Origin of the sequence: Paenibacillus sp. J22TS3, assembly GCF_018403205.1 — a bacterium.
GTDB classification, from domain to species: domain Bacteria; phylum Bacillota; class Bacilli; order Paenibacillales; family Paenibacillaceae; genus Fontibacillus; species Fontibacillus tuaregi.
This window is the reverse complement of the sequence record NZ_BOSF01000002.1, coordinates 288357-346027: the sequence shown is the minus strand read 5'-3', so window position 1 is coordinate 346027 and position 57671 is coordinate 288357. Positions and strand designations below refer to the sequence as shown.

The 57671-nt window shown below is 48.9% G+C and carries 53 protein-coding genes and 1 pseudogene (2 of these 54 cut by a window edge); 15 read left to right on the top strand and 39 right to left on the bottom strand.

The features are described from left to right. Together KJS63_RS07440 and KJS63_RS07435 are read left to right on the top strand one after the other, a co-directional pair. Positions 1–28 carry the final stretch of a THUMP domain-containing class I SAM-dependent RNA methyltransferase gene (locus KJS63_RS07440; RefSeq protein WP_213618578.1) on the top strand. The gene continues 1112 nt to the left of window position 1, outside the view, so the window shows 28 of its 1140 coding nt (coding positions 1113–1140); the start codon falls outside the window, past its left edge; its stop codon occupies positions 26–28. A gap of 60 nt (positions 29–88) precedes the next feature. Then, positions 89–2047: an LTA synthase family protein gene (locus tag KJS63_RS07435; RefSeq protein ID WP_244862555.1), complete on the top strand. Its 1959-nt coding sequence runs from the start codon at positions 89–91 to the stop codon at positions 2045–2047. 358 nt (positions 2048–2405) lie between these two features. On the opposite strand, the gene KJS63_RS07430 is transcribed toward KJS63_RS07435, so the two are convergent. From KJS63_RS07430 to wecB, 12 genes are all read right to left on the bottom strand, one after another. Then, on the bottom strand, positions 2406–2639 hold the full coding sequence (locus tag KJS63_RS07430; RefSeq protein WP_068619732.1) for a YuzB family protein: 234 nt from the start codon (positions 2637–2639) through the stop codon (positions 2406–2408). A gap of 24 nt (positions 2640–2663) precedes the next feature. Next, positions 2664–2972 (bottom strand): HesB/IscA family protein, encoded by a 309-nt coding sequence (locus tag KJS63_RS07425; RefSeq protein ID WP_068619733.1) that lies wholly within the window; start codon positions 2970–2972, stop codon positions 2664–2666. A 104-nt stretch (positions 2973–3076) separates the two neighbouring features. Continuing rightward, positions 3077–3316 (bottom strand): hypothetical protein, encoded by a 240-nt coding sequence (locus tag KJS63_RS07420; RefSeq protein WP_213618576.1) that lies wholly within the window; start codon positions 3314–3316, stop codon positions 3077–3079. A gap of 130 nt (positions 3317–3446) precedes the next feature. Further along, entirely contained in the window at positions 3447–4367 is a 921-nt protein-coding gene (locus KJS63_RS07415) for a M14 family metallopeptidase (protein WP_244862528.1), read from the bottom strand. A 388-nt stretch (positions 4368–4755) separates the two neighbouring features. Then, positions 4756–5568, bottom strand: coding sequence for a glutamate racemase (racE, locus tag KJS63_RS07410; protein ID WP_213618932.1), 813 nt, complete (start codon positions 5566–5568; stop codon positions 4756–4758). A 263-nt stretch (positions 5569–5831) separates the two neighbouring features. Further along, complete coding sequence (locus tag KJS63_RS07405; RefSeq protein WP_213618575.1) at positions 5832–6173, bottom strand: YtxH domain-containing protein; 342 nt, start codon at positions 6171–6173, stop codon at positions 5832–5834. 441 nt (positions 6174–6614) lie between these two features. Continuing rightward, positions 6615–7037 carry a DUF86 domain-containing protein gene (locus KJS63_RS07400; protein WP_213618574.1) on the bottom strand — a complete coding sequence of 141 codons (423 nt, stop codon included), beginning with the start codon at positions 7035–7037 and terminating at the stop codon, positions 6615–6617. Between the two features lie 13 nt (positions 7038–7050). Then, positions 7051–7338, bottom strand: coding sequence for a Dabb family protein (locus tag KJS63_RS07395; RefSeq protein WP_213618573.1), 288 nt, complete (start codon positions 7336–7338; stop codon positions 7051–7053). 212 nt (positions 7339–7550) lie between these two features. Next, positions 7551–8858, bottom strand: coding sequence for a 6-phospho-beta-glucosidase (locus tag KJS63_RS07390; protein ID WP_213618572.1), 1308 nt, complete (start codon positions 8856–8858; stop codon positions 7551–7553). Beyond that, entirely contained in the window at positions 8858–9847 is a 990-nt protein-coding gene (locus KJS63_RS07385; protein ID WP_213618571.1) for an N-acetylglucosamine kinase, read from the bottom strand. Before KJS63_RS07385 ends, KJS63_RS07390 begins: the two co-directional genes overlap by 1 nt. 166 nt (positions 9848–10013) lie before the next feature. Then, entirely contained in the window at positions 10014–10895 is an 882-nt protein-coding gene (locus tag KJS63_RS07380) for an AraC family transcriptional regulator (RefSeq protein WP_068619740.1), read from the bottom strand. Positions 10896–11097: 202 nt separating this feature from the next. Next, positions 11098–12207 (bottom strand): non-hydrolyzing UDP-N-acetylglucosamine 2-epimerase, encoded by a 1110-nt coding sequence (gene wecB / locus KJS63_RS07375; RefSeq protein WP_213618570.1) that lies wholly within the window; start codon positions 12205–12207, stop codon positions 11098–11100. Between the two features lie 288 nt (positions 12208–12495). On the opposite strand from wecB, the gene KJS63_RS07370 reads away from it, so the two are divergent. Genes KJS63_RS07370 through KJS63_RS07350 form a run of 5 tightly spaced genes read left to right on the top strand, consistent with a single transcriptional unit; the run spans position 12496 to position 16600 of the window. Then, a complete protein-coding gene (locus KJS63_RS07370; RefSeq protein WP_213618569.1) occupies positions 12496–13515 on the top strand; it encodes a glycosyltransferase in 1020 nt (339 codons plus the stop codon). After that, entirely contained in the window at positions 13516–15021 is a 1506-nt protein-coding gene (locus tag KJS63_RS07365) for a glycosyltransferase family 2 protein (protein WP_213618568.1), read from the top strand. Further along, positions 15018–16043, top strand: a complete 1026-nt coding sequence (locus KJS63_RS07360; protein WP_244862527.1) for a polysaccharide pyruvyl transferase family protein — start codon at positions 15018–15020, stop codon at positions 16041–16043. The genes KJS63_RS07365 and KJS63_RS07360 overlap by 4 nt, the downstream gene beginning before the upstream one ends. A gap of 25 nt (positions 16044–16068) precedes the next feature. After that, positions 16069–16365: a DUF2642 domain-containing protein gene (locus KJS63_RS07355; protein WP_213618567.1), complete on the top strand. Its 297-nt coding sequence runs from the start codon at positions 16069–16071 to the stop codon at positions 16363–16365. 31 nt (positions 16366–16396) lie between these two features. Further along, positions 16397–16600 carry a hypothetical protein gene (locus KJS63_RS07350; protein ID WP_213618566.1) on the top strand — a complete coding sequence of 68 codons (204 nt, stop codon included), beginning with the start codon at positions 16397–16399 and terminating at the stop codon, positions 16598–16600. 163 nt (positions 16601–16763) lie between these two features. On the opposite strand, the gene KJS63_RS07345 is transcribed toward KJS63_RS07350, so the two are convergent. Next, positions 16764–17672, bottom strand: coding sequence for a phosphotransferase family protein (locus KJS63_RS07345; protein WP_213618565.1), 909 nt, complete (start codon positions 17670–17672; stop codon positions 16764–16766). Between the two features lie 196 nt (positions 17673–17868). Here KJS63_RS07345 and KJS63_RS07340 point away from each other — a divergent pair, with 196 nt between their 5' ends. Beyond that, positions 17869–18741, top strand: a complete 873-nt coding sequence (locus tag KJS63_RS07340) for an EcsC family protein (RefSeq protein ID WP_213618564.1) — start codon at positions 17869–17871, stop codon at positions 18739–18741. Positions 18742–18826: 85 nt separating this feature from the next. On the opposite strand, the gene KJS63_RS07335 is transcribed toward KJS63_RS07340, so the two are convergent. Together KJS63_RS07335 and KJS63_RS07330 are read right to left on the bottom strand one after the other, a co-directional pair. Continuing rightward, the gene (locus KJS63_RS07335; RefSeq protein WP_213618563.1) at positions 18827–20029 is read right to left on the bottom strand and encodes an efflux RND transporter periplasmic adaptor subunit; all 1203 of its coding nucleotides are present in this window, start codon (positions 20027–20029) and stop codon (positions 18827–18829) included. 12 nt (positions 20030–20041) lie between these two features. Then, the gene (locus KJS63_RS07330; protein WP_213618562.1) at positions 20042–23146 is read right to left on the bottom strand and encodes an efflux RND transporter permease subunit; all 3105 of its coding nucleotides are present in this window, start codon (positions 23144–23146) and stop codon (positions 20042–20044) included. 193 nt (positions 23147–23339) lie between these two features. Between KJS63_RS07330 and KJS63_RS07325 the strand changes: the two genes are divergently transcribed. Continuing rightward, positions 23340–24647, top strand: coding sequence for an extracellular solute-binding protein (locus tag KJS63_RS07325; protein ID WP_213618561.1), 1308 nt, complete (start codon positions 23340–23342; stop codon positions 24645–24647). A gap of 90 nt (positions 24648–24737) precedes the next feature. On the opposite strand, the gene KJS63_RS07320 is transcribed toward KJS63_RS07325, so the two are convergent. The 8 genes from KJS63_RS07320 to KJS63_RS07285 all read right to left on the bottom strand — a co-directional run bounded on the left by KJS63_RS07320 (position 24738) and on the right by KJS63_RS07285 (position 34617). Next, positions 24738–26315: a response regulator gene (locus KJS63_RS07320; RefSeq protein ID WP_213618560.1), complete on the bottom strand. Its 1578-nt coding sequence runs from the start codon at positions 26313–26315 to the stop codon at positions 24738–24740. Beyond that, a complete protein-coding gene (locus tag KJS63_RS07315) occupies positions 26308–28098 on the bottom strand; it encodes a sensor histidine kinase (RefSeq protein WP_213618559.1) in 1791 nt (596 codons plus the stop codon). Before KJS63_RS07315 ends, KJS63_RS07320 begins: the two co-directional genes overlap by 8 nt. A gap of 185 nt (positions 28099–28283) precedes the next feature. Further along, positions 28284–29222, bottom strand: a complete 939-nt coding sequence (locus KJS63_RS07310; RefSeq protein ID WP_213618558.1) for an ABC transporter permease — start codon at positions 29220–29222, stop codon at positions 28284–28286. Beyond that, the gene (locus tag KJS63_RS07305) at positions 29222–30712 is read right to left on the bottom strand and encodes a sugar ABC transporter ATP-binding protein (RefSeq protein WP_213618557.1); all 1491 of its coding nucleotides are present in this window, start codon (positions 30710–30712) and stop codon (positions 29222–29224) included. Before KJS63_RS07305 ends, KJS63_RS07310 begins: the two co-directional genes overlap by 1 nt. Positions 30713–30743: 31 nt before the next feature. Further along, positions 30744–31709 carry an ABC transporter permease gene (locus KJS63_RS07300; protein ID WP_213618556.1) on the bottom strand — a complete coding sequence of 322 codons (966 nt, stop codon included), beginning with the start codon at positions 31707–31709 and terminating at the stop codon, positions 30744–30746. Positions 31710–31813: 104 nt separating this feature from the next. Continuing rightward, a complete protein-coding gene (locus tag KJS63_RS07295) occupies positions 31814–32980 on the bottom strand; it encodes a M24 family metallopeptidase (protein WP_127200030.1) in 1167 nt (388 codons plus the stop codon). A gap of 55 nt (positions 32981–33035) precedes the next feature. After that, entirely contained in the window at positions 33036–34013 is a 978-nt protein-coding gene (locus tag KJS63_RS07290; RefSeq protein WP_213618555.1) for a substrate-binding domain-containing protein, read from the bottom strand. A 385-nt stretch (positions 34014–34398) separates the two neighbouring features. Continuing rightward, positions 34399–34617, bottom strand: a complete 219-nt coding sequence (locus KJS63_RS07285; RefSeq protein ID WP_213618554.1) for a hypothetical protein — start codon at positions 34615–34617, stop codon at positions 34399–34401. Between the two features lie 56 nt (positions 34618–34673). Here KJS63_RS07285 and KJS63_RS26635 point away from each other — a divergent pair. Then, positions 34674–34932: pseudogene (locus KJS63_RS26635) on the top strand (transposase); the annotation flags it as partial. A gap of 203 nt (positions 34933–35135) precedes the next feature. Here KJS63_RS26635 and KJS63_RS07270 read toward each other — a convergent pair. The 10 genes from KJS63_RS07270 to KJS63_RS07225 all read right to left on the bottom strand — a co-directional run bounded on the left by KJS63_RS07270 (position 35136) and on the right by KJS63_RS07225 (position 46915). Next, the gene (locus KJS63_RS07270; protein WP_213618551.1) at positions 35136–37475 is read right to left on the bottom strand and encodes a glycoside hydrolase family 65 protein; all 2340 of its coding nucleotides are present in this window, start codon (positions 37473–37475) and stop codon (positions 35136–35138) included. A 474-nt stretch (positions 37476–37949) separates the two neighbouring features. Next, complete coding sequence (locus tag KJS63_RS07265) at positions 37950–39044, bottom strand: carbohydrate ABC transporter permease (RefSeq protein ID WP_213618550.1); 1095 nt, start codon at positions 39042–39044, stop codon at positions 37950–37952. Further along, complete coding sequence (locus KJS63_RS07260) at positions 39045–40127, bottom strand: carbohydrate ABC transporter permease (RefSeq protein ID WP_068619750.1); 1083 nt, start codon at positions 40125–40127, stop codon at positions 39045–39047. Between the two features lie 151 nt (positions 40128–40278). Then, a complete protein-coding gene (locus KJS63_RS07255; protein WP_374706262.1) occupies positions 40279–41679 on the bottom strand; it encodes an ABC transporter substrate-binding protein in 1401 nt (466 codons plus the stop codon). Between the two features lie 388 nt (positions 41680–42067). Then, complete coding sequence (locus KJS63_RS07250; RefSeq protein WP_244862526.1) at positions 42068–43075, bottom strand: LacI family DNA-binding transcriptional regulator; 1008 nt, start codon at positions 43073–43075, stop codon at positions 42068–42070. Between the two features lie 195 nt (positions 43076–43270). Next, entirely contained in the window at positions 43271–43504 is a 234-nt protein-coding gene (locus KJS63_RS07245; protein WP_068619752.1) for an excalibur calcium-binding domain-containing protein, read from the bottom strand. Positions 43505–43847: 343 nt separating this feature from the next. Beyond that, on the bottom strand, positions 43848–44381 hold the full coding sequence (locus KJS63_RS07240) for a DoxX family protein (protein WP_213618549.1): 534 nt from the start codon (positions 44379–44381) through the stop codon (positions 43848–43850). Between the two features lie 211 nt (positions 44382–44592). After that, positions 44593–45219: a molybdenum cofactor guanylyltransferase gene (mobA, locus tag KJS63_RS07235; protein ID WP_213618548.1), complete on the bottom strand. Its 627-nt coding sequence runs from the start codon at positions 45217–45219 to the stop codon at positions 44593–44595. 139 nt (positions 45220–45358) lie between these two features. After that, positions 45359–45769 (bottom strand): nucleoside-diphosphate kinase, encoded by a 411-nt coding sequence (gene ndk / locus KJS63_RS07230; RefSeq protein WP_213618547.1) that lies wholly within the window; start codon positions 45767–45769, stop codon positions 45359–45361. A 66-nt stretch (positions 45770–45835) separates the two neighbouring features. Further along, entirely contained in the window at positions 45836–46915 is a 1080-nt protein-coding gene (locus KJS63_RS07225) for an acyltransferase family protein (protein ID WP_068619757.1), read from the bottom strand. 264 nt (positions 46916–47179) lie between these two features. Here KJS63_RS07225 and KJS63_RS07220 point away from each other — a divergent pair, with 264 nt between their 5' ends. Beyond that, positions 47180–47917, top strand: a complete 738-nt coding sequence (locus KJS63_RS07220; protein WP_213618546.1) for a Crp/Fnr family transcriptional regulator — start codon at positions 47180–47182, stop codon at positions 47915–47917. 206 nt (positions 47918–48123) lie between these two features. After that, the gene (locus KJS63_RS07215) at positions 48124–48882 is read left to right on the top strand and encodes a YqjF family protein (protein ID WP_213618545.1); all 759 of its coding nucleotides are present in this window, start codon (positions 48124–48126) and stop codon (positions 48880–48882) included. Between the two features lie 160 nt (positions 48883–49042). Here KJS63_RS07215 and KJS63_RS07210 read toward each other — a convergent pair whose 3' ends face one another. From KJS63_RS07210 to KJS63_RS07195, 4 genes are all read right to left on the bottom strand, one after another. Then, a complete protein-coding gene (locus tag KJS63_RS07210; protein ID WP_213618544.1) occupies positions 49043–49633 on the bottom strand; it encodes a DUF421 domain-containing protein in 591 nt (196 codons plus the stop codon). A 253-nt stretch (positions 49634–49886) separates the two neighbouring features. Next, the gene (locus KJS63_RS07205) at positions 49887–50267 is read right to left on the bottom strand and encodes a VOC family protein (protein ID WP_306432888.1); all 381 of its coding nucleotides are present in this window, start codon (positions 50265–50267) and stop codon (positions 49887–49889) included. 244 nt (positions 50268–50511) lie between these two features. Continuing rightward, positions 50512–52092 (bottom strand): oleate hydratase, encoded by a 1581-nt coding sequence (locus tag KJS63_RS07200; RefSeq protein ID WP_213618543.1) that lies wholly within the window; start codon positions 52090–52092, stop codon positions 50512–50514. A 133-nt stretch (positions 52093–52225) separates the two neighbouring features. Next, entirely contained in the window at positions 52226–52795 is a 570-nt protein-coding gene (locus tag KJS63_RS07195; RefSeq protein WP_213618542.1) for a TetR/AcrR family transcriptional regulator, read from the bottom strand. Between the two features lie 302 nt (positions 52796–53097). Here KJS63_RS07195 and KJS63_RS07190 point away from each other — a divergent pair, with 302 nt between their 5' ends. Continuing rightward, positions 53098–54354 carry an MFS transporter gene (locus KJS63_RS07190; RefSeq protein WP_213618541.1) on the top strand — a complete coding sequence of 419 codons (1257 nt, stop codon included), beginning with the start codon at positions 53098–53100 and terminating at the stop codon, positions 54352–54354. A gap of 74 nt (positions 54355–54428) precedes the next feature. Here KJS63_RS07190 and KJS63_RS07185 read toward each other — a convergent pair whose 3' ends face one another. Further along, positions 54429–55460 (bottom strand): right-handed parallel beta-helix repeat-containing protein, encoded by a 1032-nt coding sequence (locus KJS63_RS07185; RefSeq protein WP_213618540.1) that lies wholly within the window; start codon positions 55458–55460, stop codon positions 54429–54431. A 124-nt stretch (positions 55461–55584) separates the two neighbouring features. Next, complete coding sequence (locus KJS63_RS07180; protein ID WP_213618539.1) at positions 55585–56445, bottom strand: ribosomal RNA small subunit methyltransferase A; 861 nt, start codon at positions 56443–56445, stop codon at positions 55585–55587. 385 nt (positions 56446–56830) lie between these two features. On the opposite strand from KJS63_RS07180, the gene KJS63_RS07175 reads away from it, so the two are divergent. Together KJS63_RS07175 and KJS63_RS07170 are read left to right on the top strand one after the other, a co-directional pair. Then, positions 56831–57553: a YqeB family protein gene (locus tag KJS63_RS07175; protein WP_213618538.1), complete on the top strand. Its 723-nt coding sequence runs from the start codon at positions 56831–56833 to the stop codon at positions 57551–57553. After that, on the top strand, positions 57550–57671 hold the beginning of the coding sequence (locus tag KJS63_RS07170) for a TetR family transcriptional regulator (protein WP_213618537.1). Its footprint extends 499 nt past the window's final position; only the first 122 of its 621 coding nucleotides appear in the window; the start codon lies at positions 57550–57552; its stop codon lies off the right edge, out of view. Before KJS63_RS07175 ends, KJS63_RS07170 begins: the two co-directional genes overlap by 4 nt.

The window sequence follows — 57671 nt, the reverse complement described above, 5'->3', positions numbered from 1 at the left end:
TCTCGGACCGCTTCCTCCCCGCCGCTAAGACGGGGGAAACGGTTCTTGCCGTGGAAGGAGTTAGAGATTCACGATGAATAAGTTCAATATGAGTGGTGCGGCTGCGCCACTCAAGCGTATTTTCCAATACAAAAACATAGAGTACATCCTGTTCATTGCGATTATGATCTGGAAGCTGGCTTACATGCACTCCCACCTGCACGCCAACAATATTGATATGAGCAAGCTCGATTATGTCATCGCCATCGGCTCGGTCATGGCCGCATCCTTCTGGACCTTATGGCTTCCCAGAAGAGGCCGGGGGATCGCACTAAGCATTCTCAATCTTCTGCTTACCGCACTTATTTTCTCGGATTTGGTGTACTACCGTTATTTCCAGGATTTTATCACTATTCCGGTTCTGCTTCAGGCCGGCCAGGTGGGTGAGCTTGGCGAGAGCATCCGCGAGCTGATTCATTGGACAGATATCTGGTTCTTCATCGACTGGCTGCTGTACATCCCAATGATCTTTGTCCTCGCTCGGAGAAAGCGCCGTGATATATTGACTGTACACCAGTTCCAAGCCCGCGGCTCCCGCTTGAAAAGGGTGCTGACCCGCTTCATTACCGGTGTGGTTACGCTGGCTCTGGGATTGGCGCTTGCCCTAGGGCCGATTAATTATTACACGTCCACCTGGGCAGTCGGCTTGTTCGTGGGGAACTGGTGGAATCTCGCCTTGTACAATGTGACAGGACTATTAGGCTTCCATTATTACGATGCCTACAAGTATGGCCAGGAGCATTGGGGACCGAAGCAGCAGCTGTCCGATCAGGAGATTGCGGATATCAAGAAGTGGTACGAAGATGCCCGTGCGGACGGCCCGGAGATGAACGAGACCTACGGCGCCTACAAGGGCAGCAGCATCATTGTAGTGCAGGCCGAGGCATTTATGAACTTCATGATCGGGAAACAGGTCAACGGACAAGAAATAACCCCGAACTTTAATAAACTCATGAAGGAAAGCTTGTATTATTCCAATTACTATCATCAGACAGGCCAGGGACGCACCTCGGATGCAGACTTCTCTTCCCACAGTTCCTTGCATCCGCTGCCAACCGGTTCCGTGTTTACGCGCTTTCCTGACCACCAATATGATGTCCTGCCCCAGATTTTAAAGGAGCATGGATATTATACGGCAGCGTTCCATGCTTATGACAGCAGCTTCTGGAACCGGTACACGATGTATAAGAATATGGGCTACGATCGCTTCTACAGCAAAAAAGACTACACCATCGACGAGCCGCTGGGCTGGTCGCTCGGGGATAAATCGTTCTTTAAGCAGTCTCTGGATTTCATGGGCAAGGAAAAGCAGCCTTTCTACTCTTACATGGTTACCTTATCCAGCCATCATCCTTATGCGCTTCCGAAACAGCTTCAGGAACTGGATACCGGCACATTCGCTGGAACCATCTTCGGCGACTACCTTCAGGCGATTCATTATACCGATGCGGCACTGGGCCAGCTGGTCGATCAGCTGAAGGCGGAAGGTTTGTGGGACAAGTCGATTCTTTATTTCTACGGGGATCATGATAATTCCGTTAAGGATAAGGACTATTACGAGCAATTTCTCGGACGAAGTCTGAACGATCTGGATATGGAGCAGATTATGAATCAGGTGCCTCTGCTGGTGCATCTGCCGGACAGCAAGCATGCCGGGGTGTATGAGGCACCGGCCGGTCAGCTGGATATGACGCCTTCCCTGCTTCATCTGCTGGGGATCTCGTCCAAGCCTTACTATATGATGGGGAATGATATTTTTGACCAGCGCAAAAAAATGGTCGTTCTCCGTTCCGGAGCCTTCACGGACGGCAGCATTTATTACATTCCTTCTGCGGATGGGGTATTCGAGAACGGAGCCTGCTACGATCTGTCCACCCGTCAGAAGACGGATGTGGAGCGTGCCCGGCAAGGCTATGAGGAAGCCAAGAAACAATTGGATTACTCGGATAAGACGATTGTATATGATCTCATTCACAAGTTTGAGGGAGCTGCTTCGAAGAGCCATTAGGCCTTCGGAGCAGTTTTTTTATATCAGACCGCTTCACCTCTGACGGCTTGACGAGATCTGTTGAGTTGATGGAGTATGAATCTATTCACGGGGGCAGCGGGTATCCCCAATACGGCAGGTTGATGCTTCGCTTCATGGTCAACTGCCCTAAGTGTATCCGGCAAGTGTTATGGCTCTTTGGCCGATGTGTTACAGGAGGGTTAAATGCGAGGGAACAGTCTTCGTTAAAGCCCTGCCGCGGCCTTGAGCACGCAAAAAAAGTCCGGATAGCCTGACGGCTTGTCCGGACTCTTACATCAAATGGCAGTAACATAAACGGGGAAGTATCCAATCTGTCTACGGCCTGTCGACAGCCGTATTACTTGCGCGGCTTCTTCACGAAAGCCTGGGCTTTCGCAAGCACCTCGTCCTCAGTCGGGGCACTTACATAACGGCCGTTAATATAGACAAATGCCCGTTTACCGCAGGGTCCACAGTAAGACTTGCAGCCCACCTTGATCTCCGCATCCGGAGCGAGCTTCTGGAGCTTGGGCACAAACGTTTTGAGGCGCACATAATTGCATTTATCGCATACGCGAATATCGTTAGCCATGCTAAATCCCTTCTTTTGTCAAAACTAGTGGTCACCGTGGTTCCCTTTGGAAGGGTTCGTGATCACAAAGCCCTCTTCAGGGAAATACAGATAGTCAATCTTTACGCCTTCCAGGAACGGTTCATTCGGATCGACAATCACATCGATTTCCTTGTCGGTGGACACCACGGTATCCTTATCTGTAGGCTTGGCCAAATCCATGCCATAGTGGGCATGATCACCATGGGAGTGAGTGACAAACACCTTCAGAACGAGGCCTTTACCCTGGTTTTCTTCCTTTTCCAGCTCTTTTTTTATAATTTTCGCAGCATTGCGTGTGATCTTAACGCTCATGGCTCTCTCTCCTATTCATAGTAACAAACCCAATATGAATATTGTAAATAATCTGCCCCTTTCGCGCAAGGAGCAGATCAAGAGGTGGATATATTACTTTGGGGCTACTGAACCGGATATTTACGTTCGGCACGGGTCACGAACCAATTCATGAGCAGCATCGTTACCGCGATGTCATCGATCGGAATAAAGGGCATCACATCCGGCAGAACCCAATACAATCCGGCTGGAACCAGGAACAGAAGCTTCTCGGGAAGAGGGACTTTGGAGGACGCGAGCAGTCTTGGCAGCCGCCGGAAAATATGGCCCCAGCGCTTGAGCGACCATAGCTTTTGCAGTTTCATGTTAATCTCCTCCTAAAAGTTTTGCGACGCAAAACTGGCATCGGAAGCATACGCTAAAAGTTTTGCGAAGCAAAACTTACTTCATAAGCTACACCCTTAGGATACCCCTTTTCCCGGCTTCTGAATAATCTCAGAATCTCATGACCTCTGCGAGCAGCTCCGACACCTCCGCATAGATCAATTCAAAATCCGAGGCTGGCAGAGGGTTTACCCCCTCACCTGCTTCAATCGTGAATCCCGGCCTCCTAAACTCCTGAATGAACCAGTCCTTGTAACCTGCATCACTGCCCGTAAGCTTGACTGCACGATACCCGGATACATAAGCCAGCCTTCTGGCGAGCTGCTCCGCATAGCCGGGCTCCATGTCACGATAATTCCAGTAAATTTCCTTCCCCTGTGTGTGCAACGAGACGGCAAGATCAAAGTCTTCACACCGGGTTAGATCTGCAAGCGCTTTCGATTCCGGTTCTGTCAGCGGAGCAGTTCCCCCGTAATCCTGGGCAGACGGCATAAGAATCGCCCTTCGGCGCTGCTCTTCCTCCCAATAAGCCGGGAACTGATCATTCAAATCCACTCCCTGAATATTCGCTTTCCAGCGGCTGAAATCCGTACTTCCCTGATTCCAGCCCAGCAGCTGGCCTGCATTCGCATGAGCCGGTGTAATCCCTTCCTGGGATAAATTCACCCCGTCCGGATTCACCATCGGCACAGCCCATAAGGTAATCTCCTTGAGCCATGAGCAGGCTTCCCTGCCCCAGCGCTCTGAGCTTTCCACTGTCGAAGCGAGCGTCTCTTCAATAAAACGCAGCAGCAGCGGAGCTGTAATCCACTCGTTAGCATGAACCGCCCCATTCATATGGAACGCCTTAGGCCCACTGCCCAGCCGGATACAATAAAGCGGCTTCCCCATTACACTTCGGCCGATTTCCAACACTTCAAAATGGGGATAAGCACACTGCAGCTGCTTAAGCTGTGCCACCATATCCTTGTACAAATAAGTATTGCCCGTCTGCACAATCCGCCTCTTGTTCATCTGATAACAGAATTCCATGAGCCCCACCTCTTCTTCCTCATATTGCCTTATTAAGGTTATATAAAATGACTTATGAAGATTACCCTTTTGGGGCGGTGTGATGCCGAGTGTTCTTACGACCCCTGTGTCACCGAAACGCTTGAAATAGATATCCATGGGGGCATTTCGGAGACAAAGGCGGACACTCCGCTTTTTCAGAATCACTTATCACCTCTGCTGAGATCGGTTATTTTTTAATGTTCATTTTATATAACGTCTCTTCGATCTGAACCGGAGTGTTGCCTAAGTCTATACGGTATTTCTACAATTGTATGCCCGGGATTCTGTCCAATGTGCCAGTAAATGCCAATAGGCCCCGGAGAACATTGAAGTTCACCGGAGCCTACTCTAAGTTACAGCTGATTGTTTATAAAACCGGATTCTGCCATACGACAGGTGTAAGATTAATTTGCTCACCCAGCCAATCACAGGCAATCGTCTGGAACATCTCGGCATCCCCGCTGCAGAAGAACTGATGCACAGGAGTCTCATCCCCCTGAGCGAGCTGTCCTTTCTGGTACAGTACCGTGCTGATCTCACGGGCTGTCTCATCAGCTGAACTGATCAGCTTCACTTTTGGTCCCATCTCTAGCTGGATCGCTTTTTTAAGAAAAGGATAATGAGTGCATCCCAGAATGAGGCAGTCCATCGGATTCTGCTTGATTCCTTTCAAGGCATCCCGGACGACTTCCTGTGTCTCCAACGTATCGAACACTCCGCGTTCTACAAGCGGCACCAGTGTGGGACAGGCCTCACTGACCACATGGACGAAGGGAGACAGCTCACGTAAGGCAGCCGGATAAGCGCCGCTGTGTATCGTTCCCGCTGTCCCGATGACCCCGATATGCCCCGTCTTGGTGGCGCTGATGGCTGCGCGTGCGCCCGGACGGATGACCCCAATGACAGGAATATTCATTTTGGCCTTAATGTAGTCCAGAGCGGCCGCGGTTGCGGTATTACAGGCAATTACGATCATTTTCGGTTTAAACTGAATCAAGTAGTCCACGATCTGCTCCGTGAACAAGCGGACTTCCTCCGGTGTACGCGGGCCATAGGGAGTACGGGCAGTGTCACCGAAGTAGATCACCTTCTCCCGGGGGAGCTGGCGCATAACTTCTCTGACAACAGTTAGTCCCCCCACACCCGAATCTAATATTGCGATAGCTTGCTGCACGAACATCCCGCTTCCTTTGTCATAATCATTCACTCCAAATATTCTCACCGTTACTTTATGATATCCGGTCATAAAGCGTACCTAAATATTAACCCAATTTATACGGAGGGACAAGGAAAGTGGAAGATGTTGGATGAGGCAAAAAAAAGATCCTTATATAGATTAAGCTGACATACAGGAGAGGTCATGTAAAATGGGCGTAGATACTAGCTTGCCGCTCTCCTGTTCTTAGTTCATCCTATAAGGGTCTTTTTTCCAAGCTTGCGTGGTTATTTGACGGCCTGAGCAGAATCTGAAGTCTCAGTTTGGTTCTCCTCCGAGGAGATTTCAACCACCAGCTCCTCTTCGGCACCCGATTTTGCCTTCTTGTCACGAAGAGCCTGGATGCTGCTGACGACGTCCTGGGCTTTGCCCTTGACCTTGTTAATGACCTCCGAGGTCTGCTCGCCTACTTTCCCGGCCACCTCGCGGGATTTGTCGCTAACCTGACGCGCTCCGTCAGCAATATCTTTACGCAGCTCGCTGCCCTTCTTCGGAGCCAGCAATAAGGCTGCCGCTGAACCGACCAGACTGCCTACAAGTGCACCCAACCAGAAATTCTTTTGACTCACTTTACATCTCTCCCTCTGGCATCCGGATACTCCGGCCTTGCACCTGAATATCAGGGCGAATGCCTATAATGTTGATTCATTATAAGCAGCCTGGGCTCGTCTTGACACAGCTTTAGGAGAATTATTTTTCATTGTACGAGTCTGGCAGCAAAAACTCTACCTTGGATAATTACAGCTAGGAATACGAGTACACGATGGGGTGATGCAGTAAATGGAGTGCTCTACCCTATTCACCTTATTCCAAGATACGAAGGTGATGGATTTTCCTGGAGTGAACCAATACACCCGCATAGGGCCGAACAACGATTAACAATTTAGTTTAACACAGCTAAAAAAAGCCCGAACCCGGATCTATCGATCCACTGATTCAGGCTTATTCTGCTATTTCCCGCTAGCTGCGGAGAAGTATTTCTTCAGCCAGATTAACCTCATCTTGGCTACTTATTGAAGCTCCCGATCCAGGTAATCCCGCACGTTCTGGGCGAAAGTCGCCAGCGCCTCCGGCAGGTCGGCCCCCGGCTTGCCTTGTCCGTCTTTTCTCCAGTCGAAATACTCCTGAACCAGCGGCTTGCGCAATCTGACCAGCCCGGTAAGCACCGCTGCCAGTTCTGCGTCAACGACCTTCTCATCCAGCATAATGTCGACAATGTCCTCATAGCTGCTGGCATCCCGCATAATAAAGCCGTCGATCAGATAACTGCCAACGTCCGTAACGACTTCAATGCTGAGATGAAGCGCTCTCTCCTCTGCAAAAGCCAAGATCAGACCAGGCTCCTGATGCGAGCCAGTCTGGGTCAACACCTCTATAATCTGCGGAAGCATGTCCAGCCGCCGCTCAATTTGTTCCCGGTTCACATAATACATGCGTCAAAGCCCCTTAAAATTCGTAGTCAACGGCAACCTGTGATTCCCGAACTTCCACCATATGCTCAATCACTTTCTTATGCTCAGGATGCACCTGATAGCCCTGCAAATCTTCCAGCGAAGCAAAAGTCGCAATTAAGGCAATATCATAAGAACGCTCCGAATGAATCACATCTGCACCAACCTGGATATCGATCAGCTGCTCCACCTTGCCCTCCAGGCCGCGAAGCACCGATACCGTTCTTTCCACACTTTCCGGTGAAGAATCCTTCAATTTAAACAGGACGATATGTTTGATCATTTCGCTCTCTCCTTGTAGATCGGAATGGTAAACCCAATATTAACCCTTAGGCAAATATATCACGGTTGGGTGAAAAGCAAAAGCAGCAGCCAATTATAAAAGAGGCTATGAAAAAACATACTATCGTTCGAGCCCAAAATTTCTGAAACCAGCCAGCTCAAAAAGCCTTGACCAGGTACAATCGGCCAAGGCTTTTCTCTTTAAAGAAGGATCTAGTTGTTAAAGAACTGTGGCAGGTACTTCTTGTGAGCTTCCAGCATCTCATCCAGAATCGCTTTGCCGACAGTTACGGAAGGCACGAGCGGATGGTGAACCATCGCCTGCAGAGCAAGACCTCTGTCCCCAGTTACCGCAGCGTCAATCGCTGTGCTCTCATAGGACTTCACCGCATGAAGCAGGCCTTTCACATGCTCAGGCACATGGGTCGGCATGATCGGTATCGGTCCTTCACCGGTCACGACACAGTTAATCTCAATGCTGGCATCCTCAGGCAGGAAGTCAAATACCCCGCCATTTGGCACGTTCAGCGTCTGGATATCATTGCTGCCTTTGTATAGAGAACGCATGAGCTTCACAGCAGCCTCGGAGTAATAAGCCCCGCCGCGCTGTTCCAGCTGCTTCGGCTTCTCTTCCAGCGCCTCATCCTTATAGAGCTCAAACAGTTCCTTCTCCACACGGCTTACCACATCCGCACGGGTACCGTTCTTCTCCAGCGATTCTTTCATCTCAGCATACATTTCATTCATCATATAGTAGTATTTCAGGTAATAGGTAGGAACTGCGCCAAGGGAGCGAAGGAACTCGTTGTCCCAGCCTACGGTCGGCACATTCTTCGCTGAGTACTCACGTTCTCCCGCAAGGATCTCAGGCAGCTTCTCCTCGCCGTCAACCAGTGCGGATGTTACCCAGTGAAGATGGTTGATGCCAACGAACTCAGGCAGCACACGGCTCTCATCCACCTCATACACTTCTGCCAAGAACTTCTTAAAGTTGATTGGGGAATTGCACAAGCCTACAGTCTTCACCTTGGAATATTTCGTTACCGCTTCAGTAACCATACCCGCTGGGTTCGTGAAGTTGAGCATCCAGGCATTCGGAGCAAGCTCCTCGATGTCCCGGCAGATGTCCAGGATTACCGGAATGGTGCGCAGTGCTTTGAACATGCCCCCAGGGCCTGTGGTCTCCTGGCCGACAACACCGTGACGAATCGGGATGTGTTCATCCAGCTTACGGGCATCAAGAAGCCCTACACGCATCTGTGTGCTGACAAAGTCCGCGCCCTTGATGGCTTCCCGGCGGTTCAGGGTCAGATGAACCTCCATTGGAATCCCCGCCTTGCGGACCATCCGCTTGGCCAGATTGCCTACGATATCCAGCTTATGCTTGCCTTCCTCGATATCCACCAGCCACAGCTCCGAAATCGGCATATCGTTGTAGCCTTTAATCAGACCCTCCACCAGCTCAGGGGTATAGGATGATCCTCCGCCAATTACCGCAATCTTAAGTCCTTGTTTGCTCATTACACTCGCTCTCCTTCCATTTTAGAAAAAGAAAATTGCTCAAGCTTTCGAATAACCTCTTCACTTGCCGAATGCCCTGCAGAATCCATAGCGCTTAGCACCGCACCAGCAACAGGCTCCATCGTAATCCGTGTTACCGATGCTCTTGGAGCAGTCTTGCGAAGCTCTTCCTTGATGGCATCGACCATACCACGGTATTGGCTCTTGGCCAGCACACTCCCGCCGAGCACCACATCGAACTCGTCATTCTGCATGCCAAGACGCTTGATCAGGGCTGCTGCGGCATTGCCATGTTCAGTACCCTGCTCCCACAGAAACTCTCTGGCGACTTCGTCCCCCAGCTGAGCGGCCTCAAACACCAGCTCAGCCAGCCTGAGCGGCGGACGGAAGCGTTCATCCAGTGCCGCATCGAGCATGCGCGGCACATCCGGGAAGCCGGTCTCCCGCAGCACCAGATCATGCAGCAGCGTAGGCTTGCCGCGAAGATCCCAGGCCCGGACCGCTGAACGGAAGGCGAAATCCGCCAGGCTTCTTCCCGCTCCCAGCCCATCCCCGAACAAATATCCGAACCCTCCATATTGAAGCTCTTCGCCGCTGCGGCTGCGGGCAGCCGCGTTAAATCCCGTGCCGCTGATAATCACCGCCCCGTAGGACCTCGATGTTCCGGCACGCATTGCGATCATCGTATCGCAGGCAATGCGGTGTCTCGGGAATCCGAGTGCACCGATCATGGGCCTTAGAATTTCGAAATCCGGCTCCCGGTCGGCACCGGCAAGACCGAAAAAGGCGTATGTCACATCAGACTGTGAAACACCCGCTTCTTCTAAGGCCAGTCTGCAGGCCAGCGCAATATTCTCTTCCGCTTGCCTGAGGCCCGTCTGATGGTTGCCGTTACCTGCTGCGCCCCGCCCGATTACATCCCCGTTACTATTCACAAGCAGGCTGTGCGTCTTACTTCCGCCCGCATCTACACCAAGGTAGCAGTCCATGTCTCATCTCTCCTCCTATATGGATTGAACTTCAGCTTACGATCTGCTGAAACGTCTGGGCTGTCCGATTGGGTGCATTCCTCAGCTCATTCCATGTATTAAGCATACAAAAAAGGACTAATGCATTCTTCTGCAATAGTCCTCCAAACTGATACTATCTTACTATTTATGCTGGATTGCCGTGCAGCCGCCTGCGCATTTCCCGCGGTGATACACCCAAATGCCTGCGGAACAGACGGTTAAAATTAGACAAATTTCGGAAGCCGCAGGAGATGGCAATATCCACAATAGGATCGCTTCCTTCCTCAAGCAGCTGGACAGCATGAGAGAGCCTCAGCTGCACCAGATAGTTCAGGGGCGAGCTGCCAGCAGCCTGGCTGAACAGGGTGCTGAAGCGGGAAGGGCTAAGATGAACAAGATCCGCAAGCTCCTTGAGTGTCCAGGGCCGGGAGAGGTCCTGCTCCATATTCCGGATAACCTCCCGCATCTGCTCCAACTGCCGCGGAGGCATGAAATCCGCGGATTCAAATCCGGTTCCGAAGTGACGATTGACCTCGGCGAGGAAAAGCATTAACTGTGCGATAATGACCGAACGGCTGGAGCGCATCTTCGCCCTGTATTCCTTCAGAATATTTTCGATATATTGAATCATGACCTGACTCTGTCCGCCGCTGCTGACAATGTGGTGCGAGGAGCCGGAATCACTGTTTCGAAATGGGAGCAGCAGCTCGGGGTCGAACCGCTGTCCGGCTGCAAGCAGCGCCGGATCGAACATGACAATGATCATCTGCAGATCCTGTCCCTCATAGGCTCGGTGAAGATCATCCGAATCGATCAAGAACAGATCTCCTTGCCCAAAAGGATACTCCCGTCCATTGATTACATAAGTGCCGCTCCCCTGGGCAATCAGGTTAATCTCAAGCGCCCTGTGCCAATGAAGCCGTTGAAAGGAGGGGGATACCCCGACAGAGCTTGAAGCCGTCAGAGGAAAATCAGCGGGGAGATAGATGTCATCCCGGGCAATGGGAGTAGGAAGTAACGGTTTCACAAGGGAACTCCTTTCTAATAGTTAGATCACTTAAACAGCTAGAATTGTTCATTTAATATAACGCGTTCGTTCAGCTTATCATGTACTCATTATCATACCATATCAGCATCCATGGACCAGAGTTCAGTATGATTTATTCAGCCCCTCGTCTCCTATCCACGAACAAACCAGAGTCTTGAACGATCCCCCCCTACTAGAACCTTCATCTATCAAAAAAATCAAGAATGGCCTGGGTAATCTGCTCCGAGGCATGGCCATCCCCAAAAGGATTACTCGCTTCAGCCATGCACCGGTAAGCCACTTCATCTTCCAGCAGCGTTATCATTTCATAATGAACCCGTTCCATCTTCGTGCCAATACAGAGCAGGGTGCCGGCCTCCACCCCTTCGGGACGCTCGGTCTTGTCCCGCAGAACCAGAACCGGCTTGCCCAGAGATGGCGCCTCCTCCTGAATTCCCCCCGAATCTGTCAGCACAAAATGACAGCGTGCCATAAAATTGTGTGCAGCCACCACATCAAGCGGTTCCGTCAGATGAATCCGCTCCTTCCCTCCAAGATACTTGTGAGCAAGCTTGACAATCTCAGGGTTAGGGTGAACCGGATAAATAATCTCGATATCCTTGCGCTCGCCCGCAACCTTAGCCACCGCCTTAAATACCTCTTCCATCGGCTTCCCCCAGTTCTCCCGGCGGTGCATCGTCATGAGGATCCATTTACGGCGGTGATCAAGCTTTCCAAGCAGCGGATGGGAAAACTGCTCGTTAATCGTCCATTTAAGCGAATCAATAACCGTATTCCCGGTAACATGCACACCCGAAATCCGGTTCTCAGCAGCCAGCTGAAGTGCGGACTGCACGGTCGGGGCAAAATGCAAATCCGCAACCCTTCCTATGAACTCCCGGTTCATCTCTTCGGGATAAGGGGCGTATTTGTCATATGTTCTTAAGCCTGCTTCCACATGTCCCACAGGAATCCGGGAGTAATAGGCGGCCAGCGCGCCCATAAAAGCTGTTGTTGTATCCCCGTGAACAAGCACGAGCTGGCATGCCGAGGAACGAATAACTCCCTCCAGGCCTGTCAGAGCTGAAGCGCTCAGTTCAGCAAGACTCTGACCCGGCTTCATTAGATCCAGGTCATAATCCGGCTTGATCTCAAATACCTGCAGCACCTGATCCAGCATCTCCCGATGCTGCGCGGTCACACAAACTATCGGCTTCAAGCCCGGTGTCCGCTCCAGCACCTTAACCAACGGCGCCATCTTGATCGCTTCAGGTCTTGTACCAAAAACAACAAGCACACGAATCTCTTTCATACTTTGCTCCACTCCCTTGCTTTAGTCTGTAGAAGCTTCTATATCATCTACCATTTCAGTCTTATCTTATGAATTAGCGAGGGCCTCCGTATCGGCATCCTGCCGTATAATTTTTCTTTCATTAATAGAGCTGAATTAGAACTGCGGTGAAAATGGATTAGCTCCCTCTGAGGTTTGATTTTTTTCATATATCAAACTATTTTCTTGAAACTAAGGCAATTGGTGTGACTCTATGAAGCTAGCATGGCATAGAATGGAGCAAGCTTTTATAAAGGAGGGAAAAGCAACTTGGCTGTTATTATATATCCCAAGACGATGAATTGGACGTTCATGAAACAGCGGCCCCAGCAGCTGATGACCCAGTTCGGTGCCTTGGGGCATCAAGTCTTTTTTGAGAACCTTGCGCCGCTCTCGAAGCATTATGAAGAAGTCGAGCCCAATGTGCATCTATTTACCGATCATCAAGGCTTTATTTCCAGGACTCTTCCTAAGCTTCGCAAGGAACATCCGGTTGTCATATGGACGACCTGGTCCAAGCAGCGGTCGAGACTGCCGCTGTTCAAGCCGGACGCTGTCATCTACGACTGCTGTGATGAATTTCCCCATTGGGCCAAATACGAGAACAAAATGGTAGATGCATCCGACCACCTTGTGGCAACCGCATTGTCCATCAAGACAAGGCTGGAACTGGCCTATCCTGAGAAGCCGGTCACCCTGATTCCCAATGCTGCGGATCAGTCCCTGTTCGATCTAACCAAAGGTCCCCGTCCTTCCGACCTTCCTGAAGGCCCGGTTGTGGCTTATATCGGAGCATGGGCATACTGGATTGATCATGTTTTATTTGAGAAGCTGGCCCGTGCATTTCCTAAGGTGAACTTCGTCTCAATCGGAGCGCCATACGGCGACATTCCGTCTTATACCGAGCTTCCAAATGTCCACGTGCTGGGCGAGAAGCCGCACAGTGTTCTAAAACAATATCTGCCCCATATCGATGTGGCCATGATTCCATTCCAATATCATCCGATCACGCTTGCAACCAATCCGATTAAGGCATATGAGTATTTGGCAGCAGGTGTTAGAGTTCTATCTACAGCACTGCCGGAATGCATTCATATGGAGCCTTATGTCACAACAGCGACGACCCATGATGATTTTGCGGCTAAGCTTGCGGCTATGCTGGCACACCCGGACACCCGGGAGAACCGGCAGGCGCGGATCGGTTATGCAAGGAATAACCGCTGGCAGGAACGCGGAATCGTGGGAAATGAGGTTATTCAGGAAGTGCTTAAGAAGAAGGACCTTCTCTAAATGAAACCTCATCCGCCGCTCATCCTCCATGGGAGGACAAATATCCCGGACTCACGCTTGTCCAGGCCTGAAGCCTATAAGCAGGAGCTTGAGCACGCTCTGCGTGAATCTTCCTGTGAATGGGTGATCTGGAATCCCATCCTTACTGCGGTTCACAGAAGTCTGCCGAACCCTCTCTTGCAGAGCATAGTCCGGAATACGGATGCTGCTGTCCTGGCTATCGGGCTGCCCCTATCCGGTTTCCTAAGTGTTCCCGCTGTAAGGGACCCACTCCCGTCCTTGGAAACTGCGGGCTGTCAAGCCGCGAAAGCTTGCCCTTCTCTACTTCCTTTTCTCTGGAAAAAGGATTATCTGATGGAGATGCTCGCCAGTCCCCTTTATCCCCTTCCATCCTCGCTGTACTTGCCTTACGAATGGATGCCTAATTCCTACAGTCTACAGTCCTTACCACAGTCTATATTTGAAAGCTCTGCGGGGGGCGGCAGTCAGAAGCGAGGGATCGGCTTGAAATTCCGCATTCCCGAGCTTCAACAACAGCTTGCAGGAATTGTGCCCATCATAACGGGCACCCGCCGGAATGTACCAGCTTCAGGTATGACGAACGCATATCGTCCCCAGCTTGATCCCGCTGCACGACTCCTAACTCATGAGTGCAAGCTCGATTCTCCATCCCATGATGCTGGTATCAATCCCGCTTCTGCTCTGCCTCGAAATTACTGCACAGGCAATGAATCGTCCGGGGAATGTGTTCATCCCGCTCGGGACAGCGCCTTCTCTGCAGCCTTTAAGCCGAACTCTCCGGTGCCTGAAGTTTCTATTCTGCTTCCCGTATATAACATGCGCCGGGAGGTGGGCTGGGCTGTAAGATCGGTTCAGGCCCAGACCTCCCCAGATTGGGAGCTGCTCATCGGGGATGACGGGTCCGAGGACGGGACCGCAGATCTCCCCTATTTGTACAATGACCCGCGCATCCGGGTGCACCGCTTCAGTCCGAATCGCGGCAAGGCGTTCGTACTGAACGAGCTGCTCCCCCTGGCGCGGGGCAGATATGTGCTGGAGCTGGACGGGGACGACTGGCTCCAGCCCGAGGCTGTGGCGCAGCTCACAGCCATCATGGACCGCTCGCCGGAAGCGGCTATCGCAACCGGCAGCAGCGCCCTGTGGCAGGGCACCCGCCACCTGGGTCCCTTGTGGCGGGGTGTCCTGCCTTACCGCGGGCACCGTGCGGACCCTGCGGGGGCCGCGCCTTTGGTGCCGCGGTTCTACCGCGCAGCGATGCTGCGAGGGATCGGCGGATGGCCGATTCCAGCCGGCGATGACGGCCGGCTGTTCGAGGACATCGCCGTCTGCGGCGCGCTGCTCGCGGAGCATCCTGAGCCGGCCGTGGTTGACCGGCCGCTCTACAACCGTGTGCTCCGCGCCTCCAGCGTCAGCCAGCGCGGCAGCAAGAAGTATCCCGCCTGGATTCAAAACCTGGCGGAAAACAAGAAAGGAGGACACCTATGATGAATATCGCAGTCTGCGGTTATTATGGCATGGGCAATTTCGGGGATGATTTGTTTCTGCGCACGTTTCAGCAAGTCTTTCATCCGCACCAGGTCTATCCCTGGAATAACCAGCTTGATGCCACCAAAACAGATGCGGTGATTATTGGAGGCGGTGACCTGATTACCCCTTATGCCTTCAACACCAACTACTTTCCACCTGCACTCAAAGACAAACCCACCTGGCTGTACGGTGTCGGCATTGTTGACGCCTACCCGGAGGAGACCTGGCCTGCCGATCAGGTAGAGAAATACCGTGAAGTGATCAGCAGGGCGAAGCGGGCGGTGTTCCGTGATTCAAGATCTGCCGAAATTGCGAAACGGGCCCGGTTCCACAGTGATGTGGAGACCGCCCCGGATCTCGCCTTCGGATACAGGCAGCCGAAATTTCCTTATAAGAAACCGTCTGCCCGCAAAACCATTGGCATCTGTGTATTCTCGTATGATTCTTTTCCATTTGATTCATTCGTCTCGCTGATGAAGTCTCTGTCTGACCGTGGCTACCACCTCAGACTAATCCCTGCCGTCAATCATCCGAACGGGGGCGGATATTCAGATTATCCGATGTGTGTACGGATCAAAACCCGGCTTCGGGAGATTGCTCCACATGCCTCGGTGGATATCCTGCCGCTGCTTCTGGATCTTGAACTCACTTACAGCGCCATTCAATCTGTGGATTACCTGATCAGCTTTAAGCTTCATCCGACCCTTGTTGCCCTACGGGCCGGTATCCCGGCCCTGGCTTTCAGCGGCATGAGCAAGGTGAGGAGCCTACTTCAGCTGTTCGGTATGGAGAAATATTACTGTGACTACCGCGAACCCTTGGAGGGGTACTCAGCGGTAATCGATGATTTCCTCACAAATGGTCCCGACCTGGTCCGCTTTCGGGAGCACCGGTTCCGGTTGGCCGAACGCGAGAGTCTGCGAAGCCTGCTGAGGCTGCGCAAAGAAATAGAAAAACACGTTCACTGGCATAACAAGTAAACGCTATTTTGAAGGAGGAACTCTTATGTGTTTTCTAGGATTAGGCCGTCTTAGACGGGAAGTAAGGCACCTGAAAGAATCCGTGCTGATTCTGACCGAACGGCTCAATGAACTGGAGAATGACCTCGAATCCGAGATATTCCCCAACCCGACCCTGCAGGCTGCTTTGCAGGACAAAGTTGGGCAGACTGTTACGGTCAATACCGCAAGCGCTACGGTAGAAGGAACTCTTCTTACGGTAACGTCGGATTCTCTTGAAATCCGTGAGTCGACCGGGGATCTTGTGCTTATCCCTTATTCCCGGATCACGGTACTGCACTAATGTGACTTGTTTTAAGAAAGGAGCTACCTTTATGAATTTCTTGAGTCTGGCTAAAGGCTTTGTGGGTAAAGAGGTAGAGGTGCTAACCCCCAATGATTTGGTCGCCGGTACCCTGCTCTCGGTTGGAGATACCACGCTTGTGCTTAAGGTACCCCCAATTATATACGGACCCCAGACCGACACTGCATTGATCCCGCTGCAAGCTGTTGAATTTATTCGGGTTGTGGCTTTATAAAAAATCGGCAAGAAGGCCGTCTCAATAAGCAAGCTAGCTTACCAAAAGTGGACGGCTTTTTGCAAAAAATAAACAAAGCGCTAATTCAAGGGTTATCCTTGGATTGGCGCTTTGCTATTTTGATCTACTACAGACAGGCTTCTTCGGAAGATCTGCTTATTATTTAGAAGCGTGTAACCAGCTGTTCGAATCCTGTTTTGAAATTTTCATACGTCCAGGCAATGTGTTTCTGATCCGTATACTTTCTGAATTCACATTCAATAACCAGAATCAAGTCCAAGTACAAGTTATACAATAATCTTCTGCGCTGCTCCCCCTCCGTTGTGATCGAACGTCCATATCCCCGTTCAAACGCTGGAGATGCACCAAAACGGCCAAAAAAGAATTCAATCAACGGATCTCCCCAGAAGGCTCTCTCAAAATCAATGATTCCCGATACCTTGCCATCTTGAATAAAAACATTCCCTTCCCATAAATCCCAATGCACCAGATACGGCACCTTTACTTCGTCCAACGCATCAAAGTGACGGAGCATCTGGCGTCTGATCTCCCCATAGGATTCGGGAAATACCACTCCGATCTCTTCCCCATCTGCCAATACACCTTCAATCATGGAGTGAAAAACTTCTTTCCAGGTCATCCTGCCCCTCTCCGGTCTTCCTAACAGGCCGAAGGTTTCCCCTTGAATCGTATTAATCCGCTTATTATAGACACCAATCTCTTCTTGAACAGCAGCCAGCTCCTCTTCAGACAGAGAAGCTTTTATTTTATTCAAGGGTGTTCCCTGGATATATTCCATTATAAAATATTCACAAGGAACCAGACTGCATGAGGGGTCATAGCTCAGAACCCGGGGGACCGGAACATTGGCAGACTTCGCTACAAGTCTTAAGGCTTCAACTTCCGTTCTCATGTTATTCTGTTCACAGCGCATCAGCGGCTTGTCTTTCGCCGGAGCAACCTTCAGCACAAGTGGGGTTCCATCAGATAGGACTATGCAGTAAGCCGTATTTGCCCAGCCATCAGCAAGTTCGGTCACTGACTTGATCGGTTGGCCCACAATCGATTTCAATTCTGTACTCGTTAGTTTGCTTTTATTCAAGCTGTCCAAATTAATCACTCGATTCAAATAGATTTTTACTTCATTACAAGTTTCTTCTATCACAGCACACACTGAATCCGTTTTCAAGTAGAAAATTAACACGTATTCTCCTGGAACCTGGCCCCAGGTTCATTCGTATACGCCTATAAAAGGAGTGGTTAATTTCATGCCGGACACACCTGCATTCGAACAAGTCCCTGAATCTCATGAGGAATTACAGCTGATGCTGAAGGATATAGAGTCGTGGGAGAAGAGCCAGAAAGACCTCTGGTTCTGGGAAAAGCTCGGCCGCCTTCCCTTCATGCTTCTCGACCGTTTAACCCCCAAATTTATACAGAAAAAGCTTGGCCAAGCCATTGATGAGATTGGCAGCTTCGTTCAGACCGGAGGGCAGTATCTGGTATCGGAGAATGCCGTGCTTGCCAAGCTCTACAGTACCGCAGAGACAGCCGGAAAGCTCCCGGCAGATTCAGCTTTAAGATCAAACCAACCCCTAACCTTGGAATCCGCCCGCTCCCTGCCCATCGCTGTCATGGACAAGACCGCAGAGGAGCTGACTGAGAGCCGGGCCACCTTTGCCACCGCACAGGGGGCAACTACCGGTTTTGGCGGATTGTTCACACTTGCCATCGACATTCCCGCTATTCTCGGTTTATCACTTAAGATGATTCAGGAAATTGCCATTACATATGGCTATGATCCCAAGGAAAAGCTGGAGCGGGCTTTTGTCATCAAATGCCTGCAGTTCTCCTCAGCCGATATTGTCGGGAAAAAGGCTGTGCTTGAGGATCTCACAAGCTTCGATAACCCGGACCGCCAGCGCGAATCTCTCTCTCAGCTTCAGGGCTGGCGGGAAGTTGTCGCTTCATACCGTGACAACTTCGGATGGAAGAAGCTGTTCCAGCTTGTTCCGGTTGCAGGCGCGGTATTCGGCGCTATCATTAACCGGGGCACACTGCAGGATGTGGCGGAAGCAGCCACCATGCTGTACCGGAAACGCCGCATTCTCGAACGAATGCGGCAGCTTGACCTCTCTTAACAAAGCCCGGGATTTCCCGGGCTTTTCTTACGTGCTAGGCATTTCGAAAGCAAAGGCGGGCGCTCCGCTTCTTCACTTTGCTGTATCATTTATTTTTCTGCAAAGTAACCTTATCCCCGTCTTTAAGCATGTGCTGTCCGGAGATGACAAGCTTCTCTCCAACCGCAGCTCCTTCCAGAACCTCCTGATAGATATCCTGAATTCTACCTAGAGTGATTTTGCGTTTATGAACGATCTCCCCATCTAATATGAAGATATACGCATCCGTTCCTTCTCTGACAATGCTTGATGACGGGACAGAGACCGATTGTTCCTCTTCTTCAGTGGTCAGCTGCACCTGTACCCTTGAACCCGGGGTGAAGAAGCCATCCTGATTATCGGCTGTTAACTGCAAGGTGTACAGGCGGGTGGTTGAGCTTGGTACCTTAGCAATATAATCGACCTTAATCCGGCGAGCCTCGGACGGCTTGTCGGCATAATAGAGGGACAGCACCTTTTTGCCTCTGACCAGTCCCGCTGCTTCCTCGCTGAGCTCCGCCTTGATGGACATCCGCTTCGTGTCCAGAATTGTACCGATCTTCGTTCCGGGAGAGACCGCTGTCCCTGGAACGAGCTCAAGCTCGGCCAGCGTGCCGCTGGAGGAAGCCTTGATGCTATAAGTGGCCAGGGTTTCCTTTGCCTGTTCCAAAGAAACCCGGGCGTTCTGAAGCTGGGATTCCGCCGCAGGCACCGAGCTTTTGGAAGCCAAATACGTAAGCTGCTGCTTGGATGACTCCAAACTGTCCTTCGCTGTATTGTACTGGTCCTCATTGTTAGCCCTTGCAGCTTCTTTAAGCTGTCTTTCATAAGTGGCAATCGTCCTCTCAAGCTGAGCCTTGCTGGAGGCCAGCTCCGACCTAGCCGTCTGGAGCGCTCTCTCAGCACTCTTCACCGCCGCCTCAGCTGAACTAACCGACACGGCCGCCGCACCGGGATAGATACGGACAATTACCTCTCCCTTGGACACCGTGCTTCCATTGCTCTTCAGAATTTCGGTCACAGCGCCGGCTGCTTGGGCTACAAGCCCCACCTGTACAGCCGCATTCACATCCGCTACCTGCTCCCTAGGCGGTCCCATGGAATGCTTCCCAATGGGCTCTACCTTCACCATTCGCTCCGCTGTCGCCGCCGGAGCCGAGGCGGGTTCCGGAGAAGAGCAGCCAGCGGCCACGGCAGTTACTGCAAGCACCAAACATGCGGCCGCGATAACCCGCTTGAGTTTTATTTTTCTGTTCATGGTTTCATTCATTCCGCTCTCCCCCTACATTTCCAGACTTTTCTCTTCTTGTGCATCACGGCCGCCTCTCTTGCCAAACCCTCGGGACAACCTCTTCCTAGCTGAATCAAGCAGCTCATAAATAACCGGCACAACTACTAGCGTCAGGATCGTTGAGGTGGTAAGTCCGCCGATAACCACAACCGCCAGCCCTTTGGATATCAATGTTCCATGAGACAATCCGAGCGCCAGTGGAATCATAGCTACGATAGTAGCTGCAGCAGTCATAATAATTGGACGAAGACGGACTCTTCCGGCTTCAAGCAGGGCTTTCCTCACAGCATAGCCTTCCTGCATTAACTGCTGGGCCCTGTCCAAAAGAACGATCGCATTGGTAACCACGATTCCGATCAGCATCATGAACCCGATCAGTGAAGTAATATTGATCGCTTCATTAGAAATGAGCAGCCCCAGTAGTCCACCAATAACCGCCAGAGGTAGGGAGAACAGGATAGCGAACGGAGTACTCGCATTACCAAAACACAGCACCATAATGAGATACACGATAGCAATAGCCGCCCCCATTGACGCAAACAGCTGGCTAAAGTTCTTTGCAATTTCCTCGGTTACCCCTTCCGCGCTGGCAGACACTCCTTCGGGCAGCTCGATACCTGCCAAAGCCTCAGTAACCTTGGAACTAATGGAGGCTTTATCTGCGGAATCAATCGTTGCCGTAATGCTGACCACCTGTTTTTGTTTTTCACGTTGAAGAGAGATCGGCGAGGCCACCTTTTCAATTTTGGCCACCTCACTTAGATATACAATCCCTCCTGAAGAGGTGCGCAGCGGGATTTTGCCCAGCTGTTCCAGCGAATCCTTATCCCTGGAAGCAAGCTGAATCTGGGCTGTATACAGAACATTATCAAAACGGATGGACCCGAGCTCCGTCTGCTCAATCCAGCTCCTGACTGTATTCTGTATGGCCGATGTGCTGAGGCCGAATTTCTTGGCTTTGGTCTGCGATACCGTAGCTACAACCTGGGTTTTGGCATCCCCCAGTGTATCTTTAACGTTCTTAAGCTCGGGGAATTCCTTAACCTTGGCTTTAACCAAGGCCGCGGCTTGCTCCAGCAGCCGCTGGTTATCTCCTGTCAGAACATAAGAGAAGTCTGTCCCAAAGCCGCCACCTCCGCCGGACAGCGTATCCGGAGTCACCTCCGTACCTTTTGGCAGTTCATTGAGGATCAGCGTTTTGTACTGCTCTTTAATCGTCTCCGGTTTAACGTTATCGTTCACCTCAGTATTAACCTGAACCATATACGGCACCTGTTTGTCTGTTCCCCCGTAACCTACAAGCGATTCAGTAAAGTTGAAAACCGGGCTCCCCTGCTCATCCTTCGCCTGCTTAAGCAGATTCTCAATCTGCTTCGTTTGGGCATCCGCACTCTCCAATGAGGTGTTATACGGCAGCTTGATCGTGAAACTGATCTGACGTCCGGCTTCGCCATCGGAAATATTATTTACAGCCAGATTAGGGATGGTCACAACCAGAGTTACGATAAAAGCAATGGCCGACAACAGCAATGTCTTAACCCGGTGATTCAGACACCAGGACAGAACTCTTTCGTAAAAAGCGGCTGTCTTGCCGGTCTTCTCTTCATGATGAGAGCCCAAGTTAACCCCCCGCAGCACCATCAGCTTGGCCATTAGCGGGATAACGGTCAGTGCCACAAGCAGCGAGGCCATCAAGGCACAGGCTACGGTCAATGCAAACGGCCTGAAGAACTCTCCGATCAGACCACTGACAAAGGCAATCGGCAGGAACACCCCTACCGTAACCAGGGTTGATGAAGTAATAGCCATAGAAACCTGGCTTACCGCCTGCAAGAGGACGGATTCATTCCGTTCTTTTGCTTTTTGCAAATGGGTATAAATGTTCTCGATGACCACAATACTATCGTCTACAATCCGCCCGACAGAGATGAAGATGCCCCCAAGCGACATAATATTCAGCGTTAAACCAAGGTAATGCATCATCATGAACGTAATGAGAATAGATAACGGGATAGACACCAATACAATTGCCGTCATCCTTAGATTTCTAAGGAACAGCAGAATAATGACGGAAGCCAGGATGACCCCAATGATCCCCTCCCGCAATAGTCCGCTAATGGAATCCCGCACCTCATCAGCACTGTCGTACACCTTCTTGAACATAATATCCGGGTGAGCCTGCTCCCACTTGTCAAGAAGCGCATTGGTCTCATCCGAGAACTCCACCGCATTGGCGGTTCTTGCTTTATACAGATTGATTCCAATTGCCGGCTTGCCGTTGATCCGTGAGATGAACTCAGATTCGGTCACAGCCTTAATCTCGGCAATATCCTTGAGCATCAGAGATTGGCCTTGGGCTGACATCAGCTCTAGATGGTTCATATTGTAGATGCTGTTCAGCTCCCCGGTAACCCGGACCATCTGCGTATTCCCGTCCAGCTTGACAGCCCCAACTGTGCCGGATGCAAGTGATGCTTGAACGATAGCCGTCACGTCCCCAGGCACAAGCCCATAGGCGTTCAGAGCATCCGCTTTAAGCTCAATATCGAGCGAGGTCTTTCTGGCCCCGATCGTATCGATATGATCAACTCCCTTGATGGAAGCGAACCCGGGCTTCAGCTCAGTTTTGTACAAATTATCCAGGTCTGTCTGGGTCATTCCCTTATCCGCATATACAGCAAGATAATACGCCGGAATAGAGGCGAATCCCAAGGTGGAGACAATGGGTCTTGAAGCCTCCATGGGCAGAGGAACTGACTGGATGAGGCCCTCAATGTCCTGTTTCTTCTTGTCGATGTCGACCCCTTGTGTGAAACGGATCATAACCTGCGAGCCGGAATCACTTGAAGTGGAGCTAAGCAGTTCTATGCCTTCAACATTGGCAATCTTGTCCTCAATCGGTTTGGACACCTGGCTCATCACATCTTCCGGTGACGCGGAATATGCCGTAGACACAGCTACAAGTGGAAAAGATACATCCGGCATATTCTCAAGCTTAAGAGCCCCCGCTGAATAAAAGCCCGCGCCGAACAAGATGGCGATCATAATCATCATAGCCGCAGTTTTATTCATGGAGAATCGTATAATGCCTTTCAAGCAGTTACCTCCTTCTAATTGACTACTATGTATAGCGCCAAATCCATAATAACCCAAAAGTGTAAACTGAATATTTCGTGAACCTTACCGTAAGCTTAAGAGTACTTTAATTAATTTATCGATTTAATAAGACAAAAACCCTATAATATAGTTAGGAACAATAGGATTCTCATTCATACTTCGGGGGTAAGATATGAAACGAACTAAGCCCAAGCTTTTATACGTATTTCTCTCAGTTTCCGTCCTGCTTCTATTGGTTCTACTGCTCCTTAAATTGAACACGAATCATTCATCACAGGTGTCCATCTCTAAGGAAGCCACCAACAGGCCAGAACAGATAAAAATCATGATTGATACTACACATTTATCTTATATTAAGGCTGTTTCCGCGCAATTTGAGAAACGGTACGGCGTCAAGGTTGATATTATTTCTATGGACTTCAACCTTCTTTATCATCAAATAGAGAAAAGTCTGAATCAATCCAATACGGATCTAGATTTGATTCTCGTAGATACGGTATGGACGCCAGAGTTCGCGAGGGCCGGCTATTTAGAACCTTTGAGAAACTATGTCCAAAGCAATCTAAGAGATAGAATCATACCTATCGCATATGACCAACGAATTATAAGCAACGACCTGTATGCGCTTCCTGAACTGTATGCCTTCCCACTATCTATTGAAGAGAAGTTTCTATACTATAATGAGAAATTGTTGAAGAGTGCCGGTATCTATGCCCCACCAAGTACGTGGGAAGAACTTAGTGAAATGACGCAGTATATGCGGGAAAAGGGGCTGATCAACCACGGTCTGATCTGGGGCTGGACTCCGGGAGAAGGCTTGGTCTGTGATTATACGCTTCTGTCGAATGCCCTTGGCGTACAGTCCAAAGATGTGAATGGACACTGGATCTTTGATCAGGGTAAAGGTGTAAAAGCATTAAGCTTCATGGCACACTCTCTGGAAAGCGGCTTATCTGACCCCTTATCTTTGAGACTAAGCGACAGAGAGGCTGTGAAGAAATTTGCTGAGGGAAAGACGCCTTTCATGATCGGCTGGGCTTATGCGGATAAGATGCTGAATCAGCCTGCTGATTACAAGATGTCCCTTGTACCTGGGTTCAAAGGTTATCAAAAAAGTTCAACGGTCACGGGTGGCGGTGCACTGAGTATTACCCGAACCTCAAGACATAAAGATTGGGCATGGAAGTTCATCGATCTGATGAACAGCTCCAGGGATCAAGTATCGCCGAAAGACTATATCGGAAGTATTCCCGTCTGGAATGATCAAATATCAGATTTTGAGAATTCAGACAAATATCTGAACCGCAATCTGATGACCGAGCAGTTCGAATATGCCATTAACCGTCCAAATATGTCCTCCTATGTAGAGTGGTCAAGTATCATGCAATCTTCCATTGAGTCAGCCTTAAACGGGAAGCTGACCGCTAAAAAAGCCCTGGATCAAGCCAAACATAAAGTCCTGCAGCAAGGGATTAAATAAATATCTCATCCCTCGAAAGAAGAAAGGGTGTCCCTAAGTAGAAACAATCTTACTTAGGAACACCCTTCTTTCTTTATATCTTTACCTGGATCAAGAACATTTGATTGATGCTTTACTCTCTTTATATTCGGAGGGCGTAATGCCGTAATACTTTTTGAACACCTGCCCGAAGTATTTGCCATCCATAAAACCTACGTTATTGGCGATTTCCTGCACGGTAAGCCGCTGGCTACTGTTCAGCAGTTCTTTGGCTTTCTCCACACGCAGCACGGTCAAATATTCATTGAAGTTTATCCCTTTCTCTTTCTTAAACAGACGACTGACATGACTTGTAGACACATGGAATGTATCCGCAATATACTGCAGATTCAAAGAGGCATCAAAATAGTGGGTATCTAAATACAAAATAATCCTGTCACTTAAGGATCTTGCTCTCTCTACTTTTTTTCTCCGGTTCACCTCATCGCATACTCGAATTATAATTTCGGTGATCACGGAACAGTACTCTTCAAAAGTACGCAGTCCCGTAATCTCGGTAATGGCCTGAGTGATCTGATTCTTCGCATCCCCTTGAGGAACGTGTTTGGACAGCCCAATAAGGAAATCAAGACAGCTGTTAAGCGCTGCGCTCTTATTCCGTCCAGCCTTGATATTTGAGGCAAAAACATTCCAATAGAATTTGGCCTCATTATAATCACCTTCCAGAATAGATTCAGTCAGCCGAGAATCCATAGGAGTATTCACCTGGGCGATAGCGCTTCCAAAAAACGGTTCAGGTTTATGAATTCCCCAAAACAATTGAATGTCCAGCATTTTCAAAGCCTGTTGAAAGGAATCGCAGATTTGCTCTATACCTCTAAAGCTGGATCCAATCCCCACACTTACTAGTTTCTTTAGATAAGTACTCACGTTCTCCAGGCACAGGGTTGTGGCTTCGAGCACCCGTCTCTGCATAATAATCTGTTGAATACCAGCATCTGTCTTCACAACAACAACACTCTTGCCTTCAAAATTGACGATCGTTGTATTCATATCAAATAACCGGTAGGTCTCTGTAACTATATTATTAACTGCGAATTGGTAGATAGAAGCATATTCGGCATAGGATGGATCGGAAGCTTCATATAACTCGAACACGACGATCTGACCATTGGTGACCTTGATTCCGCATTCTTTCATTTTCTTAGCCGTATTCTCAAGCTCCCGATTTCCATTGACGATCAAATTCATAATCATGCCGGATTCCAGAATATCGAGATTCTCCCGCTCAGCATCCCCGATCACAGGCGTATGACTTTGCATTTTGTCAATCGCTTTAAGAATACACGCCTTCAGATCGGCGATTTCTATCGGTTTGAGTAAATAATCAAATACCTGCTGTCTCATAGCCGTCCGGGCAAAGTTGAAGTCGCTATAACCGCTTAATAATATCGTAACGATGTCAGGGTATTGTCCCCTTATATATTCAGCCAGTTCAAGACCGTTCATTCCGGGCATCTTAATATCCGTGATCACAATATCGGGCCTCATCTTCTCAATAACTTCCTTACCCTCAAATCCGTTGGAGGCTGTTGCACACACGGTACAGTTCATTTCCTGCCAGTTCACCTTCTCACTAAGACCACGGCTTACGATAGCTTCATCATCCACAATCACGATCTTATACACCCGCCAGCTCCCCTTTCTCTTCGGATGGGTAAGAATCACCCGGATATTTCACTATGGGCAAAATAATCTCTATAATCGTTCCACTATTCTCGGTACTGACTATGGTAAGTCCATAAGGCTCGCCAAACAGCATTTGAATTCGCTTGTGTACATTCTTAAGACCGTTCCCGGTTCCCTTCGCACTTCCCGGATTCTCTTCACCATTAGACTGAAGAAGAACTCTCCTCTTGTTCTCTTCAATCCCAACACCGTCATCTATGACACGAAGTTTAACGTATTGCGTATCCCGCACTCCTATGATGCTTAAATGTCCTGTGCCTATTTTATTCTCCAGACCATGAACGAACGAGTTCTCCACAATCGGTTGAAGAACAAACCTTGGAATATACAGCTCCTTAAGCGAATCCTCAATGTGGATTGAAATCTGAATTTTATTCTCGAAACGGGTCTTCTGAATCGATAAATAGGCATTGATATAATCCAGTTCCGATTGAACAGGTATCATCTCTTTACCATCAACCAGATTAGATTTGAGCAAATGGGCAAGGGACACGGCAACATTCTCAATCTTCTTGTTCTCTCCGTACATAGATAGCCACCGGATCGTATCCAGCGTGTTGTACAGGAAATGCGGGTTAATTTGAGCCTTCAACGCTCTGTATTCCGATTCTCTCTGGGCAAGCTCTTTTTGATAGACTTCAGAAATTAAATAGTTAATCTTGTGCATCATCCGGTTGAAGCTGCGTCCAAGCCTGCCGAACTCATCTCTGCGTTTGATATCCACCTTCTGATCGAACTCATCGGTCTCTACTTGATCCATCACCTTCTTCAAGTCATGCAGCGGAGCGATCAAATGCTTGGTACTGAGCCATGTGAGCACTACTCCAACCAGCACTCCAATAAGACCAATGCCAATAATCCATTGTCCAATCAGCTCAGTGCCCTTTGAAATTTCCTTCAAGGGAACCAGGGATACGACTCGCCAATTCGCCTGGTCAGAGACATAAGTGGTGAAGAGCATCTCACCGAAGGGCTCAACCTCGAGAAGAGTAGGGACACCCACTGCCTTGTCCTTGGCTCTGGTCAGCAGGTCCTGCGCATTGATCTTCGGATCCTCACTGCTGCTGACCAGTAGGTTATCCTTCTCATCAAAAACATAACTGTACCTGGAAGTCTCGGACTGCAGCCGCTGCTTCAAATAGTCGTCCTGAAGCGAAATGGTGATGTATCCGAGCATCTTCAACGAATCCCGCTGCCTTATGGCACGTTCGACATAGATCACCCCGTTATTAACACGCCAAGTAATTCTTCCTACGGTATCATATCGCTGTTTTTTCAGCCGGGATTGAACATCATCTTGGATGTTGGGATTGCCTGATGGGTTGTAATTCAACTTCACCAGGAAGTCCTCGGTGTTGAACAAATACACCGATTCAAATTTATCAGTGGAGTACATGACTTTCTCCAGAAGGACCTGTTCAAGCTGTCTGCGTTGTTCATAAGACATCTGCTGGCTCGCCTGAAGCATCGTCTGTAACTCCACATCCTGCGAAATACTGTCCATAAGCTTGCCCATATAGGAAATAGCATCATCCATATTCTCACTCATAAATTGAACCTTTTGAGCATCATTTGATTGGGCATCCTTCAAATGAAAGTTAAAAGATACGATATAAGTCACCATATCGATGATGCTAACCACAAAGATCAACATAATCACAACCATAGTAATCATCTTACGTTTCACGCTTGAAGATAAATAAGTCCGCAGTGAATGCTTCATCGTCCGGCAGCTCCTTAAAACGCAAGGTGATAGGTTTCTTTATAGTAATCTCATACTATCAAAAATGTGATTTTTCGGGTAATTGTAATCTTTTACATCTCACCTATTAAGTTAGGTGAATTCAGGCCGGACATTCATGATAGAACGCCCAGCCTGTTCAGGTTTCCATCTGCTGACTCTCTAAGTCAGGCAATCCCAGTTGAGGCCTTGGACTTGAGCATTCGTGAGATGGCCAGTGCTGCCAGTATAATAATTAATCCCCGTACGATAGGCTGTACGAACGACGAGATGTTAAGCAGGTTCATAATATTCATGACAACAGCAAATATCAGAAGTCCGATAAAGCTGCCGCCTATCGTTCCGCGTCCCCCTGTTAAGCTCGTTCCGCCAACAATAACAACAGCAATGGCAACCAATTCAAACTGATAACCCGATCTCGGCTCACCCATTCCGATTCTAGAGGTAATCAGCATACCTGCAAGCGCAGCAAGTACTCCACTGATGATATAGACCCAGATTTTAACGCGCTTCACATTAATCCCGAACAACCGCGAGGTCTCTTCGCCTCCTCCAATGGCTAGCACGTGTCTTCCAAACGGGGTGTGATTAAGAACCACATATCCAATAATAAAGACCACAACCACATAAATAGCAGGAAGAGGAATACCAAGTACACTACCATTTGCTAGATACGAAAAGGCTGGTGTAATATTTCCGAGAATAGGCCCGCCATTCGTATACCAGAGTGTTACTGCCCGGAAAATGGCCATGGTTGCGAGTGTAGCCATAAACGGTTCAACCCGGAATTTAGTAAGAACAATCCCATTGATTGCGCCAATAACCGCTCCGATCAGCAGTACGATCACAAGGATTCCTGCTAGCCCTAACTGCTGCGTGTTGGCACTTACCACGGCTGCCAAGGCCACGATAGAACCTACCGAAAGGTCAATTCCGCCTGTGAGAATTACCAATGTCATCCCTACGGCAATCAGAGCACTTTCGGCGCTGAACTGAAGCAGATTCATTAAATTGCTGTACGTCAGGAACTTATCAGACAGAAATGTTCCCACAATCATCAACACAACTAGAGTTGCTAAAGGTAGATAGGTTCTGAGTTTTTTCATTATTTCACCTCTTGTAAAGCGTATTCCATAATCTTCTCTTCAGTGGCTTCACTTCGTTCCAGCTCACCCGTGATCGTTCCACCCGAGAAGACCAGGATGCGGTCGCACATCCCCAGAAGTTCCGGCAGCTCGGAGGATACGATAATTAGGGACAAATCTTTATTTAACAGTTTGTTGATTTCCTGATAGATTTCCATTTTGGCACCTACGTCGACCCCCCGTGTAGGCTCTTCGAGAATAAGAATTTTATATTTGTCCAGAAGCCATCTACCGATCAAGGCTTTCTGCTGGTTGCCTCCGCTTAAGCTGCGGATAGGGGTCCTGATATTTTTAGGCCTCACCGACAGCTGCTCTACCAGTTCGTTCGCTTGCTTCACTTCTTTGGATCGATTGACGAGGCCATACTTCCTGAACTTCTTCAGCGAAGTGATGGACATATTGGCTCTTACGCTTAAATTGAGAAACAGCCCCTGTGATTTGCGATCCTCGGGAACAAATGCGATGCCCCTTGAGATACATTGACGCGGGTTCTTCGGTGAGAACGGCTTCCCGTCAAGCGTAATTTGACCTGAGTAATGTTTTACGAGTCCAAACAGTACTTTTGAGATAATATTACCGCCCGATCCCGCAAGTCCAGCGATCCCAAGTATCTCCCGTTTCTTCAGACTAAGGTTAACGTCATGTAGAACACCAGGAAGATGGAGGTCCTGAACCCGAAGCACTTCATCGCCGATGGTCTCCGTATTCACAGGGTAATATTCCTTAAGCTCACGTCCGATCATCAGTTGAACCAATCTCGTCTCGTCGGTATCTCCTATGTCCATTGTCTTGACGTGCTGTCCGTCCCGCAGTACGGTTACCCGGTCAGCCATCGCGAAGATCTCTCTTAGACGGTGGGAAATGTAAATGATCGTCACATTTCTTTTGCGCAGCTCGGCGATCGTCTTGAACAGCACTTGCAGTTCATCTTCATTCAGATTTGCGGAAGGCTCATCCATAATTAACAGCTCCGCTTTGAACGAGACAGCCCGTGCGATCTCCACCATTTTACGTTCAGAAATGCTAAGCTCTTCCATCTTCTTATAGGGATCAATCTTGATATCCAGGTTATTCAGCAGTTCCTTGGCCTCCTGGTACAAGGCTTTCCACTGCAGTAAGGAGCGTTTACGCGGTTCTCTGCCCAGATAAATATTCTCTGCAACAGAAAGTGCGGGAATCTCCTGAATTTCCTGGAATAGCGTGCTTACACCGCTACTCTGGGCCATATAAGGGGATAAGAACTGAACGGTCTGGCCCTTGAAATGAACCGTCCCCTCGGAAGGAAGATGAACGCCGGACAGAATCTTGATCAGGGTGGATTTGCCTGCCCCATTCTCCCCGACGATGGCATGAAACTCCCCTTCACGGATTTTCACATTAATATCTTTAAGCGCATAATTATTGCCAAATTGCTTGGAGATACCGGCTAGTTCGAGTATAACGTTATCCATATGATTTCCCTCTTTATCCGTATTTGTAGGTCTACTTATTGTTCTTAGAGGCAGAGAATATGACGGCCCCAAGAATAATGAGTCCTAAAATAAACTGTTGAATATAAGGATTCATGTCAAGGAAGACTAGTAAGTTAAAAAGCAAACCCGAAAGTAACGCGCCTAAGAATGCCCCCCAAATGCTGCCTTTACCGCCTGATAAGCTGGCCCCGCCTACAACAACCGCGGCTATCGCACTCAGCTCCATACCAGTCGCCCCGCTGTTGCCGGACATCGGCTGGTAAGCACCTGTTCTTGAAGCAATCAGCAGGCCGGCAATGGCGGCGAACAGACCGGACAGCACGTAGACGATCAGCTGTACACGATTCACATGAATGCCGGAGTTATGAGCGGCAATCCTGTTGGACCCCACACTGTAGACCTGTCTGCCAAACACGGTTTTGTTCAGAATTATGAACCCGATAATATACAGTACCAGCATGATAATCACAGGGTATGGAATTTCACCCAGATACCCTCCGCCAATCTCAAGGAAGCTATCGCTGGCATCTCCGCTAATCCCTTTTCCCTTTGTCATGTAAAGGGTCGTGCCGTCAATGATAACTTTGGTGCCTAAGGTAACGATAAAAGGCTGCAGCTTTCCGTAAGTGATGAGCAGGCCATTCATCAACCCGAAGAACATTCCTAGGGCAAGAACAATAATGACAATCATGCCTGTGGACATATTCTGCTGAACCAGCATAATGGAAGCTAAGCTTACGGCCTGCATGATAGAACCAACCGATAGATCAATTCCTCCAATCAGTACCGTCAGAAGCATCCCGATCGATACGATGGCCGGATATGAGATCTGCCGAAGCAAATTCGAGGCGTTATAAGAAGTGAAGAATTCCGGCGAGAATATAGGAGAAATTGCTGTAATCAGGACGATAAAAAGCAGCAGCAAAGTCTCTTCCTGTTTGAACAGTGAACGTGCCTTCTGAATAGTAATTTCCATCTGCCTGAGTCCCCTTTTGTGGATGCAACAAATATGGCTTTGCATCAGCAAGTGTTGCAAAGCCATAGCAGCTTCAAAATTGAGAGTTCAAATTTATTACAAGATTAATCCTGGTACCAGTTACATACATAAGGATGGTTCGTAAGCGACTCTGGTCCGTCCTTGCGGATAACCACCGTATCTTCTACACGGGTTCCAGCATATCCAGGAATCAACAAGGTGATTTCGAAGGCAATGGTCTGATTCTCAACCAGAACATCCTGGCTGTCTGGACCTACTACTGGAATTTCCTCCTCCGGATCCATCCCTGTAGAGTGGGCACAGCCACGGCCTTCTCCGGCCATATGCGGATAACCTTCACGCTTGAGCACTTCGTTAGCAGCCACATCCGCTTCAGCCCCGGTCATACCCGGTCTTAGTGCAGACATTCCCGCTCTCCAAGCTTCCAGACAAGTATCAAGCAGACGTTGTTTCTCAGGGTCAACCTTACCGTATGCCACACCGCGGGCCATGTCAGAAGAATAGCCATTGTATCTGCAGCCGATATCGATTAGGATGGTATCGCCTTTTACAATTTGACGGTCACGCGGACGTGCCAGGAAGAAGTCACCGGAGTTAGGGCCTGATTGGACCATCATGTCAAAAGATACGGTGTCTGCGCCGCTCGCAAACATATGCGCCATCGCTTGACGGGTGACTTCTCTCTCCGTCAGTTTCTCGGTTGCCAGCAGCTCATGAATCTTCTCAATCCCCATATCTGCAAGGCGGCCTGCCACCTTCATGTTGCGGATTTCAGTTTCACTCTTGATCGATTTCAGGTATTCAATAATATTGGTCTTCTGAAGTACAGATTTCGGATTCAAGCTGTCCTTGATGATCTCATAGAACTCAAGTGCGCAGTACTTCGAACCGCTGAGGCCGATCTTTGCAGAAGGCTTGCCTTTCTGGAAATCCTTCAGTACATTGCCGAGCTCTTGACGGATTCCTCTTACATCCGAGAACCAAGTTTCATCCTGAGCGTAGGAGACCAGACTTCCTTCAGCGAACAAAGTCGGCTCACCATCGAGTGGAATGAACACCATAGCTGGGTAAGGGAAGACCCCATCAAATGCCCGGTAGTTAGCCAACCAGCGAACGTTACTCATCCGATAAGAATCGGAATATACAAGCAATCCATCCAGCCCTTCAGCTTCCATCTTGATTCTTGCCTTTTTCACACGCTCTTGATATTCAGCCACCTGTATCTCTTGCATAGCATCCTCGAAACCCATTGTAATTCCTCCTAAGTTCGAATTTTGGTTGTATGAATCTGTGTCAGGTTAGTCCTTAGAACGTTGACTTCGGATCGTAATATTTATCTACATTGGATTTATCAATAACCGGGGAGTCCAGAATGACGCGTTTTTGAATTTCTTTGCCGTTGGCCGCATCGATGGCCAGCTTCACAGCCGTCTCAAAGCTCCATTCATTCTTCACAGTCATGAGCAACTCGTTCGTATTCTTGATTTTTTCCAAGGCTTCTTTTTGAGAGTCCATGCTGACTACCTTGATTTTGTCCATTCGTCCAGCTTTCTTGATTGCCTCAATTGCGCCTAGAGCCATCTCGTCATTTTGAGCAAAGACCATGTCAATATTGCTGTTCGCCTGCAAAATATTCGTCATGACCTGCATCGCTGGCAGACGTAACCATTCTCCAGACTGCTCAGCTACAATCTTGATGTCCGGATACTTTTTGATCTCAGGCATAAATCCTTTCGTACGCAGCTGGGAGTTGGTGGATTCCACAACACCATTCAGAACGACCAGATTTCCTTTGTTGCCTAGCTTGTCGGCAATGTACTTGGCTGCCTGCTGCCCCATCAACACTTCATCCGAAGCGACAAAAGTCGTATACGGAATTTTGTCATCTTCCGGCACCCCGGAAGCTGCAATGATGAGCGGTATCTTTGCCCGATCGGCTTCTTTGTAAGCCGGGTAGATCGCATTACCGGAAAGGCTGCTTACGATGATTGCGTCAACCTTACGGGCAATCAAGCTTTCAATGTTAGCAATCTCCTTACTTGCATCCCCTTGTCCGTCAGTTACAATGAGCTCAACTCCAAGATCTGCTGCTGCTTTCTTCGCTGTATCCACATTGGCGATTCGGAAAGGGTGATTCATAACCGTCTGCGAGAAACCGATTACAATTTTCTTTTTGCCATCTGAACCACCTGAAGCCTTAGAGTCCTTAGCTTCACCACAGCCGGTAACAACCAGAGTGAACATCATCAGAAAAACTAGCATTTTCACTGCACTCTTCTTCATTTTCCTGCGCCCCCTATAAATATATTTGGTCTTGACTGATTAACTGGAACATCATTCAACCTATTTATAAAGGTTGACACATTCACCCCCATCGCGGCAGGAACGAAGTAAGCTTGCTTGCTTGTTCCTCTTAAGTTGGTGTTTCTCTGTGGCTATGAACTGATTATATCCTCTCTCTTACCCCCGTAAGGGTCGAAAAAAGTGACATCAAGGTCGAAACTTTTGATTAGCTACTCGGCAATGAACATCCATAATGTATAGGGCAATCTTGTTAATATAATCACTTACTAACCCCGGATGGATGAGTCTCCCTTTCCCCAACACAAACCAAAAGGGGCTGTTCCAAAAGACGGCCCCTGATTTGGTTTGGGAGTTCGGTTTGTGTTTAAAAGGCTCCGAGAACGAACGTTGCTCCCATCGCTGCTGGTTTAAGATTACTTGAATGATTTGTAATGGATAAAATCCAAAACCAAAGGCGACCGCTAGCACTTGGCTGCGGGTCATTCGTCTCTGGCGCAGCTTCGGCGAAATCCCCCACCAAGCAACAAACAATTAAAAGCAAAAGAAGCCGTTCCTTGGTAAAATGGAAGCGTTTAGCAACCATGCCAAAGGGGGGCTTCTTTAGTATTTCACTATACAATGGCGCAATAGGATCTGCTGATGGATTTAAAAGAGTACATTCCGCAGAGCCGACTCGTCCGCGTGTGAACGAGTCGGTGAATCGCATCGACGATGCTCTCTTGACTGCCGCCTACCCCGGCGGAGACGGCCACAGCTTCCATCCTAAACTCCTCACTAAAGTCATTCTCTACGCCTACACCCAACACATCTACTCCTCCCGGCAGATGCCAAAGCCGTGCGAGAAACCATTCTCTTCATGTGGCTGGCCGGTCGCCAGCGTCCGGAATTTCGTACGATTTGCCCTTAATCTTCCGATAGAAGCATATAATAGACCAAAATAGCAAAGCGCCAGTTCAAGGATACCCCTTGGACTGGCGCTTTGCTTACTTTTCACAAAAATCCTTCCGCTCTGCTGGAAGATTACTTGCGTTTGGGACAGCCTCTTGGACTGTAACTAACAAGGTGAACCCTGTGGGCTCAGTGTATTCGGTTCTTCTCAAGCTAAGCTCGCACCGGCTCATTCCTTACTAGTGTTAGACTCTGGCCCTTGTGCTTGATCGTGAGCGTCTCTCCTTCAATAAGAGTATACTGAACTCCATCCCCATCCACAAAGATATCGATCAGAGCCCCTTGATTAACAATCCTAAAGCGGTAGCTCTTCCACTGCTCAGGCAGGACAGGATTAAACGCCAGAGTTCCATCAACCAGTCGCATTCCTCCGAACCCGTTCACAATAGACATCCACGATCCGGCCATGGCGGCCGTATGGAGTCCGTCCTTCACATTCTTATTAATATCATCCAGATCCATGCGGACGGTACGGTCGAAGTAGGAATAAGCACTCTGAAGATCGCCGATCTCCGCGGCCACAATGCTGTGAATACACGGGGACAAGGAAGAATCGTGTGTGGTCAGCGGCTCATAATAATTGTAGTTGCGGACCTTCTCTTCCAGGGTGAACTTGTCTCCAAGCAGGAACAAAGCCAGGACCAGATCGGCCTGTTTCAGTACCTGATGACGATAGATCACAAGCGGGTGGAAATTGAGCAGTAGCGGGTATTTTTCCGAAGGTGTATTCTCAAAATCCCACTTTTCCTTACTTAGAAACGTATCGTCCTGGGCATAAATGCCGAGCTCCTCATCATAAGGAACAAACATCTTATCCGCAGCTTCCCGCCACCCCTTAATTTCATCTTCAGTAAGGTTGATGCGGCTGCACAGCTTGGAATATGCTTCTGGGTATTCGTTCCTCAGCTGCTCCGCCGTCTGATGAGCAAAGATCAGCTGGTCTTTAACCATTAAGTTCGTGTAGGCGTTATTATTAACAATAGCTGTATACTCATCCGGTCCGGTCACCGCATCGATGCAGAAGGCGCCTCCCTTAGCCGGATTGTAATGACCTAGATCCACCCAGAAGCGGGAGGTCTCAAACAGGATCTCGGCCCCCTTGCTAACCAGGAACTCCGTATCCCCTGTGGCCATCACATACTGCTTAATGCCATATGCAATGTCCGCATTGATATGAGCCTGTGCGGTTCCCGCCGGGAAGTAGGCAGAATTCTCTTCCCCGTCAATCGTCCGCCAAGGATAGAGCGCCCCCTTCTGGGACATGACGGCTGCACGTTCCCGCGCTTTATCTAGTGTGGCGTAGCGGAACTCCAGCAGAGCCCGGCTGATCTCCGGCTGGGTATAGGTGAAGAAGGGAAGCATGTACATTTCGGTGTCCCAGAAATAATGCCCCTCATACCCTTCCCCGGTAAGTCCCTTGGCCCCTATGTTGGTAACCCCGTCACGTCCAACCGACTGAAGCAGCTGAAACGCATTGAACCGGATGCCCTGCTGGAGCGCTGGGTCCCCGTTGATTTCCACATCCGCCCTGCTCCAGAATCTGTCCAGGAACTTCTGCTGTTCCTGCAGCAAACCATCGAACCCGGTCTCGGCAGCTTGTCCGAGAACCTGCCCGGTTCTGCCTTGCAGCTCCTCCTCCGCATAGTCTTTGGAAGTATGATAAGAAATATATTTGGTTAGCGATGCACGATCGCCCTTAAGCAGGGGAACCGCATACTCTACCGTAATTCGCTCGTCTTCCATTTTCTCTGCAAGCTCATATCCCGCTTCCGCAGCGAACTGGTGGCTCATTGCAGTGACAAGGGCGAACCGGGTATGCCGGGTCCGCTGCTTCATATAGGCGAATTGTTCCGAATGGTTCATCTCTTCGAGAATCAGACTGGGCTCCGCCGCTCCCGCTCCGAGTCTTGGATCGTCCGTGGTCTCCTGCTTGGCGATCTTCCCGTCAATAGCCGAGACGAAGGCAATGGTCCCTTCGAAATTGACCGCCGTAACCTCATAGTGAATCGCGGCCAAATGTTTATGCTTCAATGAAGCAAGCCTCCGAATCTTGATTCTTACCCGGTGGCCCGCCGGGGATTCCCAGTCCACTTCTCTGAGAAGAACCCCCATCTTCATATCAAGCTCGCGGCTGTATCCATGGATAGTTCCGCTGTTCAGATGGAATAACTCCCCTTCCACCCGCAGCTGAATAATCTGAGCATTTGATACATTGAGCATGGCCTGATTCCGGGAAGGATACCCGTAAGCCCCTTCCGGGTACACGATCGGTTCGGAGTCGTAGAACCCGTTCAAATAATTGCCTGTGACGGATCTTCCAACTGTCCCGTGAAATCCTTCTTCAAAATTGCCACGCATCCCGATGTAGCCATTGCCGATGGCAAATACACTTTCGCTGCGCTGATTGTTCTGATCGTCGTAAGCTTTCTCTCCCAAGGACCAATCCTCGTAAGGATAAAGTGGTTCCGGGTGTTCGTATGGTTTCATCTTCATCTCGTAGTCCCTCCTGGTTATCTCTGTCTCTATAATCCATATAAATTGAACAATTAATTATGCGGAGAAGGCATCCGGGTGAAATGTTCTTTAAGGCCGCTGTTGCTCACGGATTTCTTGATCTATATAAAATGAACTTATGATGAAAGTTACCTTATTCGGGGCGCTGCGATGCCGAGTGTTCTTTAAGGCCACTGTTGTCTCCGAAATGCTTGGACTAGATATCAGTGGGGCATTTCGGAGACAATGGCGGACGCTCCGCTTCTTCAGAATCACTCGGGATCGAAGCTGAGCTCGGTTTATTCTAAAGTTCATTTTATATAATGATTTCATACGGTAGAAATCCGTTCACCAAGGCGAACGCTGCGCTTCTCTAGAATCATTTCACCCTGTGCCTACCCCCTGATCTTGTTATACATCAACTTTCTAAAGAACTATATTTCTTGCCATCTTATCTGCAGCTAATGGAACCTGTTAGCCTTTGACCGAACCGCCCATCAATCCTCTGACGAAATACTTCTGCAGCAGGAAGAAGATCGCCAGCGGCATCAGCATGGAGATAAATGCGGCTGAGGTGAGCAGGTGCCAGTCGTTTCCTCTGGAGCCTACGAGATCTGCAATTTTCATGGACATGACCTGAACGTTCGGCTGGTTGCCGATGAAGATCAGGGACACCAGATAATCGTTCCATACCCATAGGAACTGGAAGATGCCGATCGAGGCCAGTGCGGGCACCGACAGCGGCAGAATCAGTCTGCTGAAAATCGTAAAGTGGCTTGCTCCATCCATAAACGCCGACTCAAACAAATCTTTAGGCAGCTGGCTGATGAAATTGTACATAAAGTAAGTAACCAGCGGCAGACCAAATGCCGTATGAGCAAGCCAGATGCCTAGATAGCTGCCGTTCAGTCCGAGCGAAGTATAATCCTTGAGCACCGGAATCAGCGCTACCTGGATTGGAATAACCAGCATCGCAATGATGATTACGAACATTGTCTTACGTCCTGGGAAACGAAGCCAAGCGAAGGCGTATGCCGCAAAAGAAGCGATCAGCACCGGAATTACCGTAGCCGGAACAGCAATCGTCAGCGTATTCCAGAAAGCTTGGGATAAGCCGGTCCCTTTCTCTGTCGTCGCACTGCCATCCGCATTTTTGAGCGTGTATTCTTTACCCGAGATTACATTTTTGTAGTTATCCAGGGTCAGATCCGTGCTGGTAACCCATCCTTGCTTCTCTACACTGATGGTGCGGGCCCGGCGGTTCTCCCATTTCAGGCGGCTTCCATCCACCTCAACTCCAGCTTTGAGCTGCTCATCAGTGTACGTCTTGCCGTTAACCTCAATCGGACCGCGAAGATCCACGTCCTTCGGCAGCTTGATGGTCTCTCCAGCCGCTTTCCATTCCTGGTGGGGAAATACATTCCACCATCCGGTCTGAAGAATGTCCGCTGCAGGCCGGAAGGACGAGATAAGCAGCCCTAACGTAGGGAGAAGCCAGATCAGGCAAATGACCCCAAGTACAATATTAACGACGGTTTTACCGCCTTTTCTTTTTTTCTTCAAGGCCATTTAGAATCCCCCCTGCTTGCGGAACTGGCGCAGATTAATAATGATGACCGGCAGGACAGCAATCAGGAGAACGATCGCAAGTGTGGAACCATAACCGAAGTTACGGTACATGAAGAACTGCCGGTAGAACTGGGTAGCGACTACCTCTGTATCGTATTGACCTCCCGTCATCACCATGACGACGTCAAATATTTTCAATGTGAAGACGATAATCGTTGTTGTCACCGTCAGAATCGTTGTTGAAATGTATGGGATCATGATGCTGAAGAAAATTTTGATCTCCCCCGCACCGTCCACTCGTGCCGCTTCCAGGATATCTTCAGGCACCCCTTTGATGGCTGCCGAGAAAATAACCATGGCAAATCCTGTTTGCATCCAAATCAGAATAATAATCAGGAAAAAGTTGTTCCAAGGCTGAAGCATACTGGCCCATGCTTGAGGTTCTCCCCCAAGAGCCACAACAATCGCATTGAGCAGTCCGATCTGCTGGTCACCAGGCTGATAATAGTACACGAATTTCCAGATAACTCCTGCAGCCACAAAAGAAATGGCCATCGGCATGAAAATGATCGATTTGGCTATCTTTTCATAACTGCTCCGATCGGCAAGAATCGCAATCAAGAGCCCGAAAGCCACACAGGCAAGAGTACCCACGAATACCCATAAAAGGTTGTTGCGGAGGGCCGTTGCCATGAGATGGTCACTGAAGATCGCAATATAGTTGCCAAGTCCGACGAACTTGTCAGAAGAAGCGTTAAAAAAGCTTAAATAAAGGGTCCGCAGTGCGGGAAGAACAAGCAGCCAGCCCAAGATGATGACCGCAGGCCCAATAAAAATATACGGCAGAAACCTTTTGCGGATATGTTCCGGGAACTGCTCAACCGCCCAGCTTAGGGTATAGTAAATAAGATAGACACCCAGAACGCCCCACAGCACCGCAAGCACCGCCGTAAGCAGCGGATTCAGTGTTGAATCGCGGAAAAACATAAAAATCAGGCCATTGATTACGATATTGGCCAGCAGTACGCCAAGGAACAACAATATCGCCCTCATGCTGACTCTTTGCTTAGCTTGTGCTTCCATAATTGATCCTCCTATTAGTTTTGCGGAGCAAAACTCACTTCGTAAGCTAAAGAAAAGACAAAGAGGGGCTGAACCCTGTTTCCGCCAAGCGCCCCTCTTTGTCTTTGTGTTCATCCCTTATCCGCCCTCTAGCTTGGACTTCAAAGTCAAATTAGTTGTTCCAGCCTGACTGAATCTGCTTAAGGGCATTGTCCAGAGTGGCGGTTCCGCTCACATAGTCGGTCATCCCTTTCCAGAATGTACCCGCACCGACTTTACCCGGCATCAAGTCAGATCCATCGAAACGCAGGGTAGTTGCATCCTGCACAAGTTTCGCCATACGACGATCAGATTCAGACTGGTACCAGTCAAGGGAAGCGTCATTCATCGGCGCAATTACACCCCCAGATTGTACCCAGGTTTTGATAGATTCGCCTGTTGTAAAGAACTGCATAACCGCACGTACTTCAGGACGGTCATTGAACATCGCGTAAATGTCGCCGGCAACCAGTACCGGTTTGCCATATTTCTCATCAATCGGTGGCAGATAGAACCAGTCGTAGTCTTGATCAACTTTCGCTGTTTCAGGGAAGAAGCTGGTAATAAAGTTACCCATCAGGTTAAACCAAGCCTTCGGCGGGTTGTCGAACATTGGCTTTGGAGCATCCCCGAATGCAGTAGTTACAATGGACTTCGTTCCACCATATACATAATCTTTATTCATCCAAATTTTGGACATCACCTCAACGGCATGCTTCACTTCAGGAGAAGTGAATGGCAGTTCGCCTTTTACCCATTTGTCGTAATTCTCAGGTGTAGTAGTACGGAGCATGATGTTCTCGATCCAGTCTGTTGCCGGCCATCCTGTAGCAGCACCGCTCTCGATGCCAATCGTCCAGGCAGGGTCACCGTCTTTGGCAATTTGCTCGGTCAGAGCCATCATTTCATCCCATGTCTGAGGTACCTTGTATCCGGCTTCTTCAAATTGTTTCTTCGGATACCACACCAAGCTCTTCACGTTGCTGCGGTTCCAGATTCCTGCCATAATTTTGCCGTCTTTGCCGTCCATCATAGACATATCCAGCCAGCTTTTATTGTAGTTTTGCTTCATCTTATCCTGATCAAGCACCTTGGTCAGGTCAACTACTTTGCCGGTCTTAGCGATGGATGCCAGCAGACCCGGCTGCGGGAAGTCCGCAATGTCCGGCGCACTGCCGCCGTCTACACGGATATTAATAGTAGCTTCGAACTCCTTGGAGCCTTCATACTGGATGTCGATCCCTGTTTTGTCCTCGAAATCCTTAATGCTGCTCTCAAATTTCTTCTGGTCGGCGTCCACGAATGGTCCGAACATTGTTACTTTTGTTCCTTTATACTCGCCTTTAAGCGCCTTATCCAGCTCAGAACCTGCCGCTGCGGTCGTAGTCTGGTTAGTGTTATTATTGTTCGTGTTGCCGCTAGGTGCCGCAGAATCTGTCGGGCCGCCGCCGCTGCCGCAGGCGCTTAGCATCATGGTTAAGGATAGGCACGCTACCATAAGCAGCGACATTTTTGTTTTTGCTGTCTTCTTCATTTTTGCATACATCCCCTTTTAGTTATTTAGTAGAGACTAGCAGGTACTGCGTCCATTTGGTTAAATGGTTGAACTAAAGATAGATCCATGCTGCTTAAACCTGCTGTTTCGGCCGTGAATCAGGCCGTCTTCAGTTCAATCAGTCGGGTCCGAACAGGCTTCTAGCGGGATCACCTCCTTGCAAAGCTTTTCAAAAGTCACTGACTACCTATCTTAAACAAGAGCTGAATATTGTTCTCATAAATATAGCGCTTTCATTTTAGTTATCGAGGTATTTTACTTTTTTTCTGATCCTATAAATTGTACTTGTGAGTAACCGTCTTTATGACTATTTCATAAGCAGCTTGCTTCAACACATATTTGAAAAGCTTTTCGAGCTGCCGGAAAGCTATCTCTCCCGTGACGATTCCCTTACTATCAGCTTGTGGTCCATCCTCTCTCTCAGCACCTGAACCGTACCTGTAGTGACCAGCTCATGCAGCTTCTCTGCGGCTCTGTATCCCAGATCATAGATCGGCTGTGCAATCGTTGTAAGCTTAGGGACGAACATGCTCGCCATCCGAAGATTATCAAATCCGACAACAGATACCTGCCCGGGTACAAGAATATTGCGGTCCTTCAGATAAGAAATCGTTCCCATTGCGAATTCATCAGCTACACAGAATACCGCCGTCAATTCGGGATAATCAGTGAACAGCTCATGTGTAGCCTGATACGCATGCTCAAAGCGGTGAGAGGCAAATTTGATCTTCGGCGTGTTATTCTCAAGCCCAAATTCCTTCATTGCTCTTACAAATCCGCGGTACCTGGGTGGTCCCGATATAGAGTCTGTCAAATTGAACCCTATCATGCCAATTTCCTTATGGCCAAGCTCAATCAGAAACTTCACCGCATCATAGGCCGCCAGCTCATCATCAACTTCAACACATGGAATGTCGAACTCATCAGAGTGGGAAGACACCAGTACAAAGGGAATCCTGCAGGCAACAAGCTTCTCGTAATATTCTGGATAAAGCGCGTCACTCGCAAAAACAATCCCATCGACCTGCTTCTCATGGAAAGTATCGATATAAGATATCAATCTTTCCTTGTCGCGGTCTGTGTTACAAATCATTAGACTATATCCAAGCTTGATGCAGGCATCCTGCATCCCTCGGATCACACCAGCAAAGTACAGGTTCTCAATGTCTGGAATCAGCAGACCTAATGTAAAAGATTTCTTGTAAATCAGACCTCTCGCAAACGAATTCGGCTGGTATTGAAGCTTCTCAATCGCCTCCAACACCCGAAGACGCTTACTTTCAGCAACCGATTCCGGCGCATTCATCACGCGGGAGACCGTGCTGATCGATACGTCCGCCATCTTGGCAACATCTCGAATTGTTGGTTTCATCATTTATAACCTTCTTTTTGAGAACCTTTTCAAAGTGATTATAGCAAGCTTTATTTCCTCTTGGCAAGAACTTTTTTAAGCGCTTACAAAAATTAGCTGCAGGAGCACTCCCAAGGGCTGTTTCTAACCAAATCAACCCTTTCGCTGATAAAATATCTGGATGCCTGAGTGCCTGCCAACCGTTATAAAGCGAGTGGTTTACTTCTCGCAAGCGATGCCGTCATTGTCACGGTCAAGGGCTTTACGATAACCAGGGTCCCCGCGTTTGATATTATAGTAGCCCGCCTTCTTGGCGGCTGTACAATTTTTGAAATACACAGTTTTAGCTTTGGATTTGGCCGCCACAGCCTCCGGGGCATGCACTCCAAGCAGCACTGTGGCAGCCAGTGATAGGGCAGCTCCACTTAAAGCGAGCTTTGATTGAAATTTCATATATCTATTCCTCCTTATGTCTTTTCTATTAAATTTATCATTTCTCTACGTCTGCCTAAAGGTAAATTCAGGAAAATGGGCGTCTATACCTTATCCAAAACAGGTGGCTTGGTCACGTATAACGTCAAATCATACGAAGCTCTTCCTTCAGCGTCACACGTCGATCGCCAGCCGGGAGCCTTTCAATGTTCCTGCTCTCTGGAAGCTGAAGCAGCTTCCGGGAGACCCCCGTTTCTTTTCTATATTATAAAAAGAGCCGCAGCCCGGATTCATGGGCTGCGGCTCTCTTCGACAATACCGATTCAATTATTATCTAAGCCAAGCAGCTGACCTGCCTGCCTACTTATCTCTGAATAACATTACCCTTCGGTAGACTACCTGCCGCCTCCCGGTGAAACATTTTGCCGAATACTTTTCTTAGGTATGGAAGAACGAAGTAGTCTGCCCCGAATTTGCCTCCGTTAGCTCCTGCTACTACAATGAAGATCCCGAGCATAACCAGCCAAGGGTTCGTGCTTACGGTGCCGGCATATAAGAACATGAAGTTCATCAGCATTCCGAAGAATGCGGCTGTGGCGGTCAAGCATCCAAGAATCAACCCGAGTCCTACGAGGAACTCACCGAGTGGAATGAGAACGTTGAACAGCTTGGCGTTCGGCAGTGCAAAGTGATTCAAGAAAGCTACGAAGTTCGGATATACTAAATCTCCTGTTTTCTCCATCACCGGCTTCGCAACTGCACCCTTCAAGAAGCCTGTAGCGTCAAATCCCCCGGTTAATTTATGCCATCCGGCTGTCATCCATTCCCAGCCGAGATAGACTCTAACGAGTAACAACAGAACCGCAGCAATCTTGTTTTCTCTTATCCATTTTACCATGTCTACCATCTCCCTGATCTTTATGTCTTAATTGTAAGGCCGGCAGAGGGCAGCAACTGTGACATAAATCACAGTTTTGTGATTTTTTTCACATTTATTTTCGCACATAATTTTTGCTCCCTGTTTATATGTATAACCCTGCTTCTAATGAATAATTAGTGGGGGCTGCGCAACTATGTCAGCAGGAACAGCCTCCCACTATGCTCCTAGACTAGATATTAGCCCCTCCGCCATCTGCTGCCGTGACCACCGGGGAGGACAATTCCGGAGCCGCCGTCCAAGTGTGGATGTCTTTAACAAAATCAAGTTCTATCCCCTTCTCTTCGAAGCGGGCTTCCAGAACATCCATCCTCTGAATTCTTGGCAGAAGCGCTTGAACCCGCGTCTCCCCAAGTTCAATCAGCTTGCCGATCTTCCTTACACAAGCTTTATCGTACACACCATGCAGAGGATAACTGCTTCCGGCTATAGTCGGAACCGCTGCCTCATAGCCCATCTGTTTACACTCTAACAGCAGCATGGCTGCCGCTGCAGACAGAAACGGCATATCACTGCCCACAGCCCAAATATTAGGATGGGAGGATAAACTAAACCCCGCATGGAATCCACCCAGGGATCCTTTGCCCTGATGGTAATCTGCAATAATCCGCGTTGATGGCTCAAGAACCCTTAAGAAAGGCCTTGGATCAGGGGTTACCACCATGACCTCATCACATACCTTTTTCATTTCCCTTACCTGGGCTTGTATTAACAATTCCCCTTGATAAGGGAGAAGAGCCGCCATTCGCCCGTCTGAAACCGGCTCAGAATTTCCTGCTAGTATAATGCCTGTAAGCATACGGTATGCCTCCTCCTTCAATATTTGGTAAAACCTGTGTTGTTTCTCATGGTGAAAAAAAGGCATAAATCCGGTGAAGCACGCATGGAATTATGCCGCTGGTTACTGCCTTATTCGGTTTCCTTATAAGTTAATCAGTCTATCTGGTACCAAAGAATAGAGCTATCTCCCGCTCAGCACTCTCAGGACTATCCGACCCGTGAATGACATTCGCTTCCACTGATGTTCCGTAGTCCCCCCGGATTGTGCCTGGTCCAGCCTCTGCTGGATTGGTTGGACCAATCATATTTCTGGAGAGCTGTACGGCATTCTCCGCTTCCCACACCATAGCAAACACCGGACCAGAAGTAATATAGTCCACAAGCTCTTGGAAGAATGGTTTAGCTTTGAGATGAACATAATGCTGCTCAGCCAAGGCACTATCCACATTCATTTGCTTGGCATCCACCAGCCGGAATCCTCTGTGTTCGAAGCGTCTCATAATGTCTCCAATTAATCCCCGGCGGGTACCGTCCGGTTTCACCATCACAAATGTTCTTGATACTGCCATAAATTCATCTCCTTCGGTAACATTCCTAATTGTAGTTTGACCCTTTCACTTGTTCAGTGCGGTTGGTCACAGCTTCTTCAGCATCCGCGGACGATGCCGGCGAATCGTAAGCCGGTAGCCCAATCGGTACAAACTATCCAGCTCCGGTTCAATGAACCACTTGGTCATCTGTCTGGTCTGAGGCAACGACAAGGCAACTGTCATGATCAAAATTACAGCTGCCAGAATCACAACGTCTCCGGTATGCTGCACAAAATCATAAAGCCCCAAGCTAATTGCACTGCGGACGAACAGCCCGTGGAGGAGGAAGACGTATAATGTTCTTGATCCCAAGCTTGTCAGAATAGACTGTCTTCGCGGAATCAGCGCCAATACAGCAAGGCTTGCCCAGATCTGCAGCACATAACAGCCAAGACGAATCATTGCAGCGGCAGGGCCAAAGCTGCCCATTTCGGCATAGGTGAATTTACCGTAAAGCCAGTCCGGTGTGCCATGCCACATTAGAGCAGGAACAGCAGCAAGCACAATCAGGGAAATCCCCGCTTGAATAATTCGCCCCTTACCGCTAATGAAGGCTAGCAGCTTGGCGGGATGAACAGCATATCCGGCTGCAAAGAACGGCAGGAACACAAACATCCGGGAGAAGCTGAGCCAGGACCCGTCAGTACCTAAGTACCCTGCGGCCACACCCAGACATAACGAGACGGCCACAGGATGTTTGATGCCAAGGGCGCACATCAGCCGCACTAGGCAGCGCCACCCAATGTGAGCCACCAGGAACCAGAGCATCAGATAAGGAATGAAGAAAGAGTGCTTCTGCCCAGGAACGTGAAAGAAAAGCACATCAAGAGATGAATACAAGGTCTGAAAAATAATATATTGAACGGCAATAGATACAATAACCTTAAGGCCACTCCGGCCAAGCAGCGTGTTCCTCGAAAAGTACCCTGTAACATAAGCGAACAGCGGCATGTGGAAAATAAAAATCCAGGCATGCAGGCCCCCAAGCAGACCAAACCGTTCCATCACGGGTTCAATTCCTGTAGCAATAAATACAAGTGTGATCAACACAAACCTTAGATTCAGCATCCAAGTATCATAATTCACTTCCGGCTCATGGCCGCCCTGCTCTTGTTGACTGTGCATAATATCAGGTCTCCGTTTCTCTCTTCCCGGAAGAATGCTGTCTTTGTCTCTTCTTCCAAGTCTCCCACTACCCGGAGTGTAACAAATGACACTTTGCATATATATGACTCACGTCACAGCATGTAAAATATTCCCTAGACTGTGATGTATCTCATAGAAATCTCAGGGGATTTCCACTTCGAAAATCAGAGAACTCCCGGATTACGTTTATATATAGAATAAGAGTAGAATAAAAGTAACGGAAAACAAGGAGGCGTACGGAGGATGATCGAACAAAAAGATAAACTCAAAGCGCAAAACGGCAGTAAACAGGACGGAGGCATCCAGCAATTTTTCTCGCAAGAGAACCAGGAACTGCTGAGAGGCATTATGTATCCCAAGCACGTGGAAAAAGGCTCCAACCTGTTCTGGGAAGGCGACGCTGCGGATTATCTGTACTATGTTCGCAAAGGACGCATCAAGGTCACCAAGTCGGCGGATGACGGCAAGGAATTCACCTTGTACATGCATCATAAAGACGACCTGATTGGCTATGGGGATGTGCTCTCTGAGTCCGTACACCTCCTTAGTGCTGTCGCAATTGAGGATTGTGATCTGGGAGTTATCCAGCGGAAGGACCTTGAAGTGCTGCTCTGGCAGCATGGTGATCTTGCAGTGGAATTCATGCGCTGGCAGGGTGCTACACACATGCTGACCCAGACCAAGATGCGCGATCTGCTTATGTTCGGTAAAACTGGAGCCTTGTGCTCTCTGCTGATCCGTCTGAACAATTCCTACGGAGAGCCATGCGGAGAACACCGCCGGATTACGATCAAAATCAACAACACCGAAATGTCCGACATGATCGGAGCTACCCGGGAAAGTGTCAACCGCATGCTCAGTGATATGAAGAAAGAGGGAATCATCGATCTTGTCGATGGCCACATCGTCATTCATGATCTGGAGTACCTCAGAAATGTGTGTCACTGCGACAATTGTCCGGCTCATATCTGCCGAGTATAGAATGAAGAACACAACAGCACCCTGGCCCGAAACGGCTAAGGTGCTGTTTTTGTTGTGTGCTTATTTGTTGAATGCTTTTTTTGTTATGTTCTGCTGGGTTCATTTTGCCAGGAGCCTTTGTAAATACAGGCGTTTTTTGATTCTTTATACTCATGCTGCAAACAGGGTAATAATAGTTACTCAGCCCGGAAGAAAGGAGATCTCGCATGAATCCCCATCAAATATTGCAGCATACCCGCCATCGCCCCAGCCCAATGCCCCGTGGTCCCTGGCTTATGCGGCAGACATGGAGGGACCTGCTCTTCACCCACTGGCCGGTGGATGAGCAGGAGATTGCCCCCTATATCCCGCAGGGTCTCATATTGGATACATGGGAAGGCAGGCCTTGGGTCAGTGTGTCCCCTTTTCGCGTTAATCCTCTTCGCCTCAGAGGACTTCCTCCCATTCCGTTCGTTCATGAATTCCTGGAGCTTAACGTGCGAACTTATGTTGTTCACGATAACAAACCGGGGGTCCTTTTCCTCACCTTGGAGGCTTCTAGCAGGCTTGCCGTGGCCGGTGCCCGGATAGGTGCGCGCCTTCCCTATCACCATGCGGATATGCATGCCCGGAAGCAAGAGGATAATATGATTGAATATTCAAGCAGGAGAACACTTAAAAGCAATGAGGAAGCCTTGTTCCAAGGCATGTATAAGGCTGCCGAAGAAGCATCCAGCTTCCACGCCAGTCCCTGGACTCTGACACATTGGCTGACCGAACGCTACTGCCTTTATACCTGCAGTTCCAAACATGAATTGTTCAGGAGCGACATCCATCATCTGCCTTGGCCGCTTTATCCGGCGGTATTAGATCTGCAGGCTAACACAATGTTCCAGTCCTTCGGACTTCATCATGATCCCAAGCCCGCTCTTCAAACCTATACCCCCCGCCTGGATGTTCTGTTATGGCCGTTAAAAAAAGTATGAGCTTCTTCAGCGGCACTAGGTCCACCAGGAACAAGTTCATAATGCAAATCAAAAATCCCCTTGGCATGCAGAGGGGATTTGGGTTTGCTCCTGTATATCATTTAAGCGGCGTTGTTTCCTAACCGGATCATGGTCACGCAGGAGCCAATGGCAATCGGATTTACTGGAGATGCTCAGGCGTTTTCTCTCCTGCTGCTGAGGACCCTACAACCTCAGTGAATATATTGGGCTGTACAGGGGCGACAGGAATGTTCACCTGGGGGAAATTAGTCTTGAGCAGCTTCTCCAAATCCCCACGGGTAACGGGCTTCGCATGATCCATTAATTCATATCCAAATTCTCCGTTGGATTCTATCGTTCCGGTCTTAATATCAGCCAGTGTTGAAATCCCAACCAACCGCAGTCTTTTCTCCAGATCATCAACTGAAATTCTGAGCATCTTTAAATTGTCATACAACAGCTTACCTTCGGAGATCACTGGAACCGACTTGCCTTTCAGCAAATTCTCAGCCTTGTTCCACTTTAGGGTTATCCATTCCGTAGCTACCAGGAATCCAATAAAGACTGCCGCCGCTATGATGGAATACCACATTCCTTTTCCTCCTACTTCAGAACCTAGGACAGATCCTATGGTCAGAAGGATGGCAATCTGGGGTGTCGTCATTTGAGAAACAGATTTGCGTCCGGCCAGCCTCACCAAGATGGTTCCAACACAAGCGAGCAGAAATGAATTCCATACGATTGTACCCATAATATCCTCCGTTTATTTTAAGCTACTTCCCATTTTCCCCGAATAAAGTAGCTTTTAGACCAGTGCCATCCTGTCCTATCTGCTGGTTGCCGGCAAAACAAAAATCAAAGCTCCTGTCAGTCAGTAGACACCCCTCAGAATTCAGGCTTCCTTCATCCCGTCATTGCCCTCATAAGCTTGCTTCAACCGTTCAATATCAATTTTGTCCATTTGCAGCATCGCCTTCCTCACCCTTCCAGCTCTCTCTGCATCTTCAGCCTGCAGAAATTCTCCCAGTGCAGTAGGGATAATCTGCCAGGATAGACCCGAACTTGTCCTTAAGCCAGCCGCATCGCTCCGTGCTTCCCCCTTCGGATAACCGTTCCCACAGCTGGTCAACCTCTTGCTGATCGATACAGTTCACAAACAGGGAAATAGCCGGGGTAAACGAGAAATGAGGCCCGCCGTTTAGCGCCATAAATGTCTGCCCTTCCAGTTGAAAGGTCGCCGATGCCAAGGCACCCTTAGGGCCTGGCCCTTTCTCTCCATACCTCTGTACGTTGACGATCTTGGAATTTTTAAAAATCGAAGTATAAAACTGGATGGCTTCCTCCGCATTGTCGTTAAACCACAAAAAAGTATTGATTTTTTGCATGACCTTTCATCCCCTTTACTGGTATATGTAAAATCATAACATAGCCCTGTCTCCCGATTTCTTCAGAATTGCTAAGTTTCCCGACCTGACCTTGGAAAAGCCTTTGTTTCTGGTGCATAAACTGGTTGACCTAATAATACGAAAAAGAACCTCGACGCTATAATTTGCGATCAAGGTTCTTATCTATATCGTACATCTTCTTTAACGCTTTTATGAAACTTCAACAGTACCCGAGATGATGATTCTAGCGGAATGAAGTCACAAATCCTTGAAGCAATGTACGCACATCGTAATGATAATGATGAATAGGCTCAACCGGTTTATTGATGCCGAGCAGCTTATAGACAGCCATTCTAGCTGCCCTTACCGAGTATTCTTCCGTAAATACGACATCGTCCGGGATTTCGCAGAACTGGCTGATGAAAGCCAGATTCGTGGAGCCTGCCGGAACAACCTCAGGACGGTCTGTAATCTCTCTTGGCATGAATTGGGCCGTAATAAACGGCATCATGCACGGAATACAGTTGGCCGAAGCGATAATGGCATCCATATCCTTTTCGAATTTCAGATGATGGAGCAGCTCGGTCAGAATCTCTTCCCCCGTACACTCGGCCATCGGTTTCTTCACATAGTCGCCCACCCGGTCAGGGAACAAACCGTAGCCCCAGAACACCTTCACATGCTCAGGCTGATTTCTGAAGTGTGGTTGATGTGCAAGCACAATGGACATCAGCCAGCTTGAATCTTTGAAAGTAACCAGTGCCCCGCTGCCTGCTTTATTACGGGAGAAGGCCTCCATCAGATCAAAGAACCGGGAATCCTGACAAGTGACAGTGAAGGACTCCCATTTCGACCCTTCAATATGATCATCGAAGGACGACGGATTACCGAGTCCGGGCTTCTTGGCAGCGATTCTCTCCCAGAGCTTCCAAGAGCTTCCCTTGCCATTAAGCTCAGGCGCCGAAGTCATGGAACCGAGACTGGAGCTCTCAGTCATGGAACCGTTCGTGATGATAACCAGGTCGCCATCGGCAATGTCCACGACCATTTCCGCTCCGGCTTTTACGATATGCATCCGGGTTACGGTGATGCCTTCACCTTCCTTGAAATCCAAATCGGTTACTGTACACTTCATATCAAAATCAACGCCGAATCCTTCCAGATATTTATGCAATGGGAGAATAATCGAATCATATTGGTTGTAAGGTGTGCGTGTAACCCCTTCAAGCGTGTGAATTCGCGGGAACTCGTGCATGAAACGGATCATGTATCTTTTTAATTCCACGGCACTGTGCCAAGGCTGGAAGGCAAAGGTAGTTGCCCACATATACCAGAAATTCGTCTCGAAAAAGTGCGGGCCAAACCAATCGTTGATGCGGGCCTTGCCCATTTTGGCTTCTGGAGTCATGATCAGCTTCAGCATGGCCATCCGGTCCACCATATCAAATCCCATGGACGTCACGTCCTCAACCTGTCCATCTTTATTGACAAGCCGGGCATTGGAATGTGTCGGATGCGCTGTATCAAAGGCAATGATCTCCTCGCGTACCGACAGACCCGGATGCTCCAGCGATGGTATGGAACTCAGCAGATTCCAAGTGTTCTCATACGTCTCATCGTTCAGCATCCGGCCTCCCCGGATCACATATCCTTCATTCCCGTTACCAGCCCCATCATTGCTGCCGCCGAGAATTTTCATTTCTTCTATGATATGAATCTGCTCTCCCGGGAAACCGCAATCTCTGACCAGAAAAGCTGCCCCCGCCAGAGAAGCTATCCCGCCGCCTACAAAGTACACCTGTCTGCCCCTGTAATCTGCTGTCATATCCGTCGCCTCCAAAAAGAAATGTTGATCTGAACACCTCTAATGTAGAACTTTTTGGCGGAGGTTAACATCTGCAATGCAGAGCAGGTGTATAGATTTTGGACACTTTCATCAAATTGTATAAAACAAGGGATCAGCTGCGCTTATGCTCATAACGGTCCAGCGCCCGTTCAAAATTCCCCTCAACCAGCCTGCTAAGCCGTCCTATGATGTCTGAGGGATTCTCTCGCATGCCGCCTTGCATCCATTGAATCACAAGACCGGTGAATGCAAGCGTGTAGAAATTGGCGATAAAGAGTTTATCCTGTTCAGGAACCTGCCTGCCAGAGGAGACCTCATTGACCACTCCAAGAATCAGCGGATTCGTCATTGTGTACAGGTAGCTGTCGAGATGGTTCCTCCCCAGAGAGTTCAGCGTATTCAGACACACGGCTTTGTTCTCTTCAATGTAGGTAAATATCGTATGCAGTCCATGTGTCCAGGTATGATAGCTGCGTTCCTGGGCGATAGCGTCTACCGCCTCAGTCTGATAGATCCAGCCAAGAAGCTCATATATATCTTGAAAGTGATAGTAGAATGTCTGCCTGTTCAAATGGCATTCTTCCGTAAGGTCCTTCACGCTGATTTTATTCAGCGGGATTTCCTGCATCAACCGTTTTAGCGAGGCGGCCAGCGCCTTTTTGGTCAGTAATGAACTGGACAAAAGATCACCTTCCATACAGTTATTCGGAATCTATTTATTATAGAAGGGCCTGCTGGTTCCTGCAATTGAACACGTTACGGAATAAACGAGTCTAAACTTAACCTTCAAGAATCTGCCGCCGGCTCTTGAAATATAAATGTACAGTGAATTCCTCCATAATCGCTGGGTTTAATAAATCCAAAAGCAGGAAATCGGTCCCTGGGAGGAGAAAGGTTCATTCTAACGTGCCTTATGGAATAACGATAGTCCCTGTATTCTTGTACTCAGAAGTATAGCCATGTTAACGAAAGGGTGATCTAGGTATGAAAGCGAATACACCTGCTTCAGGCCTGTCCTTGTTCAGCAACCGGTTCGTGCAAGTAATTATGGTATCCACGCTGTTCCTGCAGATCGGCATCTGGGTCCGTAACATCGCAATTTTGCTGTATGTCAAAGAAATGACTCATGATAATGCCTTCGCGGTTTCACTCATTTCTGTCGCGGAATATGCGCCGATCTTCATCTTCTCCTTCATCGGAGGAACGTTTGCAGACCGCTGGAGGCCCAAACGAACGATGGTCTGGTGTGACCTGCTAAGTGCATTGTCCATACTTGCCGTGCTGTTCGTGATGGAGAATGGTTCCTGGAAGGTGGTCTTCTTCGTCACCTTGGTGTCAGCCATACTATCCCAGTTCTCCCAGCCCTCGGGTCTTAAATTGTTCAAACAGCATGTGCCCGAACAACTGGTGCAGCAGGGAATGTCTATTTATCAGACGATGTTTGCCGTGTTTATGATATTTGGTCCTATCGTTGGTACGTTCGTGTTCCAGAGCTATGGCATTGAGACAGCCATCGGCGTGATGGGCGTAGCATTCATCCTGTCAGCCTGTACGCTTACATTCCTGCCTAAGGACCAACAGGAAGACAGTACGAAGAATGCGTCCCGGGTATTGGAGGATCTCAAGAAAGGGTTTGGATATGTGGGAGCAAGCACCATTCTGCGGAAGCTTGGCGGCGTGATGATGGCAGCCGGTCTGGGTCTCGGTCTGATTCAGCCTATGGGGATTTTCCTGATTACAGAGCAGCTAGGGAAGCCAGCGGAATATCTGCAGTGGTTCCTTCTGGTTAATGGGGTCGCAATGATTATCGGGGGCGTGCTCGCCCTCACCTTGTCCGGTAAGCTGTCCGCACAGAAGCTCCTGGCGATAGGATTGCTCGGAAGCAGCCTTGCCATGATCGGTATGGGGCTATCCACAAATTACTGGCTCTCACTAGGTCTCCAGTTCATAGCCGGGCTTGTATTCCCGTCTATTAACACCGGGGTAAATACTCTGATCATGAAAAATACCGAGGAGTCATTCATCGGCCGGGTTAACGGTATTCTTACACCGATGTTCATGGGCTCCATGGTAGTGACCATGACGCTGTCGGGTGTGATTAAAGAAACGATCTCGCTTATGCCTCTTTATCTCGTTGGGGGTGCCATTATGCTTGCGGGCATTCTAATCATTGTGCCGCTGTTCAAGCTGGGAAACCAACCAGTGCAGGAAGGATCTCTTGGTTTGAAACCTGCTGAGTAAAAGAATACATATTTGGTGTAATGAGAACGGATGGGGGATGCCTGGAATCAAGGGTTCCCCCATCCGTCATGTTCTTATTGGGCGCTTATGTTGCCTCTATACATATTGCCTGCCGGATTCCTTGTATTGCCCGCTGCGGAGGCCGATGAGTTGCTGTAGGCCCCAATGACATAAGTATCCGGGTTCGTAAGATACAAGGTATTGTTGAGAAATTGATTGTTGATCCCCCAACCGCTAACAATCTCATGAAGCTGGAAAGCATCCACAATAACATTGTTATTATTTTGATAACCCTTGTTATTTCTTATGACCGCCTGGTTGCCCTTCACATCGATGAAACTGTCGGCATAATTGGCTCCGCTGATTCCAACTCCGTTAAACGTACAGTTCTCCACCAACGTTCCAATCGTTCTCTCCTTGATGTCGATATGCTCTGCTGTAATATTCGGACCAAACTTCACATTCCGGACGGTATTATAATGAGTGTTCTGATTATAACCGCCTCCTTCAGCCGACCCAACATACACCCCTTCACCGTATCCTGCTCCTGTTTTGCCGGTATCATGGATATAAGAATCCTCAATAGTGCTGTAAGAGCTCCCGTCACGGAAATGAACGGCCTCAAACCCGGTATTGTATACCTCTACCCCTTTAATCAGGGAATGGCTTGAGTTATCAAGCAGAATTCCTTTCTGTGCGTTCGTAAACTTCAAATCCCGGATCACCCAATAGTCACCGCGGATTCTCAGACTATACCCTGAACCTACTGCATAACCAGACAGAACAGCGGGCTGGGACGGGTCCTGGCTGGTGATCGTAATTGGCGCCCCTACAGTTCCTTTCAGATCAGAAGAAAAGCTTCCCGTATAAGTACCTGGCGACAGAGTGATGCTTTGGCCGGGAGCCGCATTCTTCAGCGCCTTCTGAAGACAGGAAGTAGTTGAACATAAAATCGCGGATTCCGCCGATTTCGCAGCTTCTCCGTTCACGGATCTGTCCGGCTCAGCATGAGCCCCGGTAATAAACATCGTGCTCAAGGCCATCAGCGATAGGAATCCGCCAACCCTTCTTTTGCCTCCCGCAGACCAAAGCTTAATTGCTCTCATTGTAATTCTTTCGCCTCCTCTAATTGATCTCACCAAATTCAGCCACCCCCTGTCAGGGTGACTCTTGATGATTACGCCGCTCGATGGCGGCCTATGACAACCAAGGAGCTAACCATCATAAATCCTAGTTCCACCTGTTTTGGTGATTAGGTTTCGGTCTTTTCGGCCAGCGGTGAGGCTCCACATATTGGAGCATTGTCATGAATAGTTCTCCCCATTGACGCTCATTTAATGAACTGACAGGCTGATCTCTATGGATCTTTAACATCCTTACGAGATGTTTAACTTGCCCAGGTGTAAATATCCCGGCAACAGCCCTATAGAAAGAGGCCATGGGAGCCTTGAGAACATTCGAAGCCAAAGCCATGAATCTGCCATGGTCCTTATAAGGAATCAACGGGTTCCGCTTTCTCTCCACTAGGATCACTGCCGACTCCACACGCGGTGGTGGCGAGAAGTAACTCGGCGAGACCGTGCGAACAAGCCGGAAATCATAATACATCCTCCACTTTAATATCCGGGGATCGGTTATGGGATCTGCGGTGAACCGCCTTGCAGCCCCTTTCTCAATGACAAGAACCGCCCGCTGCACCGGCAGCTGCGGATGATCAAACAGCCTGCCGAAGATCGGCGTGGTAATAGAGTAAGGGATGTTCGCCACTATAATAAAGGGCTGTTTGGGCATATCCATCTTCAGGACGTCCGCTTGCCTGATGGATACATTATGGACATCCCTCATCTTGGTTGTGAGCTTCCTGATATATTCGGGATCATTCTCGACCGCGATGACCCTGGCAGCCACCCGGGTTAAGAGCACTGTTATCGCCCCTGTCCCGGCGCCGATGTCTAAAGCGGTATCCTTGGGGCCAATCCGGGCCAAGGCAATCATTTCATGAATCAACCCCGGATGAATTAACAAATGCTGGGCAGGAAAATTGGCAAAGTGGTTAGAGCCTTCACGGTTCCTAGACCTGTTTCTGGTCATGACAAAAACACCTCATTCATTCATATTTCGGGAATGAAAAAAGGCACAGATCAAATAGAACCCGTTCCATCTTCTTCAAAATGGAAGAGCCATAAGTGTTCTGTACCTTACATTACCGGATACGAATAAATGCGATGTTGCACATAAAGGGTTAGAGCCTCCTTATACCTTGCCTGATATACATACACATCAAATATAGCAGGTATGTCTTCAGTGCGGCAGACTCCAAAATGGCTATAACTAAAAAAGCCGCTTGTTTTCATATTCAAGGATCAAATATCCAATAATTGACACCGTTCCATATTCACTTATATAATTTGATTGTTTGATCAAAAAATTAATCGTAATCTCAAATTTTATTTTGTTGCAAAAGGAGACCAAACTAATGTCCAATTCTTTACATGGGGAACAGACACCTACAGAGTTGGGACTTACCCAGACCGAAAGGGTTCTAATCCTCATCCTCCCTCCTGTCCTGGGCCTCATCCTAGGTTTCTTTATTCCCACTATAGCCGCATGGGTGACAAAACTCCCTTGGTTTCCCTTCAAGGGTCCCTTTGAGCTAATTGCATCTCTTCAATACAATTGGGCGGCTGGAGTGACAACTTTATTGGGATTGATCGCGGGAATTTGGCTTACGTATGCGGTTTTTCGCGAGACATTGTTTGTCACTATAAGTGATGAAAATGTCCAGTTGAAAATCAAAGATCAGGCTCAGACCCTATCGAAACAGGACATTACATCTGTATTCACAGATGGCAAGCAGCTGGTTCTTCTTGGGGCTAATGGCGCGGAGCTTGCCCGGGAAGCCTGTGAATTCAAGCCCGCCAAAGCGGCGGAGGCTTTTGCCCGTCATGGCTATCCATGGTCTGCAGGCGGCGATCCCTATGAGCATGATTATCGGCTCTGGGTTCCGGAGAGCCCGGAATTGTCATCCGGTTTCAACGCGCTGTTAAAGGCCCGTGAACATGCCCTGAGGGAAAAGGACAGCGACTCCGCCAAGGAACTGCAGCGCGAAGCGGGCAGGCTGGGCCTTGTGGTTCGGGATAAAGGAAAACATCAATATTGGAGATTAACTAAAGATCAAGAACGGGGAGGATCATCATGACTAAAAAGCGTGATGACAAGCCATCGTTCATTACAGAGGCCAGACGCAGACAGATTGTGGATGCGGCCATCTCCACCCTGGATGAAATCGGGTATATCCACACGAGCCTAGCACAAAT

Excerpts from the sequence above, each read along its gene's own strand:
- KJS63_RS07435 (WP_244862555.1), top strand. The coding sequence starts at position 89 with ATGAGTGGTGCGGCTGCGCCACTCAAGCGTATTTTCCAATACAAAAAC.
- KJS63_RS07430 (WP_068619732.1), bottom strand. The coding sequence starts at position 2,639 with ATGGCTAACGATATTCGCGTATGCGATAAATGCAATTATGTGCGCCTC.
- KJS63_RS07425 (WP_068619733.1), bottom strand. The coding sequence starts at position 2,972 with ATGAGCGTTAAGATCACACGCAATGCTGCGAAAATTATAAAAAAAGAG.
- KJS63_RS07420 (WP_213618576.1), bottom strand. The coding sequence starts at position 3,316 with ATGAAACTGCAAAAGCTATGGTCGCTCAAGCGCTGGGGCCATATTTTC.
- KJS63_RS07415 (WP_244862528.1), bottom strand. The coding sequence starts at position 4,367 with ATGGAATTCTGTTATCAGATGAACAAGAGGCGGATTGTGCAGACGGGC.
- racE (WP_213618932.1), bottom strand. The coding sequence starts at position 5,568 with ATGTTCGTGCAGCAAGCTATCGCAATATTAGATTCGGGTGTGGGGGGA.
- KJS63_RS07400 (WP_213618574.1), bottom strand. The coding sequence starts at position 7,037 with ATGTATTATGTGAACCGGGAACAAATTGAGCGGCGGCTGGACATGCTT.
- KJS63_RS07395 (WP_213618573.1), bottom strand. The coding sequence starts at position 7,338 with ATGATCAAACATATCGTCCTGTTTAAATTGAAGGATTCTTCACCGGAA.
- KJS63_RS07390 (WP_213618572.1), bottom strand. The coding sequence starts at position 8,858 with ATGAGCAAACAAGGACTTAAGATTGCGGTAATTGGCGGAGGATCATCC.
- KJS63_RS07385 (WP_213618571.1), bottom strand. The coding sequence starts at position 9,847 with ATGGACTGCTACCTTGGTGTAGATGCGGGCGGAAGTAAGACGCACAGC.
- wecB (WP_213618570.1), bottom strand. The coding sequence starts at position 12,207 with ATGAAAGAGATTCGTGTGCTTGTTGTTTTTGGTACAAGACCTGAAGCG.
- KJS63_RS07365 (WP_213618568.1), top strand. The coding sequence starts at position 13,516 with ATGAAACCTCATCCGCCGCTCATCCTCCATGGGAGGACAAATATCCCG.
- KJS63_RS07360 (WP_244862527.1), top strand. The coding sequence starts at position 15,018 with ATGATGAATATCGCAGTCTGCGGTTATTATGGCATGGGCAATTTCGGG.
- KJS63_RS07355 (WP_213618567.1), top strand. The coding sequence starts at position 16,069 with ATGTGTTTTCTAGGATTAGGCCGTCTTAGACGGGAAGTAAGGCACCTG.
- KJS63_RS07350 (WP_213618566.1), top strand. The coding sequence starts at position 16,397 with ATGAATTTCTTGAGTCTGGCTAAAGGCTTTGTGGGTAAAGAGGTAGAG.
- KJS63_RS07340 (WP_213618564.1), top strand. The coding sequence starts at position 17,869 with ATGCCGGACACACCTGCATTCGAACAAGTCCCTGAATCTCATGAGGAA.
- KJS63_RS07335 (WP_213618563.1), bottom strand. The coding sequence starts at position 20,029 with ATGAATGAAACCATGAACAGAAAAATAAAACTCAAGCGGGTTATCGCG.
- KJS63_RS07325 (WP_213618561.1), top strand. The coding sequence starts at position 23,340 with ATGAAACGAACTAAGCCCAAGCTTTTATACGTATTTCTCTCAGTTTCC.
- KJS63_RS07315 (WP_213618559.1), bottom strand. The coding sequence starts at position 28,098 with ATGAAGCATTCACTGCGGACTTATTTATCTTCAAGCGTGAAACGTAAG.
- KJS63_RS07310 (WP_213618558.1), bottom strand. The coding sequence starts at position 29,222 with ATGAAAAAACTCAGAACCTATCTACCTTTAGCAACTCTAGTTGTGTTG.
- KJS63_RS07305 (WP_213618557.1), bottom strand. The coding sequence starts at position 30,712 with ATGGATAACGTTATACTCGAACTAGCCGGTATCTCCAAGCAATTTGGC.
- KJS63_RS07300 (WP_213618556.1), bottom strand. The coding sequence starts at position 31,709 with ATGGAAATTACTATTCAGAAGGCACGTTCACTGTTCAAACAGGAAGAG.
- KJS63_RS07295 (WP_127200030.1), bottom strand. The coding sequence starts at position 32,980 with ATGGGTTTCGAGGATGCTATGCAAGAGATACAGGTGGCTGAATATCAA.
- KJS63_RS07290 (WP_213618555.1), bottom strand. The coding sequence starts at position 34,013 with ATGAAGAAGAGTGCAGTGAAAATGCTAGTTTTTCTGATGATGTTCACT.
- KJS63_RS07285 (WP_213618554.1), bottom strand. The coding sequence starts at position 34,617 with ATGGTTGCTAAACGCTTCCATTTTACCAAGGAACGGCTTCTTTTGCTT.
- KJS63_RS07270 (WP_213618551.1), bottom strand. The coding sequence starts at position 37,475 with ATGAAGATGAAACCATACGAACACCCGGAACCACTTTATCCTTACGAG.
- KJS63_RS07265 (WP_213618550.1), bottom strand. The coding sequence starts at position 39,044 with ATGGCCTTGAAGAAAAAAAGAAAAGGCGGTAAAACCGTCGTTAATATT.
- KJS63_RS07260 (WP_068619750.1), bottom strand. The coding sequence starts at position 40,127 with ATGGAAGCACAAGCTAAGCAAAGAGTCAGCATGAGGGCGATATTGTTG.
- KJS63_RS07255 (WP_374706262.1), bottom strand. The coding sequence starts at position 41,679 with ATGAAGAAGACAGCAAAAACAAAAATGTCGCTGCTTATGGTAGCGTGC.
- KJS63_RS07250 (WP_244862526.1), bottom strand. The coding sequence starts at position 43,075 with ATGATGAAACCAACAATTCGAGATGTTGCCAAGATGGCGGACGTATCG.
- KJS63_RS07245 (WP_068619752.1), bottom strand. The coding sequence starts at position 43,504 with ATGAAATTTCAATCAAAGCTCGCTTTAAGTGGAGCTGCCCTATCACTG.
- KJS63_RS07240 (WP_213618549.1), bottom strand. The coding sequence starts at position 44,381 with ATGGTAAAATGGATAAGAGAAAACAAGATTGCTGCGGTTCTGTTGTTA.
- mobA (WP_213618548.1), bottom strand. The coding sequence starts at position 45,219 with ATGCTTACAGGCATTATACTAGCAGGAAATTCTGAGCCGGTTTCAGAC.
- ndk (WP_213618547.1), bottom strand. The coding sequence starts at position 45,769 with ATGGCAGTATCAAGAACATTTGTGATGGTGAAACCGGACGGTACCCGC.
- KJS63_RS07225 (WP_068619757.1), bottom strand. The coding sequence starts at position 46,915 with ATGCACAGTCAACAAGAGCAGGGCGGCCATGAGCCGGAAGTGAATTAT.
- KJS63_RS07220 (WP_213618546.1), top strand. The coding sequence starts at position 47,180 with ATGATCGAACAAAAAGATAAACTCAAAGCGCAAAACGGCAGTAAACAG.
- KJS63_RS07215 (WP_213618545.1), top strand. The coding sequence starts at position 48,124 with ATGAATCCCCATCAAATATTGCAGCATACCCGCCATCGCCCCAGCCCA.
- KJS63_RS07210 (WP_213618544.1), bottom strand. The coding sequence starts at position 49,633 with ATGGGTACAATCGTATGGAATTCATTTCTGCTCGCTTGTGTTGGAACC.
- KJS63_RS07205 (WP_306432888.1), bottom strand. The coding sequence starts at position 50,267 with ATGCAAAAAATCAATACTTTTTTGTGGTTTAACGACAATGCGGAGGAA.
- KJS63_RS07200 (WP_213618543.1), bottom strand. The coding sequence starts at position 52,092 with ATGACAGCAGATTACAGGGGCAGACAGGTGTACTTTGTAGGCGGCGGG.
- KJS63_RS07190 (WP_213618541.1), top strand. The coding sequence starts at position 53,098 with ATGAAAGCGAATACACCTGCTTCAGGCCTGTCCTTGTTCAGCAACCGG.
- KJS63_RS07185 (WP_213618540.1), bottom strand. The coding sequence starts at position 55,460 with ATGAGAGCAATTAAGCTTTGGTCTGCGGGAGGCAAAAGAAGGGTTGGC.
- KJS63_RS07180 (WP_213618539.1), bottom strand. The coding sequence starts at position 56,445 with ATGACCAGAAACAGGTCTAGGAACCGTGAAGGCTCTAACCACTTTGCC.
- KJS63_RS07175 (WP_213618538.1), top strand. The coding sequence starts at position 56,831 with ATGTCCAATTCTTTACATGGGGAACAGACACCTACAGAGTTGGGACTT.